Below are 41,995 nucleotides of genomic sequence, written 5' to 3' on the forward strand. Positions count from 1 at the left end.
GAACAGACTCCAGGAAGCTGCTTGTCCTCGTCTTCACCTTTGTATTGTTACCCGCATTATAACACGGTTATGGCCACTTGGCAACAGACCGCAGACCCCAGCATCGCCCTTCTCAACTGCCTGCCGGAAGGTGTCTATTCAGGGGTAATCGGAAAGTCAAGGGAGCGAGTACAAGGGTATCGAACGAGTACCCCTTCACACCATTGCCACAAAAACTCTTCTTAGTTGTCATCCCGAGGGTTTTGCTCAAAGGATCTTAAGATTCCTCAGTCGCTTTGCTCCTTTAAAATGACGGGTAATCTGTTCATTTGCAGTGCTACGGGCATCGCCCCATATTCAATAACGCCATATACTTCTGAATAGACACGCCGGCAGAACCGGGGCAGGATATTGGCCTGGGACGTCGAACAATATAAGGCAACTATACTATATCATGGCCTGTACCATAAGGAGGAACACTCATGGCAAAGGGAGCTCGAGGGAGAATCAGATTTCCCTTTTTCCTGTTCGCCTTTCTTATTCTGCTTTTAGCAGGGGTGTTGGCAGCTTTCTTGGTTGGGTGTGTGCGCACAATGCCCCGTTTTGACCCTGTTATACTGGCCGAAACCAACATGACCTCCACCGTATACGATGCGAACGGAGAAATCTTTACTCGTCTGCACGGAGAAGAAAACCGACTACCGGTGGACCTGGACAAAACCCCAGTAGAGCTAAAACAGGCTTTCATTTCCACTGAGGACGTTCGTTTTTACCAGCATTTTGGCATTGATCCTCGGGCCATTGCTCGGGCTGTCTGGCGGATAGTTTCCGGGCAATCCTTTGAGGGTGGAAGCACCATTACCCAACAATTGGTAAAAAATGCATTTCTTACCCAGGAGCAAACCTTAAAACGAAAAGTACAGGAAGCAATTTTGGCTATGCAAGTGGAACGACGTTATACCAAAGATCAGATTCTGGAGATGTATTTCAACGAGATTTATTTTGGCCATGGAGCATACGGTGTTCAAGCTGCCAGCCGTACCTACTTTGGCAAAGATGTGTCTGAATTGAATTTGGCCGAAGCAGCCTTCTTAGCCGGGATAACCAAGAACCCTTCCCGCTACTCTCCGTTCGAACAATTTGAGAACGGAAAAGCTCGGCAAGAAATAGTCCTGGACAACATGGTGCGAGCTGAAGTCATTACTCCCGAGGTAGCTAAAGCTGCCAAGGAGCAGCCCATAGAAATTAGATCGGTTCAGGGAGGAGTCAAGCGGCCGGCTCCCTATTTCATCGACTATGTGATCTCTGCTCTGGTTGACAAGCTTACGCCCAGATACGGATCGGAAAGAGGAGTCTACGATGCTATCTACCGCGGTGGGCTGCAGATATATACTACTTTAGATCCGGCTATGCAGGAGGCAGCAGAAAACACACTGCTGGAAAGTCTACCAGAAGGAGAAACGGACAAGAACGGCATTACCCAACCGCAAGGAGCTTTAGTGGCTTTGGATCCAAGCACCGGAGCAGTTAAAGCCTTAGTGGGCGGACGGGACTGGGGAGAGACAAAGTTCAACCGGGCAGTGCAAGCTCTGCGGCAACCAGGTTCGGCGTTTAAGCCATTCGTATATACAACTGCACTGGTACAGGGTTGGTCCCCTGGCTCAGTCCTAGACGATGCTCCTACGATTTATGACGGAAAACAATGGCCCAATAATTATAACAACGTGTTTCGTGGCTTAACTACCCTCAGGGTTGGTATTGAGGGCTCCATTAATGTCATGGCGGTTAAGCTGGGTGAAAAGGTAGGTGCCGACAATACAGTTGCTACCGCCGAAAGAATGGGGATTTCGACGCTGGTGAAATCCGGGAAGTACAATGACCGGCAATTGGCCTTGGCTTTGGGTGGTATGACTGACGGCGTCTCACCGCTCGAGATGGCGGCCGCCTATGGGGTTTTAGCTAATGGCGGTTCCCGGATTGAACCTTTTCCTGTGACTTTAGTCAAAGATAGTAAGGGCGACATTATTTGGGAGCATCAGGTTGTCCCGGAAAGGGTTCTTTCACCCCAGGTTAGCTTTATCATCACCGACATGTTACGAGGGGTAATTACCCGAGGAACAGGTAGCTCAGCAGGCGTAGTCGGGCGACCAGCAGCTGGTAAGACTGGGACCACTACTGGTAACAACGACGTTTGGTTCGTTGGCTATACCCCAGAACTGGCTACAGCCGTGTGGATCGGCTCGGATGCCAAAGAGGAAGGCTCACGCACCTTCCTTAGTCGCCACAACATTGGCAGCGGCTTTCCGGCTCGAATTTGGGGGCAATTTATGCGACTGGCCTTAGCTAATTACCCGACACAGAACTTCACCCCGCCGGGCGGCTTAGTAAAGGTTGCAGTCTGCAATAAGTCAGGGTTGCTTCCCAGCAACATTTGTCCTACAGAGAGTATTGTCACGGACTATTTTGTTCAAGGAACGCAACCTACCGCCACTTGTGATGTTCACGTTACGGCTACCGTTTGCGCCGAGACCGGTAAGCTGGCTGCTGAATACTGCCCGGAACCGGTAACCAAAGTGTTTATTCAGAGAAAAGAACCTTACGCTACTCGTGCCGACGGCAAAAAACCTTTGGATGCAGTTGATGAAGTACCGACTGAGATTTGCAGCGAGCACGAAACGCCTCCGGTCGCATCAATAGAAATGTATGTTTGTCCGGACAGCCAGGCTTTAGCTACTCAATATTGTCCGGCACCAGAGTTGAGGTTATTTATACCGGGGAATGAACCAAAAGATATTTGCCCCATCCATAGATTGCCACCGTCTGAGCCCGAACCAGGCGACTTTGACGACAATGGCACTAGGCCTGACAACGATAATGGCCAGCACGGACAGGGTAACAACCAGAATCGAGGACGCCGTTTTCCGTAGAAAGACACCTAGTTGTTAACATAACCTTGGACCAAGGTTGTAATACTCTTGATTTAAGGAGCCTGTCCGGCTCCTTATCTTTTAAGTAATGCTATTGTAACTCCGGTACCACCTTCTCGATAACCGGCCAGTGAATAAGACCTAATGTCCGGATGGTTCTTAAGATAGTCCTGTACTGCTTGCCGCAGTACGCCGGTTCCTTTGCCGTGAATCAATCGCACCCGCTCTAATCCTGCCAACCGAGCATCATCCAGGTACTTTCCTAACGCATATTGGGCATCATCAACAGTGAGACCTCGTAGATCCAACTCCGGGGAGATTGTTTGCGCTTTGTCGCTGGCTATTGGCCCTACAAAAGGCTCGCGCTCACCGCCTTCAGGAACGGATACAACTTGTATTTGCCGTGCTGGTAAGATCATTTTGAGTATTCCTGCCTGCACTCTCACATTTCCTTCCGGATCAGGTGGATCAATAACGCTACCCTTTACCTTGAGGTGAGGGATATATATGGTCTGTCCCGCTGTTAACGGTCGGTCTACACTTATCTCCTCCTCAGCCTGGGTAACCTCTTCTTCCAGTCGTAAATTGTCATGAATAAGTTCCTGCATCTTCCCTAAATCGGCCCGCGCAGTTTCAGCTAATAGGGTACGCTCCCTTTCCATCAGCCTTGAGGTCTGTCTTCTTAGTTCCTTAATAATCCGTTCGCTTTCCCGCCGAGCGTAATTTACCGTCCGGGTGGCATCTTCTCTGGCCCGTCGGATCAGAGCGTCTTCCCTAGCAATCAATGCTTGGCGCCGTGCTTCCGATTCCTGGTGAATCTTTTCTGCTTGTACCTTGGCAGTGTCCGCAGCAGCGGTAAGCTGCTCAAAATGTTGACGCTTTTCTTCTAAAGAACGTATGAGGTCATCAGCACGCGCATCGGCATAACACAGGAATGATCGAGCCTGCTCTACGATTGTTTTCGGAAGACCTAACCGAGCGGCAATTTCTAAAGCGTTACTACGGCCGGGGAGGCCGATGACCAGGCGATACGTGGGCTGCAGAGTAATAGGGTCAAATTCTACCGATGCATTCTCTACCCCTGGCTGGCTGTAGGCAAATACTTTCAGTTCGCTATAATGGGTGGTGGCAACAGTTGTAGCGCCGACTTCGCCCAAGTATTCAAGAACGGCCATACCCAATGCCGCCCCTTCGCTGGGATCAGTGCCGGCACCAAGTTCATCAAGCAACACTAAGGAGTTGCAGGTACAAGACTGCAAGATAGATATGATGTTGGTCATATGGGCGGAAAATGTGCTCAGGCTTTGTTCAATGCTTTGCTCGTCACCGATATCGCAGAAAATTTGTTTGAAAATAGGCAGCTCGCTGTCCGCTTGGGCTGGGATATGTAAGCCTGCCTGATGCATCAGAACTAACAAACCTATGGTTTTGAGGAGAACTGTTTTTCCGCCCGTGTTAGGACCTGTTACTACCAATGTCCGGAAACTGCGCCCTAACCAGATAGTCACAGGAACAGCAGCTTGATCTAACAGCGGATTTCTGGCCTGGCGTAGTTCCAAGTACCCGTCATCACTGAGCCTGGGAGGAGATGCTTGTAAAGCCAGGGCTAGTTTTCCTTTGGCCAAGACAAAATCCAGCTTTCCCAGCTGGACCAGCAGGCTTTCAATTTGGTCTTCTTTCTCTGCTACTTGAAGCGAGAGATTGGTTAAGATTCGTTCTACTTCCCGTTCCTCTTGGGATCGGACTTCGCGCAACCGGTTTCCTAGTTCAAAGGTAATGAAAGGCTCAATAAATAAGGTGGCCCCGCTGGCAGATTGGTCGTGAACAACACCGGGAACCTGTTGACGAAATTCGTGCTTTACCGGCAGAACATAGCGGTCGTCACGCATTGTAACCAGCGGCTCTTGCAGGTATTTTTGGGTAGTGGGGGAGCGAACCATACCATCTAAATGTTCACGTATTTGGTTTTCCAGCCGTACAATCTCCCGTCGCAGACGGAACAAAACGGGACTAGCCTTATCGGCCAATTCGTCAGGGCCAAGAATGCACCGCTCTAATTCGGACTGCAATTCCGGAAAAAGCGGCATGGACGCCCCCATCTCAATGAAAAATGAAGTCTTCCCTTCCAGCAGAAGAAAGGTTCTAACTTTCCGCCCGGCCTCTAGGGAGCAGCGAACATTGTAGAGTGCAGGTGTACCTAACATGCCTCCGCGTTGGGCCAGAACAATAAAAGGCCTAATGTCGCTGATACCGCCTAAAGGAGCATGAGCGCCCCGGCATAAAAGGCCCACTGCTTCGCTGGTTGCAGTCTGGCCGGACTTCACTTCATTGATGTCTTTGGACGGCTCCAAGCTACGGCAGAGCTCTTTCCCTAGTGGAGTATCGGCATGAGAAGTCAGTTTCTCAATGATCTTCTCCCATTCTAACCTGTTTTTCGTTTTCTCTGAAGCTATCGGCATCAAACTACCCCCCGGATAGATTGGAGAAAGTCTTTCAGGTGCGCAGTGGGCCAGGTGTTGATTACGTCACATGCTTCCAAGCCCGCCCGTCGAGCCACACTTACACCGTACTCCATGTCAGCCAAGCGCTGGGCATCGTGAGCATCAGTGCTGATGGCCAGTTTTAGTCCCAAATGCTTAGCTTTGGCAGCCCATTCAGCGCTAAGGTCCAGACGTTCGGGAGATGCATTTATTTCTAAAACTTTGCCCAGTAGGCGCGCTTCTTCTAGCACCGTATCGAGATTTACCTGGTAAGTGGGTCGTCTTCCAATTAGGCGCCCGCTGGGGTGGGCCAAAATGTGCACAAAAGGGTTACGCAAAGCGGTTACAATCCTACTGGTCATAGTTTTCTCGTCTTGCCTGAATCCAGAGTGAACAGAGGCAATGACTAAATCCAGTTTCGCTAGCACTTGGTTCGGAAGATCCAGCTGACCGTCGGCCAAGATATCTGCTTCAATTCCAGCTAGGATCGTCAAATTGGGAAACTCGGCTCGTGCAGCAGCGATTTCATCTGCCTGGGCTGCGAGCCGCTGGGCATCTAAACCACGGGCAATTTTTAGGCGTTGGGAGTGGTCGGTTATAGCAATGTACTCGTATCCACGTTCGACGGCTGCTCGAGCTAGAGAGAAGATGCTTTCTCTACCGTCGCTCCAATTAGTATGTAAGTGCAGATCCCCCTTCATGTGTTCAGGCGAAATAACTTGGGGCAAAGTACCGTGCCTTGCCGCTAACACTTCGCCTTTGCCGGTTCTAAGTTCCGGTATGACAAAGTCCAATCCCAAATGGTAGTAAAGATCCTGTTCAGATTCTAGTGGCAAAGGGCCATCTTGACCCCTAAGTGACGCAGGTGTAAGCTCCAGATTGCATTGCTTGGCCCTAGCCACCAGAGCGTGCCAGTGGCCTGCTGAACCAGTGTAATAACAAAGTTGGGTGGTAAACTCAGACGGCGTTACAACAATGAGCCGGGCCTTAAGTCCGATGCCTAAAATTACTGTCATATACGTTGAGCCCAACGTTAGGACTTGGCGGACATAAGGTGCCGAACTAAAAGTGGCCAGGATATCCCCAGTTTTGTCCGGTTGGGCGCTCAGTAGCAAGGTGGCTTCACAGACAAATTCTTCCCTTCTTCTTACCTCTCCTACCACCTCTACGTTTGTAACTTCAGGCAACTGAGCTAGGGCTTCAGCCAGATCAGCGGCTACCATGGCTGCATCACTAAGAGGCAGCCTTTCAGGCACAACGTCCATCGTAGCTAAGGCATGCTTGATCGCCAGTTCTGATTTAGTCCCCAGACCAGGAAGCACGCGCAGTTGTTGAGCTGAAGCAGCTGCCTTAAGTTCTTCCAGAGTGGTAATACCCAAGTGGCGGTATATGGTATGTACTGTGCGCGGACCCACGCCGGGAATAGAAAGAAACTGTCTTAACTGGGCCGGAACCTCCTGGCGAAGCTCTTTTAGATAGGTTAAATGGCCGGTATCCAGTAGCTCATGTATTTTAGCCGCCAAAGCTGGGCCAATTCCCGGCAGCTCTGTTAACCTCTTTTCGTTCCAGTAGACTCCAATGTCTTCATCTAACGTGGCCAGCAACTGGGCTGCCTGTCGGTAGGAACGTATCTTAAACGGGTTATCTCCCTTAATTTCCAGCAGATCAGCGATTTCAAGAAAGATCCAAGAAATCTCAAGATTATTCACAGCCGTCCCCCTTACATGGATGGTTCGGATTGAGCCCAATACGAGCTTCAAGTTCTTATTCTCGGGCCAGCCATAGGTAGCGGTAGTAGGGGGCCCAATTCTTTCCAGAAGAAGCGGTTAAAAACAGGAGCTACTGACCAAAAATACTGCCCTATTTCTGAGGATTGTATCAGGTCAACAAAATACGGCCAGGGCAAATACGCTAACAGACTCACCAGTACAATGGTCAAAAGGGTGCCTACAGCGAGCCCCATGGCTGCTCCGGTAAAGCGATCTATGTTAGATAGACCGGGAATAACAACGAGGCGCTTAAGAATAGTAGCAACAGTCCTGGCAGCTAATAGCCCTACTAGAAACAAGCCCAAGAAACATAGTATCAGTAAGAGCCAGGCCGGCCCCACCAGATATGAACTGACAAAGCCGGCCGCCTGTCTCGAATAGCTGGTTCCTAGCCAAAGTCCCAACACCAGTCCACCCACTTCTCCAAGCAGGCCCAGCAATCCTTTGCGCCAACCAGTAACCATGTGTAGGATCAAGACTAGGATAATGGCAAGATCCAGTAGGTTCACATATTTTCACTCCCGGATTCAACTTGATTCAGTATTAGAATCGGAATCCTGAAGCAACTGCAAGAGCTCATCGTAATCTTCCCTTACCCGGTGGAGCTCGGCGGCAATATTAACTGCCGCCAAAATAGCCACCTGCATTGTACTAAGACAAGGACTTCGTTGGTGGATTTCGGACATGATCTCGTCTACATAGGTTCCAAGCTTACGGATATGGTCACCGCTGGCTTTGCCCTTAACCACGTATTCTTCTCCTAGGATATGGACAGTGACCCGGTTGTGTGTATTCGCAGACATGATTGTCACCCTCATTTTCGGTTCAACTAAAGTGGTGTCGTGGTTGTATTCAGCAACAGCCCAGAAAAATCCTCCTGCAGGTACGTTTCTTTTCGCCATCTTCCAGCTAGCTAGTGTCTTAAGATTGCACCGGTTTTTTCGGCAGCTTGCATGATAATGTTCTCCAGGTGAGGGTTCACGTCTTCCTCGGTGAGAGTTTGATCAGCTGACCGGAACAACAAAGAATAGGCTAGGTTCTTGTAGCCTGCGGGAACAGGTGCTCCAAGGTAGACATCGAACAATCTCAGGTGGGCTAGATAAGGCCCAGCGGATTCCATGATTACTTGGGTTACTTGTGCGGCCTCAGTATCTTCAGGAACTATCAAGGCTAGATCCCGTTCTACCCCGGGGTAGCGCGGCAAAGCCCGGTATCTTGTTGTAAGTCTTATGTGTGATAACAGGGCCGTCAGATCTAATTCCAACGCATAAACACGGCCAGACAAGCCAAAAGAATCGGCAGCGTCCGGATGGAGCTCACCTAAAACGCCCAGACAGCTTCCATCTACCTCAAAACAGGTCTGTCGTCCAGGATGGTAGAAGTCCAAACTAGTCGACACGAATTTCCCTGCCACGCCTAATTTCTCAGCTATTTTCTCCAGAATTCCTTTTAGGCGGTAGAAGCTGTTTGCCGCCGGTATACCTTGCCACGATCTTTCTCCCACTGCTCCGGCCAGGACGATACCCAAATGCCTGGGCATGGAAGGTAATTCGGTTGGTGGCAGTTGGTGAGACAGATAGACGCGGCTTACTTCAAAGATGTTGACAGCCTGAGCTTTACGCCGTTGGTTTAGAGCGGCAACCTCTAACAGGCTTGGTATCAGCATTGTGCGTAGTACGGATTGCTCTGAACTCAGGGGGAACAACAACGGCATCAAGCGCTGCCTTTTGTTTGTAGGTGGCAGCTTGAGCTTGGCAATGCTATCAGGGTCAACCAGACTATAGGTCTGCACTTCGTCCAAACCACATCCCCGCAGGATGTCTTTGATCATCAATTCGATTCTTAGCTCCAACGGCCGCTGCCCTATTTGAAGTCGGCCCTCGAGCGGTAAAGCTGGAATACGATCAAAGCCGTATAACCGAGCCACCTCCTCTACCAGATCAGCTTCTTGTTCCAGATCTGGGCGGAAGGTGGGAACCCGCACTTGAAGCGCCGGATAGTCTTCCCGAACCACCTGAAGCTGTAGTCTTTCCAATGCTGCCTTGATAAACACGTCGTCCACCGTTGTTCCAATCAAGCGACGAATACGATCAGTATTAACACTGATGATTCTAGGTGTTACCGGTTGTGGATAAATATCGACAATGAAATCCAGCTCTCCAGCACCTAATTGCTCCAGCAGCAGGGCAGATCTTTGCAAGGCAAAGATAGCCCCATTAGGATCTACCCCGCGTTCAAAACGCAGCGATGCCTCTGTTCGCATTCCTAGGTGGTGTGCAGTCCGGCGAATATTGGTGTTGGCAAAGCAAGCTGATTCAAGCAAGACTGTGTTCGTAGCTGTAGTTACCTCGGACGCCATTCCTCCCATAATACCGGCCAGCCCCTGGGGCCGGTCGCCATCAGCGATGACTAACATATTTTCGCTAAGCTCTTGTTCAGATCCATCTAAGGTAGTCAAAATTTCACCCGGCCGGCTGCGTCGGACAACAATTTGCTTCCGAGATAACTTACCATAATCGAAAGCGTGTAGGGGCTGTCCGATTTCTAACATCACATAGTTAGTGATGTCAACAACTGTGTTGACAGGGCGCATACCGGCAGCTGTCAACCGTTGTTTTAGCCAGACAGGAGAAGAGCCAATTGACACCTTTCGAATTAGAGCTCCGGCGTAACGCAAACACAGATCCTGGTCCGCAATGCTGATGCTAAGCGGGCCGTCAGCATCTGTCTTGTCATTGGGAACAACTGAAGCTGGCAGGAGGACTTTTGCTCCAGTAGCAGTTGCAACTTCACGGGCTATTCCAATCAGACTAAGGCAGTCAGGGCGATCAGGGGTGACTTCTAAAGTCAGCACCAGGTCACCTAGACTCAGCACTTCAGCCACGTTCTCTCCCAGCTTAGCCGACTCTGGCAAGATGAGTATTCCGGCTGTCTCCTTACCGCTTGGTTCTTCCCAGCCAATTTCCTCAGCAGAGCAGAGCATTCCTTCTGACATCAATCCTCGAAACCTGGCAGCAGCTACAGTCTGCCCGTCTGCTAATGAAGCTCCGGGCAGTGCCAACGGGACTTTAAGGCCGGGTCTGAGATTCTTGGCTCCGGTGACCACTTGTATATGGTCCTGAGAACTGATATTGACTTTCGCTACTAAGAGATGTTCTGCTTCGGGATGAAGTTTGATTTCTTCGATCTGAGCCACCACTACTTTCTCTATACCGGCACCAGCTCGTTCTATGCTGTCCACCTCTAAACCGGCTAGCGTCAAAATATCAGCCAGCTCTGTCGGGGGCGGTAATTCTGCCGAAACATAGTCTTGTAGCCAACTATACGGTACTCGCATTTAGCCTTTCCCTCCTAAAACTGGTGTAGAAAGCGCAGGTCATTCTCATAAAAGAGCCGAATATCATCAATACCGTATTTGAGCATGGCGATTCTATCCGGCCCCATGCCGGCCGCAAAGCCTGAGACTTCTTGCGGATTATAACCGGCGGTGGCCAATACTTTGGGGTGTACCATACCACAGCCCAATATTTCCAGCCAACCGGTTCCCTTGCACAAACTACATCCATCACCTTCACATACAAGGCAGGAAATATCTACTTCAGCACTAGGTTCAGTAAAGGGAAAGAAACTGGGGCGCAAACGAATCCGTCTTTCCGAGCCAAACATTTCACTGACAAATGCTAACAAGGTATGTTTAAGGTTAGCGAAACTGATGTTTCTATCTACTACTAACACCTCTGTCTGATAAAACATTGGTGAGTGGGTAGCATCAGCTGGATCCCGGCGGTAACAACGGCCGGGACATATCACACGTATTGGGAGTTCGGGAGCCAATTGTTCCATAATACGAGCTTGAAACGGCGATGTGTGAGTGCGCAACAGAATATCCTCGGTTAAATAAAAACTGTCTTGCATGTCGCGGGCCGGATGGTGTTTGGGGATATTCAACGCCTCGAAATTGTAGTAGTCGTACTCCACTTCCGGACCCTCGAACACATCGAACCCCATCCGGAGAAAAATATCCACAATCTGTTCTAACACTGCTGATAATGGGTGCTTATGCCCCAGGGTCATGGCCGTGCCTGGTAATGTAATGTCCAACCGTTCTTTTTCTAATTGCTTAAGACGCACTAACCGCCCAATTTCACTAACCTGGCTTGACAACTCCTTGTCAATTCGGTCCCGGATCTCGTTGGCCAGTTGTCCAACGTGAGCTCGTTTTTCCGGGGCGATGTCTTTCATAGTTCGAAGAATTTGAGTCAATTCGCCTTTTCGTCCCAGGAATCTGATTCTCACTTTGTCCAGTTCTTCTTTTGAAGTTGCAGCTGATACAGCTTTCAAAGCAGTCTCCAGTAAAAACCGTAGTCTTTCTTCCATTGCTGGCTACCCCCTTTTATGGTAATAAAAAAAGCCTTCCCCCAAGGGACGAAGACTTTTCGTGGTACCACCCTACTTTAGTGCCAATGTAGCACCCTTGTGGTCAGTAACGAGACCAACCGGCACAGCCTACTTATCGTTCAGCCTGCGGCTTAGAAGCGAACTTCAATCGAATCCTGCCCGGTGCAGCTCTCAGTCATGGCCGCTCCCCTCCCTGTAGGGTAGACCCGATCTACTCTCTTCCTCGTTGCCATAACCTATTCTTATTGTAGCATCAATTTCCGATACACCAGATAGGCGATGACAGACCCGGTGTTCTCGAACAGGCGCCAAAAAAAGTCCGCGGCTATCATGCACTATCCACTCCTCTTTTGTGCTGGGAGCTTCTGCCCTTGATTATAGCATAATGCTTTTCTCTTTACAACTTGTTCGTTGGCGTACAGTTTCAAACAATAAAACTGCCCCTGCGATAGCTACATTGAGGGATTCCACCTGGGGTGCCAGGGGTATAGATACCTTGGACCCTTTTAGAGCCAGCACATCGCCACTTATGCCGGAGCCCTCATTTCCCAGCACCAACAGCGTTGGCCGTTTAAAGTCTACATTCCACCAAGGAACTCCTTCGTCAGGTACAGCAAAGACCAGTTGCCAACCGCTATTGATGCAAAGGTTGCACAGTTCCTGCCCTCCGTCTGAGAGAACTTCCACCGGCAACCGAAACAATGAACCCATGCTGGCCCGGATCACTTTGTCGGAAAATGGATAAACGGAACCAGCGGAGAAAAAGGTGCCTCCGGCACCGGCTGCTTCAGCTGTACGAATAATAGTCCCAGCATTACCAGGGTCTTGAATCTGATCACCCAAGACAAGCAGATCAGTGCTGCCGACAACAGCTGTGAGCTCAGGAGTAGGTGGGCAACGTACCACCGCCGTTAACCCTGGGGGAGATTCTGTTTCGGAAACACTGTCCACCACAGCTTGGGTAGCGGCTATGACAGAGACTCCGCTGTCTTGAAGTCTGTTTAACAGAGCCTGCATGCGGCCATCAATTGTCGTCTCAATACAGTAAAGAACAGTATCAACGATGCACTCCGATGCCAGAGCTTCTTCCAATAATCGTACCCCTTCAACAAGAAACCGTCGTCGTGACCGCCGCACTTTATTATTATGCAAGGCCCGCATACTACGAACCAATGGATTTCGACGTGACTGAATGAACCTCATGACTACACTCGCTCCAACTGTTCGATATCCTTGTTTCTCCCTACAACGATCACAATATCGTCAGCTTCGATTGTGTCTTTGGCTGAAGGCGCCACCAGCAGTTCATCGCCGCGCTTAATGGCCAGGACGTAAATGCCAAGGCGGGCTTTAAGGTTAAGCTTCTGTAGAGTCTGTCCATGCCACTCCTTCTTGCTGGACACTTCCACAATGCTGTATTCGGGTGAAAGCTGAATATTATCGATAATGTTCGATGACACCATGTTTAAGGCAAGGCGTGTTCCCATGTCCCGTTCTGGAAAAACAACTTTGTCGGCACCGACTTTCTGCAATACTTTACCATGAAGTTCATTCTGGGCTTTGGCAACCACATGTTTTACCTCTAATTCTTTCAACAATACCGTCACCAAAATACTGGCTTGCAAATCATGCCCTATAGCTACCACAACTACGTCAAAATTGCGAATACCAACCGCCCGAAGCGCTGCTTCGTCGGTGGCATCAGCTTGCATAACATGGGTAACGTGTTGAGCGATGTCTTGAACGGTTTCTTTGTCGTTGTCTAGGGCCAGCACGTCATAGCCCAGATCAAATAAGGTACGGGCTACACTGGAACCAAAACGCCCGAGACCAATGATAGCATATTGCTTTCTAATAAGACATCATCCTTCCTAGCCCACCACAAGTTGCTCTTCAGGATACTCAACGTGATTCATTTCTTGACGCTGGGCAATAGCTACAGCTAAGGTGAGCGGTCCTATCCTGCCGGCGAACATCAGAGCAGCAATCACCAATCGCCCCAGGATTGAAAGCTTAGGTGTAAGACCCACTGACAACCCGACCGTAGCAAAGGCTGACACAGTCTCAAATAAGGCTGTCAGCAAATCAGTTCCTTCGCTCAACAGCAAGATCAGAGTAACAATAACCACCACAAACAAGGAAAGAAGAGCAACGGCCGCACTTTTAGGTACCAGTCTTGGGGGAACGGAACGTTGCCTAATTTCTATTCGCCCTTTGCCGTGAGTTGTGCTCAGCACACTCATGACTAAGATGATAAAAGTGGTGGTTTTTATCCCACCTCCGGTACCGCCTGGAGATGCACCGATGAACATCAACAGAAGAAGAAAGAACAGAGTAGCCGGCCTAAGATCGCTCATCTCCAAGGTGTTAAAACCGGCGGTGCGAGGGGTTACTGCTTGAAAGTATGAAGCCAGGAACTTTTCGGACCAGGATGCCGTTGCCAAAGTCGCTGGGTTACTACTCTCTACTGCTAAAATAAACATTGTACCGATTAGAATCAACAGTGCAGTAGTCGTTATAACCACAAGTGCATGTAACGACAACCTGTGCTTAAGGCGCCAATTCCACAGCTCGATGATAACAGCAAAGCCTAAGCCGCCTAGGATTATCAGAAACGTAATCACCAGATTTACACCAAAATCTTGGCGATAAGCAGTTAAGCTAGAGAAGTTGTCTTTTAAATCAAAACCCGCGTTACAAAAGGCAGAAATGGCGTGAAATATCCCTTGAAAGATGGCTTCACCAGGAGGGTAGTCTCCCCACCAGCGCCAAAAGAGAAATATTGCTCCTACGGCTTCTATAGCCAAGGTTACCGTTACCACTGCTTTAGTAAGGCGAACTACACCTTCTAACGATACCCGGTTTAGAGCCTCCTGGATAATTAATCTTTGATGCAGCATAATCCGCCGACCAAACAAAACAGCAGCCAAGGTGGATAGAGTCATAAAGCCTAGGCCGCCAATTTGAATTAAACTAATTAAGACTGTATGACCGAAACGGCTCCAATAAGTGCCGGTATCTACCACAACCAAACCTGTAACGCAAACGGCAGAAGTGGAGGTGAAAAGAGCGTCGATAAATGGTGTCGATGTTCCAGCCGAACAAGCAACAGGTAATGTCAGCAGTAGAGTGCCGGCTAGAATAACGGCGGCAAAACCAACCGCCAAAACTTGCGGTGGGGTCAGCCGCCAATGAGGACCGAGCTCCAGTCGAAAGGTGCGCACGGCGCTAGCTCCTCTCAATATTGCGAATAGCCACGCGCTGAAAAACAAACCAATTGCCGATCTGTATTATAGTCTGTCCTAATTCGAAAGCAAACCATACTAACGAGTTCTTATCGGTTGTTGGCTAGGTTTTGTTTAGCCAATGTGACCAAGTCGGAAAAAGCCTTATCATCGTGTATGGCAATTTCAGCTAGCATCTTGCGATTGACCCCTACCCCAGCTAGTTTGAGACCGTTTATTAGCCGACTGTAGGTAATACCATTTGATCTGGCAGCTGCATTAATTCTGGCAATCCAGAGCTGCCGGAAGTTACGTTTCTTTGCCCTGCGATCACGCCGCGCATAAAACCTCGATTTAAGAACTGCTTGATTGGCCGCCTTAAAGGTGCGGCTCCTGGCGCCGCGATATCCGCGGGCTAGTTTCAGAACTTTTTTATGACGGCGTCTGCTGGTGACACCGCGCTTTACTCTTGGCATAATTGGTGCCTCCTTGTGTCTGCAATCGGCTTATGCGTAAGGTAGCATCTTACGTACGCGTTCATAGTCAGTATTGTGTACTACCGCCGATTTACGTAGTTGGCGTTTTCTCTTGGCTGTCTTATGACCCAATAAATGACCCCTAAACGCCTTTGAGCGCTTGATTTTCTTGGTACCAGTAAACTTGAAGCGCTTAGCAGCACTTCGCCGTGTTTTCATCTTTGGCATCACTGCTTGCCTCCCTTTTCCTCAGACCGCGGGGTCAGAATCATTACCATTTGCATCCCCTCTAAACGTGGCACTCGCTCTACCACGCCCAGGTCCTTTATCTCCTCAGCCATGCGGGCCAACAGTTCTTTCCCGGTATCGGCATGCACAAGCTGGCGACCTCTAAACCGTACGGTAACCTTGACTTTGTCGCCGTTGGTCAGAAAGCGCTTCATATTCCTTAGTTTGACTTGATAGTCATGTTCATCGATGGTGGGTCTTAGACGAATCTCTTTAATTGTAATGATCTTTTGCTTTTTGCGCGCTTCCTTTTCCCGCTTGCTTTGTTCATACTTATACCGACCGAAATTCATTATCCGGCATACAGGTGGCCGGGCATCGGGAGCCACATTAACAAGATCAAGCCCTTTTTCTCCGGCTAACCTTAGTGCTTCCCGCGTCGGTATAATACCAAGTTGCTGGCCTTTATCGTCAACCAAGCGGATTTCACGGACGCGGATTTGCTCGTTGACCTGAAGGTCTCTACTGATAGCGCGTCACCTCCAACATAGTCCCCAAAGTACAAAAACAAAGGGGCGAGTTGCCACCCGCCCCCGATAACACAAATCAAGCAGTGTCTGCTTAACCCTGGTAGCAACGATTGCGCCCCAAGGTGAGAAGCGGATGGCTTCTACTTCTTCGCCCACAACTATAGCATATTGCTACCTTGGCGTCAACACCAATTTCCGCCTTCAACTATGCGCTCGGATATTTCGGTCAAAATGCCGTGAACAAAGACTTCGAAAGACATGGCGCCGCGATCACCGCGGTCACGGTGTCGAACTGCTACTTTGCCAGTTTCTGTTTCTCTGGCTCCGACCACTAGCATGTAGGGAATCTTTTGTAGCTGAGCATCGCGAATTTTGTACCCGATCTTTTCATTGCGTTCGTCCACTTCGGCCCTCACCCCAGCTTCTTGCAGCTGGAGCATTATTTTCCTGGCATAAGCAGTTTGCCGATCAGTAATGGGCAAAACACGAGCCTGGATTGGAGCCAGCCAGGTAGGAAAAGCACCGGCATAATGTTCGATTAAAATACCGATGAAGCGCTCGATGCTCCCCAAACATGTGCGGTGAATCATTACCGGGGGATGTTTCTCCCCGTCTTCCCCGATATAATCGAGGTCAAAACGTTCGGGCATGAGGAAGTCCAGCTGAATGGTACCACACTGCCAAGTCCGTCCTAAACAGTCTTTAAGATGAAAATCTATCTTAGGACCGTAAAAAGCACCGTCGCCTTCATTAACCTTATAGTCCATACCCTTCTCTGCTAAGGCTCTTTCCAGGGCAATGGTGGCTTCTTCCCAGATTTCATCAGAGCCCATGGCGTTGTCTGGTTTAGTGGACAGCTCCACCTGGTAACTGAAACCGAATACCTTATATATGCGGTCTATCAGGTCAATGACTCCTTTGATTTCTTCTGTTATCTGAGAAGGCAGCATGTAAATATGAGCATCATCCTGAGTGAAGCAACGTACACGCATTAAGCCATGGAGCACACCGGCCCGCTCATGACGATGCACTAAGCCCATTTCCGCCATCCTAAGCGGCAGTTCGCGGTAGCTGTGGCTGGAACTCTTGTACACCAAAATGCCGCCTGGGCAGTTCATGGGTTTAATAGCGAAGTCCCGGTGGTCTATTTCGGTAAAGTACATGTTCTCACGATAATGATCCCAGTGCCCTGATCTTTGCCATAATTCTTGACTCAAGATTATGGGAGTACGAATTTCCTCATATCCTGCCTGCCGATGTTCTTCGCGCCAAAAAGACTCTAATTCGTTTCGCAAAATCATTCCTTTGGGGTGGAAAAAGGGGAACCCGGGTCCTTCTTCATGGAGGGTAAACAGTCCTAGTTCGCGGCCCAGCTTGCGATGGTCCCGCCGGGCCGCTTCTTCCAACATTTCGAGATGGACTTCCAGTTGTCTCTTACTGCTGAAAGCGGTTCCATAGATTCGCTGCAGCATCTCCCGATTTTCATCTCCCCGCCAATAAGCTCCAGCAACGTTAAGAAGCTTAAAAGCCTTCACATATCCTGTGCTGGGGACATGGGGCCCGGCGCAAAGGTCCACAAAGTCGCCTTGGCGATACAAGCATATATGGGCTTCCGGCGGCAAATCATCAATCAGTTCTACTTTGTACTGCTCCCTTTGAGCCGAAAAGTAAGCCCGAGCTTGATCACGTGGTATTTCTTGGCGTTCAAAGGGTAAGTCTTGAGCAATTATTTGCTCCATTACTGTACTAATTGTTTCTAAATCTTCAGGGGTAAAAGGCTTGTCTACAGCAAAATCGTAGTAGAATCCGTCTTCGATAGCCGGACCGATAGCTAGCTTAGCTTCCGGGAACAACTCTTTTACAGCCTGAGCCATGACGTGAGCTGCACTATGCCTGAGCGCCCGCCGTCCGGCATCGCTATTCCACCCGAGCAGCTTTATTTGACTATCACTCCCGAGTCTGGTACTAAGATCTCTAACTTCGCCATTGACCTCAGCGACTAACGACTCCTCGACTTCGTCGGGAGACAGCTGCTTGATCGCCTCAACAACAGTGATACCAGGATCAAAGCGGCCCTCTCTTCCAGCACAGCTGATTTTAATCTTAGCCATGGATTAGTCCCTCCTTATTTCCAACAATAAAGACCCGCCCTGCTAAGGGACGGGTCGTAATACCGTGGTTCCACCCTATTTCGCGCTATAGCGCCTCTAAAGCTCTAACGGCTCCCTAGCCGGCCAAGCCTACTTTGTTTCGGCAGGCACTCCGAGGTGGTGAGTTGCCACTTAGTTGCCGGAAGCACTTGCACCCAAGGCGCTTCCTCGCTGAGGCCTATCTGCGGCTCTCTGATCCTCGTCATAGTTTTAAGACACTCCAATTTGTACCCTATTATATGCTCACTTTGCCTTCATGTCAAATCATTGTTGTTAGAAAAAAACAGTTTTCCCCAGCGACAGAACAGCAGCCTGTAAGAGACCGATAACTCCGCCTAAGACCCCGCCGGCGTATTCAATATAACGCAGCTCCCTTCCGGCGAGTTCCCAGCTCAAAGCTTCCAGTTCCTGTAGCGGTAAGGAGTTGAGTCGGCACTGTATCAGTGAGCCGATATCAAGTTGGGATAAGTTAGTGGTGATACTTCTTATCAACTTGTCCACCAGCTCGCGACTTCTGGCATTTGTCCAGCCAGTGAGATAATTTACCAAGTAATTACGGAGAGGTAAAGGCAAATACTTAGGTAGGCGTTGAACAACTTCTTGCTCAGTCAACTTGGATACCATCATCAACAACTGTTGGCAAACCTCCGGGTTTTCCAGCTGTTCCGCCAGATCCGTTGCAGTGAGCAGCTCCTTTTCTATTGCTTGCCCCACATTACGGGCAATGTCAGCTTGCCGGCGTGGCAGTAACCCCTGCAATTGCCAGGGGCCAAGGCGAATAGGCCGGTACGGGTGAAACAGCAACCAGATGGCAACCATATTAGTACCCCAGCCAATAAGAGCTCCCATAGCTGCCATAACAATGTAGAGCATATCATGTTCTCCCTTATCAAAACTGTCGGACCAAAATTACGACCAAAATTACATGACTATTTGGTACTATCATAGCAACAACTGTAAGGAAGCTCAAGAGAACATGTATGCTTCCGAGACATAAATTGATGACATGCCCATAGGGGCCGTTACGTTCCTCGGCATAGCGGACAACCCGAACAGGTAATTACTTGCCCGGGAAATATATCATGGATTGTAGTAATCAAATCTCGGAACCAAAGGTCAGCGCTGGTACCCAAATGAAGAATAATGGTCGCGGGTGCCATACAGACAAGAGCACTCACCAGCAGATCAGCATGTGTCAGGTCGTCATGGGGGCCAAACCCATCCCAGAAATTACCCAGTCTTAGCAGCCGGCTTTGTTCATCAAGCAACTGAAAACTGCCATTTGAGTCCAGCAATACCTGGATTTGTGACCATTGTGGTTCCTGCAAACTTACAAAGTACCGGAGAAGTTGGATAAACTCCAGATACTCTTTTTCCCCTTCCACATCATTGGCCGCGCGCCCAACGGCTTCCTGTAATTCGCGCCGATAATCCTGTAGACGGAAGCGAACAAAGCCTTCCACAATAATGGTGTTTGAGCATTTCAGATAATCTACCAATTTCCGTACGATTCTGGCGTGACGGTCCGCTGGCGTCGGCAGTAGGTCACCCTCTTTTTTTAGGGTCAGGTCTATTATTTTCTGCCGATCCTCAAGAGACAACGTACGGTACTCCCGCTGTACTAACTTATGAACAAGATTCTCCTCACAATGGGTAATAATAATATCAGCCAAGGCATTAGCCAAAAAACAGCGCAAGAGCCCCTGGGCTTGGTCGGGCGGTAAGACTCCTGAGTTCTGTACTATGTTGCAGCCTAAGAAAGTTAGTTGGCCGCGTCTAGTTTCGCACAAACTAACCTCCAAACCTTGTTTACGCAGTTGTAATAGTTCTGCTACAACTCGTTGGCGCAAAGCAGCAGGATTCTTCATGCTGGCCAGATTAATAGCAGCGGCCATGGTTTTCACCCCTAGCGCTATTATATGTGCTTGACAAAACTCATATACGATGCAAAAAAACGCAGCCTGGTAGCTGCGTCTAATAAGCAGATGGTGCGCACTAGAGGGATCGAACCTCTGGCCCCCTCCGCGTCAAGGAGGTGCTCTCCCGCTGAGCTAAGTGCGCATCTATGTTCTAATTATACGTATACCGGAACCGAAAGTCAAGGTTTTGGCAGACGCCAAGAATTCTCTATTCCTTAGCTGCGGCCACCTCTGCCTGTATACGCAAGGCTCGAATAGCTTGGGCCAGTTGCTCTATTTCCCAAGCATACTCTTCTTCTCTTTCCGGTGGCAACTTACCGACCAGTTTACTTAATTCTCGCTGCAAATTTGCCATTTTCGTCTCCGCTGACAACGAGCCCCTTGGCCGCCGTGAAGCAACGCCTCCAGCTGTAATTTTAACACTTTCACCCCAAGCAGGAATACTTACTCTAACGCCCAGGCTGTCCTTTAGCAGTTGCGCCAAGTTAGACAATGCATCTTCTTCCCCGTGAACCAAAAAGACCTCCTGTGGTAACTTGTGGTAGGCGCTAACCCAATTAATGAGTCCGGTTTGGTCGGCATGAGCCGAGTATGCGCTCAGATTATGGATTTTCGCTTTAACCGCCACTTGTTCCCCAAATATCCGTACCCGCTCAGCACCTTCCAACAGCCTGCGACCAAGGGATCCTTCAGCTTGATAACCTACCAAGACTACGCTGGCTTCAGGCCGCCAAAGGTTGTGTTTCAGGTGGTGTTTGATTCGTCCGGCATCGCACATGCCGCTGGCTGAAATTATGATACTGCCGGCAACCTCGGTATTAAGCCGCTTTGATTCTTCCACTGAACGAACGAATTTAAGGTTTTCAAAAGAAAGCGGTTTGTAGCCTTGCTGCAGTAGTTGCCAGGTCTCGTGGTCATAATACCCGGGATTCTTAATAAACACTTCCGTAGCTTTGGTAGCCAAGGGACTGTCAACATACGTTGTTACTTGAGGAGATATCTCCCTTTCACGATAGAGGGCACTGAGTTCATATAACAAATCTTGGGTTCGTTCGATGGCAAAAGCTGGAATGATAACGTTTCCCCGCCGTTGTACGGTAGCACGGATAATCTGTCCTAAGTGGGAACGTCTCTGCTCCCGGGGCTCATGAAGGCGATTACCGTAAGTGGATTCAAGAATCATATAATCGGCCGCCTCTATCAAAGCTGGATCGCGAACTATCGGTTGCCCGCCGGAACCAAGGTCACCCGAAAAAACCAACTTTATGGTTTGATCGTCTTCGGTAAGCCACATTTCTATAATGGCCGATCCGAAGATATGACCGGCATCACGAAGCCTTAGCTTCAGAGACGAAGATAATGAAATGATCTCATCGTAGTTAACACCTAAAAACAAAGGCAAGACAGCTTCAGCATCACTGACTGTATACAGCGGCGGCCGAGGCGGCAACCCGGCCCGGATACGTTTTCTGTTTTTCCATTCGGCCTCTATTTCTTGAATGTGCCCGCTATCCGGCAGCATAATGCGTGCTAAATCAACGCTGGGTCTGGTGGTGATGATTTTGCCTTGAAAACCTTCTTTGACTAGACGCGGCAGTAAACCACTGTGGTCGATGTGGCTATGAGTCAAGATTACATAATCTATCTCAGCCGGAGCAAACGGAAAAGGCTTACAATTGCGGTCACGCACTTCTTTTTTGCCCTGAAAAAGCCCGCAATCCACAAGCATACGGGAGTTACGGCTGTTAATAAGGAAACAAGACCCAGTAACAGTACCCGCTGCACCGCAGAAACAAAGTTCTGCCAAACTTATCTCCCCCTAAGTAAGCTCCACTTAATCATCCAATAATTTGGCAATGTGAGACATAATCCGATCAGCTAATACCCGGCTGCTGGCGCGGTCTTTGGGATCTAAGTCGCCCCATGGTATTGCTTGTCCAAAGGCTATTTGCACAGGTCCCTTGCCTTGAGTGCCTGTAATTCCGGCTGGTATCAAGACAGCTTGGGTACGCAAAGCCAGCACCGCCGCTCCTTGCTCAGCTGGACCCAGTTTCCCGGTCTTGCTCCGCGTTCCCTCTGGAAACATGCCCAGAACCCGGCCATCTCTTAGGATGCTCAAAGCACACTTATATGCTTTTCGATCTGCAGTATCCCTTTTAACCGGGAAAGCGCCTAATGTTCTAAAAACCCAACTTAGCAAAGGATTCGCAAACAATTCTTGCTTAGCCATAAAGTGTACCTGCCGCGGACAAGCTACGGCTACTACGGGAGGATCCCAGTTACTGACATGATTGGCCACAATTATCACCGGACCGCGGGCCGGAACGTATTCCTGCCCCGAAATCTTGAGCTTCCTAAATAATTGCAGGTACGCTCTGACAATGTTTACGCTCAATGTGTAGATCAGCGGCTATTCCTCCCTTGACTTGTTCTATTCTGCGCCCGTTGCTTAGCGAGTTCGACTATGGTGCTAACTACTTCTTCCGGATTAAGGTTGGTAGTGTCTACAACACAGGCATCTGGCGCCGGCTTAAGGGGTGCCACCTGACGGTTGGCATCTTCTCGGTCTCGTTGCCGTACTTCCTCTTCAACACGAGCTGCAGACACGAAAAAGCCCCGATTCGAAAGCTCTTGTTGTCTTCTTTGCACTCTGGTGGCCAAATCAGCAGTAAGAAACACTTTGATATCGGCAGAAGGTAAAACCACTGTTCCAATATCACGCCCGTCCATTACTATGCCCTTTTCATCGCCTAAAGCTTGTAGCTTTTCAGTTACCCGTTCCCGAACAGCTGCCAGTTTGGCTACCTGAGACACCCTATCATTGATTTCCGGTGACCGCAGAGCATCAGTCACCTCTTTACCAGCGATAAAATAAACCGGTGAACCGTCCGGTTGCATCCTGACCTCCAAGTCAATTGACTTTGCCAGGTTAGCCAAGGTAGCAGAGTCATTGAGGTCTACTCCCTGTCTCACAGCAACCAGGGCTACCGCTCGATATAGGGCACCGGTATCAATATAGAGGTAGCCAAGTTGTTTGGCCACCTGACGGGCAGCGGTGCTCTTACCTGAGCCAGCCGGCCCGTCAATGGCCACTTGCATTTTGAGCATGATTTGCACCAACACCTTCTTAATGGTATTCCCTTATGGCTGTTGTTCGGCCCCAGTAGCGAGTATTCTGTTCACGCTGCCCCTGGCTACGAAGAATAGTGTTTGGACGCGCGGTACAGGGCAGTTACTTCAGCTCTAGTTAGGGTGCGCGCTTTTCCTGGCGGAAGCTGTCCCAATGATAACGGCCCTATTTTGCGTCTAATGAGCCGCTTCACAGGGGCTCCGATGGCCTGAAACAAGCGGCGCACTTCCCGTTTGCGTCCTTCCATCATTTCAACTTCCCAGCAGGTGCCTTGCTCCCAAGTACCGACTGCAGACACCTTCACGGCCTGGGCCGGTCCGTCCTCTAACTGAATCCCGGTCACAAGTTGCTTTGTTTTATCTCCAGGATGTCCCAGAACCCAAACCTCATAGGTTTTCACAACCCCAACAGAAGGATGAGTCAATCTGTACGCTAAGGCACCGTCATTAGTCAGAATAAGTAGGCCCTCGCTGTTATAATCAAGGCGTCCGACAGGAAATAGACGAATCCCCTTGGGAACTAAATCTAGCACTGTGGGACGGCCTTGGGGATCGTGAACAGTAGTTACGTAGCCAGGAGGTTTATGGAGCATAAGATATACTTTTGGTTTACTTACGGTCAGGATAACGTCGTCCACAGCAATCGAATCAGTATCGGGATCCACTTTTTGGCCCAATCTCGTAATTACGCAACCGTTCACTTTGACTCGTCCAGCAGTAATTAGTTCTTCTGCCCGGCGACGCGAACATACGCCGGCTCGAGCAATTACTTTGTGCAGCCGCTCTTTCAAAAACGATCTCCTCTCTGGCCATTCTTGTAGACTACGTACTGTGGGCAGCAGCCGGGGTGTGAAAACAAGCCTTCTTGGTTGGTCTTAGAATCAGCATAAAGGTTGAATGTAAATTCCAGCAAGGTTGGCAGCAGCCACCCGCCGAGCAACTTTATTTGGATCAGTGCTGTATAAGTTCTGTTCGAGCATTGTTTGAAAAAATCCTGCTCCGGAAAAGGTATAAGTTTGGTATCCGGGTCGATTTTCTTTTAAATCTTGGCTGATCGCCCCTATCAGGGCTCCGGAAGCGAGCGTTGCAGGTAGGATTATAGGCTTTAGTCCCAGAGCATAACGAACAGCATTATGGCCGGCCAGAAATCCGGTGACGATGGCTTCTGTATGACCAACAGCTGGGCCTTGTTTTTCACCAGCCACGAGAACATTGGCCAAGCCATCAACCCTAAGACTGTTGTCCCGGTAGGCCATGGCCAACAAGCGCATAGAATTGCCTATACCTCCGGCTAATGGGTCGACGTAGCGAACCAGCTCAAAGCCGGGCACCTGTCTGAGTGCATCTAGCGGGAAAAAAGGGGCCATAAGTTTAACCGAACCGGTGTCGAGAAGAATGATGTTCCTGGCATAGTCGTCATGGGCATATTGTTGACAGACTTTCAATTTTAGCTTTTGCGGACGAATTAGATCGGTAGGCAATTGTACTACCACTACTCCGTTCTGTTTCAGCTCCTGCCCAATTTCCGGAGCCAGAGATTCGGGGCAGAGTTTACACGAACCGCTCATAGCACCGAAGCTGCCGTCTCCCTTCAAAAGAGAATACTCGTGCCCGCCAGCCATCTTTACTAGAGATGTACGCGGACCAAACGAATGACAACGTTGGATGCAAAGAACACAGCCATGCCCGTAGCGCCAGCAATTGCCCGGTGGTCCGGAGGTGCCAGTGGCATCAACGAAAGCGTCAGCAGTTATGACTTCCCCGGTCTCCAAGATAACACTCTTAACTCCATCCCCCACCTGATCCAGGCCCGCCACCCGACTACGGAATCGAATTTTCACCCCCTGTTCTGTTAGCAGCCGGCGGATAAGTGGCTCAACCTTGATAACATCATATAGACTGGCATGATTATGACCAGGAAAATTGACATTGCGATGACGATATATTGTTTCCAGGGCTTCAAAAATTGGATGGCCGCCTAACGCAATGGTTTCTAAAGCCGCTGTTAGCCGACCATTGTTTAACATAATGCCTCCGACCAAACCAGCACCTAATAGCAAATCCGTCCGTTCCAGCACTACCACTTCTCCGCCAACCTGACGAGCGGACATAGCAGCTGCACAGCCGGCCCAACCTCCTCCTACCACTACTATCTTCGCCATGAATTAATTGCCCCCCTTGCTGAGACGGTACTGGGCTTTGCACAATGGGATCCGTTCTTGACCAAAATGGACACTGAGACAACTTCCGCACAATCCATCTCCGCAGCACATAGTGATGTTTTGTGAGCGCACAAACTCTGTTCTGCTGCCAGGGGCCAAAGCCGAGACAGCGGCTTGAAGTACCTCCGGTCCGGCACAGACAACCACTGCCGGTTTTAATTGCGTTAGCCAGCCTGCAATCACTCTAAGACCAAAGGGGCGCATGCTGGCTACCTCCTCCACCTCGGCGCCATAACTTCTCAGTTTTTCTCCCACATAAACCAAGTTAGCCGAACCAGGGGCCAAGCAAACCTTAATCGTATTCCCACCGCGTAGCAGAGCTTTTGCCGCCATGACAATAGCGGATTGTCCCATTCCTCCCGCCACCAGCACAGCCTCTTCATTGCGAGTTGTTTTTAAAATCTGGGTATCGGTAAGACCACTGAAGTAAGGCCCTCGAATAACCACTCGGTCATCAGCTGCCAATAGCAGGGAAGTTTTCGGTCCAACGCACTTGACTACCAGGCAAACCTCGTTTCCGCTCACGTCGACAACGCTAATGGGAACAGCAGCAGAACTGGGCGCGAACGCCGGTCGGATAAACAAAAATGTCCCCGCCTGGGAATAACTTGGTAGCCACTCAGCCTCCAACGAAAACCGAATTTTTAGTAAGTTGGAACCTAAGCGTTGTTTCTTGACGATAACAGTTCTTTCGCTTCGGTTGGCAATAGCTCCGGAACCAAACCAATAATTAAGATAACTACAGCTGCCGCTCCAACGACAGTCACAAGACTCGGCCCCAGCTAACAAAGAGCAAACGAAACAATGGCCGTTTTCGGCTAAGTAGCACGGACAGTATTCACTCCCGGCATCAACACACTTTAGAGACCATTGGGCCAGCTTTCTCATTCACACCACCTCCGTAGTCAGACTATGAATGGCCCCAGGAGATGGTGTCAGGGCACGGAATGCCCATCCCCGGAATAGTATGGGCAAAAGCGCCCGAAATATCTTACGGAGGTGATAAACATTGGTGTTGGGCCTTGAGTTAGTTACATTAGTACCGTTAACATTGATTGCCCCGGCTTATATCGAACTCTTTCTATCAGCAGGCAGGGATGTTATTCCAGCTTCGTTTGGCAAAGATGAATACACCAGCACAGTGATTCTGGCACCCCATAGTCGTGTAGCCGCAACAGGCCGCAAGTGCTTGTTTCTTAATCATCAGCGACCTACCTATATGGTTCAGGCCGGGCCAGCAGAGCTGGTGGACATGTCTCACTGTGCCAACAAGGAGACCAGTCTTCACCTCTTTCTGTCGTCTTCGTTGTCCATTACGTGTGCCCAGCTGGCACAGGACTTCTGTCTTAATCTTGTAACTCCAAGGGGGTCACAATTGATGGTCTGTGACCCGGATCTAATTGAATACTCCGGCAACGGGAAGTTTGTCATCAACTTAGGGTCATGTCTTGCTCACATTACCGGTAACTAACAGAACAGCAAGCGCGTAAGTACCACTGCTGCCGTTATCCCAGCGATATCGGCCAGTAAACCCACGAACAGGGCATAGCGAAACCGTTTTACCCCTGCCGAGCCAAAATATACAGTTAATATATAGAAAGTGGTGTCAGTAGCTCCTTGTAAAGCTGATGCCGTTAGTCCTAGTAAAGAATCGGGACCGTAGGTCTGTAGTGCATCTATCATTAGGGCAAAAGAGGCACTACCGGAAAGAGGACGCATTACAGCCATTAGCAGCAGTTCAGGTGGAAAACCCACCACAGCCAAGGGGTCTTCAAGCGGACAAAGAATCAATTCTAACAGACCGGAGGTCCGAGCAACGCTAATGGCTGCAAGTATTGCCACCAGATAGGGAATCATTCTTATGGCCAGTTCAAACCCTTTAGCAGCCCCCTGAATGAAGGCTTCGTATACTCTTACTCCTTTAAGCTTGGCTATTAGTAATATCGTACCAACAAAAAGTGGTACCACATTATTGCTGAAGGTAACGAGACAAGAAGCCAAGGGTCAATCCCTCCCCCACAAGCACTGACAAATACGGTCGCCGATGATGGCTGTTGTAGTTGCTACCACTGTAGACAGAAACGTCACTACTACTGTTGCCGCCGGGTTTGTAGAGCCCGCAGCCATACGAGCGGCGATGATGCTGGTAGGTACAAAGGTGATACAGCACGTGTTGAGGGCCAGGAACGTACACATGGCAGGAGTTGCCTCATCAGGGTTTGGATTCAACTGCTGTAATTGTTGCATTGCTCTCAGACCTAACGGAGTGGCGGCGTTGCCCAATCCCAACATATTGGCTGACAAATTTAACAAAACAGAGCCGGCTGCTGGGTCAGAGACAGGTATGGTTGGAAAAAGAAACACAAAGACTGGTTTGCACAGCTGAGCTAACATAGTGACAAGGCCGGCGGCCTCAGCAATACTCAATATGCCCAGCCAAAAAGTCATACTGCCGATAAGAGTGAGGGTAAGTGTCACGGCTGCTTCTGACTCTGTCAATAGAGCCATGGTTACGGCTGCTGATTCACCTCGCAACAAGGATGTGACCATACCGCCAAACAAAAGAATAAACCAAATTGAATCTAACATGTTCTCCCCTCCTCAGTTTAGGCTATGATCTCTAAGATAGGGGAAGAACAAAAGAGGAGGTTTTTTGCCTCCTCTTACCTGCGGCCCTGGGGGTTGTATGCCGGGACTTCTGGGGTATTATCAGTTTTGTCCCTACTGCCGGTACCCGCTCTGGGTTTCATTTCACCCCCTAGGAGTGAGTTTACCTGGTCCAGAATTTGGGGGGCCAAGTCAATCAAACGATCGTAAAAGGCTCGACTGTCCACCGGCAGCAACCGCACCTGTCCGTTCCCTACAACCAGGAAAGCAACCGGGTTAATGCTTACGCCGGCACCGCTCCCACCTGCAAACGGAAGTGAATTTACCTCATCCCCAGTGCTACCATGTCCTCGGGAAGGTTCGTATTCACCCCCGCCGGCGGCGAAGCCAAAAGTAACACGTGAGATGGGAATAATTACGCTCCCATCGCTGGCTTCTACTGGGTCTCCCACCACCGTATTTACGTCAACCATGTCCTTGATACTTTCCATCGCTGTTTTCATTAGCCCTTGAATGGGATGCTCTGCCACAGTTTTCTACCTCCCTGCTCAATAGTTGACCGACTCAAATGCTTTACGGTTCGTACTACAGCAGTAATAATATGGAGCAGCGGTAGAAAGACTATACAACGGATGTTAACATTGAAGACAACAGTATTGAATCTCGGCTCAATTGTTACCTTAAAAGTCCCGCTTGTCATGAGTGCTTGGGAAACGGCTTTGGCCCAGCCTAAAATCTGCCACATGATACCTGTCAGGATCCCTGTAGCGGCGGCATCGCCGGTTCCTATAACTATGGAACCGCTAACATCTAAGCTACTGTAAGGCATAATGAAACGCACGAAGGTTAGCAGCACTGGCCTGGCTGACCTTAGCCGACCTCCGGTTTTATAATGACGTCTAGTGCCAGTTGTTGCTGGTGGTTGGGCTGTTCGGAGTTGAAACTGATACAACGGTATAGCCACCTGGTACTTGGACCAGTGCCAACAAAGGCCAAAGCGCAGATTATTGCTCGAACAAGTAATAACTAGCTCAATCCATAAAGTACCAGCTAACAGCAGCAACAAGGCAAGCAGGCCTAAAACAATAAGGAGGGTAGGCATCCTGTCACCTTCAACTGGATCCTTTCCCCTAGTTTTTCCCCTTTTGTTATTAAAATACAAGTCTCCGGAAAATCATTCCGGAGACTCTTCTGTGGTCATATCTGGCAATACTGACCGAGGTAAATCCCGCAGACTATTTAGCCCCAAGGATTTCAAAAAATTATTGGTGGTGCCATACAATATAGGGCGCCCTGGACCTTCTTTTCTGCCAACTTCAGTAACAAAACCGCGCTCTTGCAAAGTGGCTAGCACTGTATCCACCTGCACACCCCGCACTAGCTCTATCTCCATCCTGGTAATCGGTTGGCGATAAGCAATAATAGCTAGTGTTTCCAACGCTGCTTGGCTTAGACGCGGCTTTTCTTGCGGTTGGAGTAGACGCTGTACATAGGGTTTGTACTCCGATCGAGTAAAGAACTGCAGCCCCCCGGCTACTTCCCGAAGTACTATGCCGCGACAGTTGCGATTTACGCTTTGCCTGAGTTCAGACAAGGCCAGTTCGGTATCGGCCTCTGACAACTCGGATGCAGCAGCCAGTTCCCTTACTGACACCGGTCGGGCTGCTGCCAGTATTAAAGCTTCCAACAAAGCTGTTAATGATTGCTCCGGCATGCTGGGTCCTCCTTGCGCGCCACAAAGATATCGCCAAAACGTACAGTCTGCCGAACCCTAATCTTACCTTGGCGCCACAGCTCCAGCAGTGCTAGAAACACGGTCACTAAGCGAGGACGTGAGGGCTTGTTGCCAAGATAACGGCTAAATGAGAGGGTTCGTCCACCCTTAAGATATGCCTTCAGGTCAGCCATTTCTTCTTCTACAGTTGGGCGCTCAGGAATAACCGTAACCGAACGGAGTGCGGCAAAAAGCGGCTTCAAACGGATCCAAGCAGAGACTACCGCATCCAAATCCGGCGGTGGTGCTTCGGCCACAAGCAGCGGTTGGGCGTCTTCCGACCTGACAGGGTTTATGCCAGTGAAGGCAGCTTCTTTTTCCATCATCTTACCCAGTTCCCGACCGAGATCACGGAACAGACGGTATTGTCGTAAGTGCTGCACTAATTGCTCAGTGTCTTGGTCTACGGCTAATTCCTCTTGTTCAGATTCCACCAGGTGACTTGACGGTAGTAATACTCTGGTTTTTAGGAGCAATAATCTGGCGGCCAAGATGAGAAATTCACCTACTGCATCAAGATCAGTTTGCTTTTCAGCCCAGGTGACGTAAGAGACATACTGATCCACCACCTGAGCCAGGGAAATTGCACAGATGTCCAGTTCCGCAGTCTCAATCAGATAACAAAGGAGGTCAAAAGGTCCGCTGAAATTCCCCAGCTTGATCTCATAACCCAATCTTTATTGCTCCCAGTTTAAAAGTCTCGTAAGTTCATAGCTTGGCGCACTTCAGCCAAAGTAACTTCAGCTGCCAACCGCGCCCTACGGGCTCCGTCACGCAAAACATCAACTACATCATCTGGGCGACGGGCCAGTTCTTGTTGCCGTTCGTAAATAGGTGCCATTCGCTCAACAATAATGTCGGCTAACCTCTTTTTGCAGGCCACGCAGCCTACCCGGGCACCGCGGCATTCCCCGGCAACTTGTTCTTGTCCCTCAGGCGTAAACGCTTTATAGAATTGGTAAGGTACACAAATTTCTGGGCGGCCGGGGTCGGTTTTTCTAATACGTTCCGGGTCAGTAACCATCTGGGCTACTTTGATCCGAATTTCTGCTGGAGTATCGGACATATGGATTTCATTGCCATAACTCTTGCTCATCTTGCGGCCGTCGATACCCGGCAGTAAGGCAAATTTGGTCAATTTGGCAGTGGGTTCGGGAAAGACAGAACACCGGAACAAAAAGTTAAAGCGGCGAGCAATTTCACGTGCAATCTCGATGTGCGGCAGCTGATCTTCGCCCACGGGAATAGCCTCCGCTTTGTAAGCTAGAATATCGGCCGCCATTAGCACCGGGTAGCCCAGAAAACCATAAGTGGCAATATTGCGCCCTTCCAGCTGACGAAGCTGTTCTTTGTAAGTGGGAACTCGTTCTACCCAAGAAAGCGGCGTCGGCATCGACAACAGCAAGTGTAACTCAGCACCTTCTTTTACATTGGATTGAACAAATACTACACACTTATCCGGGTCTATACCCGAACTCAACCAATCTATCGCTATGCTCAAGATATTATCCTGGAGTTCTGTTGTGTCTTCATAACCGGTGGTAAGTGCATGCCAATCCACAATACAAAAAAAACACTCGTATTCTTCTTGCAAGGCTACCATATTAACCACCGATCCTAGATAATTACCCAGATGGAGCCGCCCTGTGGGACGCATACCATTGAACACTCGACCCTTCAACAAAATCGCCTTCCTTCGTCTTGTGATCTAGAAATGCAATAAGACTTTATAAATGACACCGAACACAATAACATCGGTTAATTGGTACAAAAGATCATAAATACCGCTGGCTAAAGGCAGCAAAATAGAGTTAATGCTGCCTAAATACAGCAAGATAATAAGTAAAATAGGCCCGTACTGTTCATATTGGGCTAAGTAGTAGGCAGTCTTTCGAGGCAGTAGTTCGGCCAGGACCTTAGAACCGTCCAAGGGCGGTATAGGTATGAGGTTGAATACGGCCAAGAAAAGACTGTACCACATGGTCATTTCCAGGATGCCAGCAATGACGCCGTCCCACGGTATCACTTGCAGTTTCAAAACAATCAATAACAGAGTTGCTAAGGCCAGATTAGCTGCCGCACCCGCCAGTGAAACAACAATAATGCCCAGACGGCGGGGTCGTATGTACATAGGGTTAATCGGCACCGGTTTGGCCCAACCAAACCGTAACAACCACAGCATTAATAATCCTAGCGGATCTAAGTGTGCTAACGGGTTCAGTGTCATTCTACCGCTAAGCCGCGCAGTGGGATCCCCCAAAGCATCGGCTGCCTTAGCATGAGCATATTCGTGAACGGAGATGGCCAGCAGCAAAGCCGGTATACGAAATAACATCTCGCGGCCAAATAGCATGTATATCTTCCCTTCCAGCGGCCTGTTGGGGGACGTTGCCACTTAACCGCAATTATAGCATAATAAGACAGGAAAAAAAAGTGAAGCAGTACAGATAAAGCTTTAAGCTATTTGCGTACCAATTTGCTCGCTCCAGCGACCACAGCGGTCACCCCAGCAGGCTAAGGTTTGCCCCTCAGCTATTATTTCTACTACCTCACAACAGTTACTGCAGCCGCCACAATGTTTGCCTTTCACATCAAAATTCCAGTGGCTGATCTCAAAACCACGGAAGCTGCTCTTGGTCCCAGGGTGAACTTTTTTTCGGGCCAATAATGCAGCTCCCAAGGCACCCATAACGGCGTGCTGTTTCGGCACCGTCACCTTTAGCTTCAAGGCCTCTTCAAAAGCTTGTTTCATTCCTGCATTAGCTGCAACCCCACCTTGAAACAAAACCGGCGGAAGTATTTCCTTACCTTTAGCGACGTTGTTTAGGTAGTTGCGAACCAAGGCTTGGCACAAACCGCGGGCAATATCTTCCATGGAGTGTCCCAGTTGTTGTTTGTGAATCATATCCGATTCAGCAAACACGGCACAGCGTCCGGCTATTCGAACCGGGTTCTTTGATCTGATCGCCAGTTGCCCGAATTGCTCAATTGACAGTCCGAGTCTTTCTGCTTGACGGTCAAGAAAAGAACCGGTACCGGCAGCACAAACAGTGTTCATGGCAAAATCCACTACCATGCTGTTTCGCAGAATGATTATCTTGGAGTCTTGTCCACCGATCTCAAGAACCGTTTGCACATCAGGAAGTTCGTTAGCTGCGGCTATGCCGTGGGCTGTAATTTCGTTCTTCACGGTATCAGCTCCTACCATAACACCGGCTAGATGACGGCCGCTGCCGGTACTGCCTACGCCGCGAATGGTAACTTCCGGGGACAGTTGGTTTTGTAGCTCAATTAACCCCCTTTGCACTGCCGCAATAGGGTTCCCTTGGGTACGCAAGTAGAGATGGGCCAAGGCTGTCTCATCTTGACTTAAGACCAAGAAATTTGTGCTAACTGAACCTAAATCAATACCCAGATATGCCTCCAAAGGTTAACTCCTCCCTGGTTAGTGGTGACGTTCTCATGTTCTTCTTGCAGCTGGACCCACGGGCCCGTCTTCGTGCCCACAGCAGCTCGCAAAATGCTTCCAATCTGGTGAGTATTCCTGCTTCGGCAGAGTGTTCGTCCAGCATGAGCGTAAGAACCGGGATATTTTCCTCCAAACTGACCCGGGGCAATATACTCTTGGCTACAATCTCCGGCATACAAGTCAAAGGTGCCACCTGAATTACCCCGTCCACACCGGCACGAGCGTACATTATGGTGGTGCTTATGGTCTCAATCCCATGGCCACCAACAAAATGGCCCAGATACGGGGCCGCTAATCGATAATGCTCACGGTCGTCGCGAAGACGAAGGGTATGCAGGATAAGATTAGTCATCACCCAATCGCTAAGGTAGATTGACCGGATGACCTCTACACCCATTTCGCCCAGCAGTCGTTCGATTTCCAGATTAACTGCCGGTTCCAAAACAGTATATATCTCCCCAACCAAGCCCACCTTAAGGGTGTCTTTTCCTGATTCAACCTCGATTTCCTCCAATAGCATGCTTCCATGTTCAGCTGCTTCTTGCACAGCCTTGATGTTTTCTGCCCGGTCAACTTGGGCCAAAATTGTCTTCCAAATACGGGTTGTACAGCCGCGAAGGACCTCGCGGGCCCGAACAGGGTATGCTTGTTCGGCCAGTGTGTCCAGGGCTTTTAGCTTAGCCCAAGCCAGGGCTCCGGCTCGGTACACGGTCAGGGGAGTAGCCCTGGCTGTTAAACGTCGGAGCCCCTGAATTAATAGGCGCCATTGACCTTGGGGCGGCTCCAGTACAATCATATCCAGGTTGACACCAAGATCCGCCAAGATCTCTTGCTGAACCTGGGCGTAGTAACCAAACCGGCACGGTCCAATTCCGCCCGCCATTACTACCGTATCGGCTCCCAGCTCTGCAGCCTGAAGAAAATTACCGATGTTTACCTTAAGAGGCAAGCAGGCAAACTCAGGAGCATAACGAGTACCAAGGTTAATGGTGTCCTGGCTAATAGCAGGAGGTTCCACAACTTCAAGTCCCAGACCGGTCAACAATGACCGTACCGGTATATGAAGGTCACCCATATGAGGAAAGGTAACTTTCAAGATCTATTCCTCCACTCAATCATGTCCAAGAAGGCTTCTAATCGCGTAACCAGTCCCACTTCCCCGGTATGCTCATCCAGCGTAAGGAGTAGAAATGGTATTCGCCTAGCTTTATGTGTTCGCCGTTCCAACAGTTCCCCTACCAGGGAATCGGGCCCACAACCAAAAGAAACCACATGGACAATACCGACCACCGAGTTGTTCCTTAAGTAATGGCTGGCAGTACCCACCAGCGATCGACCCAGACTCCAAAACAGGTGTTTTGGCAAACGAGCGGCTTCACGCTCGACGATAGAGGGCGATAGCATCTCCGGTGTAACAACTCCATAGCCGCGCTGATAAAGTTGGCTGATCAAATTCATACTGACGAATTCATCGAAGATGTTGTAAGGATGCCCCAGCAGTAATAAAGTGGGACCAGAAAGGGAGTTGGAAGAATGAGCACGTTGGCCGAGAAGATCAACCGGGGTACAGCCACGTTGAAGCTCTCGCTGATATGATTTTAGTTCATGTCTAGCTTGGTACCAGGCAGCTTCGGCGGTTTTCTTGCTGAAACCTAATTTTTGAGCTGCCTGAATGTGTGATCGCCGCCAACCGGTGCTCTTCTGCCGGGCGTTAAGCGTCGGGGCAATCAACTGAGGTAAGTTGTAACCGCTATGTCTAATCATGTCCGGCAGGCCCATAAGCTTAGGGCAAATATAGGTGCCTTTTTGAGCACTAATTATCCGAGGAATAAACAGACAATCAACGCTGCTGGCCAGAGACAAAGCATGTCCGTAATACACTTTTACCGGTAGACAGGCCTCGGGAACCGCTGCAGTAACTCCCATATCCAAAATAGTCTTATCTGTTGGGGGCGAGACCACCACCTTCAGGCCTAAATGGCTCCAAAAAGTTTCCCACAAGGGATAGTAATGGTAGTAGAGCAGCGCCCGGGGGATGCCAATCTTCACTATCGGATCACCGAACCTTTCTAAACTGCCAGCCAGCCTCTATCCTTTAGGGTTAAAAAGAAGGGCTATAATCACTCCCAGCACAACAGCAGTTACAACCCCCATAGACGTGTTTTTGAACACACCGCTTAAGATACCGACAGCTCCCTTGGTCTCTACCTGTTCGAGAATCCCCTGAACCAAAGCATGACCAAAGCCTGTAAGTGGGATGGTAGCACCTGCCCCGCCGAAGGCTGCGATTTTCTCATAAAGTCCTACACCACTGAGAAGTGCGCCTATGCAGACAAACAGTACCAACACATGGGCCGAGGTAAGGGAAGTAAGATCCATGAGCAATTGTCCCAGAGAACAAATAATCCCACCAACCACAAAAGCCTGTAAATAATCCAAGACAACTCCTCCTAGACCTTTTCTATTGATACAGCATGGGCAATGGCGGGAATGGACTCACCTTGTTGGTAAGAAGTAGGACTAAGTAAGGCACCGGTGCTGACTAGCAGCATTCGCTTCAGCTCTCCATGCACGAGTCGCGGAAAAAAGTAGCTGGAAAATACAGCGGCTGAACAGGCGCAACCACTACCGCCGGCATGAGTGTCCTGTTCTGGATCATATATGAGTATCCCGCAGTCGGTATAGTTACTCTTAATGTCGTAACCGGCTTCAGCCAGCATATCTTGGGCCAGACCCTTACCAAGGCTACCTAGATCGCCGGTGGCGATTACGTCGTAGTAATCAGGCTGGCGACCGGTATCTTGAAAGTGACGCTCGATAGTGTCCACAGCCGCTGGTGCCATAGCTGATCCCATATCATTTATGTCTTTCACTCCCATGTCGATTACCTGTCCCACTGTTATTCCGGTAAGGGCGGCACCGCTTCCACTTTCGCCGATTATAGTCGCTGCGGCACCGGTTACAGTCCAATGTGCAGTCGGTTTACGTTGAACGCCCAGTTCTGTCGGATACCGAAACTGTCGTTCCGCAGTCTGATAGTGGGACGAAGCACTAACCAGCACTTTCGACGCAAACCCTCCGTCAAGGGCAATTCCAGCCAGCCCCAAGGCTTCGCTGAAGGTGGAGCAGGCTCCAAAGAGACCAAAGAACGGAACCGGCACATGTCGAGCAGCTAAATTAGCGGCAATTATTTGGTTGAGCAAGTCGCCACCAAACATAAGATCAAGACCGCTGTAGGCCAAATTTATTTTGGCCAAGGCCAGATCCATAGCCCGTCGGACCATTTTTGACTCCCCTAGTTCCCAACTTTTTTCTCCATAAAGGGGATCATTGATAATTTCGTCAAAATAACTACCCAGGGGGCCCATTCCTTCTTTTCTGCCCATCACCGACGCAGAACTCAAAACAGGTAACGGCCGGCTAAACAGATAGGTTTGCTTTCCTACTTTCTTTTGCCTCAAACCTTGATTATCCCACCTTTTAGCAGCCAATGAACAAAACCTACCAGGACTGAGGTAAGAATGCCGTAGACTAATACCGGGCCGGCTACAACGAACATTCGAGCTCCAACCCCCAGGACCAGACCTTCGCGTTTGAATTCCAACGCCGGTGAAACAATGGAGTTGGCAAACCCGGTGATTGGCACAGCTGAGCCGGCACCGGCAAACTTGCCTAACTCATCGTACCAGCCTAAGCCTGTCAATAAAGCTCCCAGAGCAACCATTACGGTGGCTGTAAGTCCGGCAGCTTCGTTAGCAGCAAACCCGCGAGAGGTAAATAGGTTAAGTACAATTTGGCCGATGACGCAGATGAATCCGCCTACGGCAAAAGCAGTGAGCACGTTTCGTACTACCGGGGGCTGGGGTCTCTTTTGCTGAACTCTTCGCTGGTATTCTTGCTGCTTGGGGGTCTTGCTTTGAGCGGCCAACTGATACCACCCCTTTACAGTCGTGAAATGAGGGAGAGCACCTCCAGGTGCCCTCCTAGTGTGTTCCGTCCACCGGGAACGCTATTTTGCAGTTGGCCTTGTATTCAATTACATCGCCGTCTTCTACATTACCTGTAAGGTTATAAATTTCCACCCCAGAAATATTGCGCACCGTCTTGGATGCTTGTCGCACAGCATCTTTTACGGCGTCGTCCCAGCTTGTTTGGGACTCACCAACAACTTCTATTACCTTGACAACTGTCATCTTGACGCCCCTCCTCTCTGACAATAAGCAGAAAAAGTTGAACTAGTTGATTCTGACACTAGTATGGCTTATCAAGCTAAAAACATACAAAAAAGCGGGCATCTACCCGCTTTCTAGCAGTTCCTTTATTTTCAGCAGAATTTGTTTTTCCAGCCGCGACACTTGCACCTGTGACAACCCCAATTCTTTCGCCACCTCAGCTTGTGTCTTGTCGACAAAGAAGCGCTGCCGGATGATGTGCTGTTCCCGTGGGGTTAATTTCTGCAGTAGTTGCCTCAACAGAATATGCTCCAACCAGTCATTGCTGTTTCCTTCTCCTAACCGGTCTTCCAGTTTTAAGGCGCTGGTTTCGTCTCTATAGATTGGATCCGACAACGAGGCCGGAGTCTGCACTGCTTCCAGTGAACAAACCAACTCTTCCGGACTCACACCGATTTCAGCCGCAATTTCGCTCACACTCGGATCTCGTCCTAACCGTTGGGCCAGCAACTGTTTTGCTCGACGGCCCTTATGCGCAGTCTCTTTAAGAACCCGACTTATCTTAATCGGGTTGTCATCACGGAGAAAACGCCGTATTTCGCCGATAATCATGGGGACAGCATAAGTAGAGAACTGGACATTGTAAGCAGGGTCAAATTTGTCTACGGCCTTCATCAAGCCAATTGTACCAATTTGAAAGAGGTCTTCAAACTCATGGCCGCGGCCAGCAAAACGACGTGCTATGTTAACCACTAGCCTTAGGTTCTCATTAATCACCTGTTCCCTAGCTTCGCCATCACCCGCCCTTATCCGAGCCAGCAATTCAATTGTTTGCTGCGATCCTTTACTCCGCTCAGGTAGATCTAATCGGAGAAAATGTTCAGTCATTGTCCAGGCCGCCCCCCTGTTGGCCTAAACGTTTAGTCATGAAAAGGCAGGTGCCTTCTCCCTCCTTCGACTGAATATCAACCTGATCCATACAGGCTTCGATTAAGGACAAACCAATTCCCATTCTCTCTTGACTGCAGGTTGTTGTCCCTAAGCGCCGCTTGGACTCTAAATCAGAGATTCCACAGCCATTGTCTTTTACCTCCACATTTACTTGTTGCCCTGATAGTCGTGCCGTTACCATTATCAAGCCTTCTGCTTGAGGATAGGCATGGACTACAATATTGGTTACGGCCTCGGAAACCGCAGTACTAATGTCGGCCAATTCAGGAACGGTAGGGTCTAGCTGGCTGACGAAAGCGGCTACAGCGGTGCGCGCAAAGGCGACATTCTCCGGTTTGCTGGGAAATTCCAGATACATATAGTTGTCGGCCATATTATTTCTCCTCCCCCACTGCATGCAGAGCTTCCGCCAAGGTTTGCGTTTGCGGGATAAGTTTAGTTAAACCAGAAAGCTCAAATACCCGCCGCACCTGACCTTGAGGCCCGGCCACGATAGTCTTTCCCCCAGTCTCAGCCAGCCGGTGGTACCGCCCTAACACAAAGCCCAAGCCCGAGCTATCCATAAAAGTAGTATCCGTCAAGTCCAGAATGAGACCGCCGGCTGTTTTTTCAGCCAGCGCTTTTTCCAGCTTAATCCGAACAGCTGGAACGCTGGCCACATCCAGCTCTCCAGTTATCTTTGCCACTAGCCATGAGCCTTGGTAAGATAGGTCAATCCCCATTTTGTCCCCTCCCTCCGGATTCACAATATTTACCAGCTACTTTCATATTCGCGTTCCACTCTCTTTTCCCTGCCAACTGCACCAATAATGAAAAAAGGTTGTCCTAGACAGGAAGGACAACCGGATCGAATCTTACGGTTCTACTGGCTCAAGACAGAAGTCTTAGGGGGCGGCTCCTTTCGTGCCGCCGGACAGCCAGGTTGTAAGTACTCGGCCAAATAAGCCGCCAAAACCTAATCGGTCAATACTTTCCCCCGCTACCAGGTCTGCTGTCGCCACCGGTTGATCATCTTTCTTGACGATGATTTTGCCTAACAAAGCACCTTCGGATACCGGGGCTTTTAGTCGGTCAGCTACGAGCTCCAACTCCCAACTTACTGTACTTTCTTCTCCCTTCGGTACGCTCACCGCCAACCGGCGGCTACATAAGAGCGCCACTTCCTGTTTTGTCCCGCGCAACACAGGCAAACTGGCCCTAATTTCTCCTTTATCTGCCACTAACAAGGAAGTGTAACGGGCAAAGCCATAGTTTAAAAGCTTGATAGCTTCTTGAAAGTGACTTCTTGGAACAGGACATCCTAAAACAACACTGATCAGACGAAACCCATCTTTTTCGCCGGTGGCAGCAAGACAATACCCCGCTTTTTCGGTCCAGCCGGTTTTTAGTCCGTCCACTACCTCTTCGTACCAAGCCAGGAGCTTGTTGGTGTTCCATAAGATAAGAGGAGGGTCGTCACGGTATTTGTATTCATAAATCGACGTGTACTTGAGCAACTGAGGAAATTTAGTTGCCTCGACGCACATGAGCGCAATGTCGTAGGCTGTGGTATAGTGGTCCGGGTGCGGCATGCCGTGCGGATTAACAATGTTGGTGTTGTTCATTCCCATTTCTTTGGCCCTGTTGTTCATAAGCTCCACAAATTGTGCTTCACTGCCAGCTGTCTGTTCGGCCAGGGCCACACAAGCATCGTTACCAGAACCAACTGCAATACCGATTAAGAGTTCTTCCACTGTGCGCTTCTCGCCCATCTCTAGAAATACCACCGAACCATCGGTGTCCACTTGCCGGTGGGCGTTCTCGGAAATGACAACTTCCTCGTCTAACCGCAGCCGGCCTTCTTCCACCGCTTCCAAGGCCAACAACATTGTCATTATCTTAGTTATGCTGGCCGGTTCTCGCTTCTCGTGAGGGTTTTTTTCGTACAGAACAGCCCCGCTGGTGGCATCCATGAGTAAAGCACAGGCGGCGGAAGTGTCCAATGGTTCAGCTTGAGCTGAAATTGGCATGGCTGCCGTTAGAACAAGACAAATTATTAAGCTGCCCCAAATTCGGACCAAAACGCTCCTGCCCATCCTGGATCTCCTTTCCTTTGGCATTCATAGGTAGGTTAACCAGGATGGGAACAGGAAATACATGTATGTCAGAGCCGGGCACAAACCCCTCTTAACAGTCGGGCCAAAGTGGGGCCAGCTTTACCGGCTACATCCAACACCTGTCCATGTTGAGCTACTTCGTGAGCTTCACCGCGGGCAATATTAGTAATCACTGACATAGCCAAGACCCTCAGATTAGCATGGCTGGCCACAATCACCTCCGGCACCGTAGACATGCCTACAGCATCGGCTCCCCAACGAGCAAAGGCCCCAAGTTCAGCTGGGGTTTCGAAGTTAGGGCCGGAGACACCGATATAAACACCTTCTTTCAGCTCCACCCCTTCTTTGGCCGCTACCGTCTTAAGTAAAGAGGCCAGCTGAGAGTCATAGACGGCTGCCATAGAGGGGAACCGTGGCCCAAGCTCATTATCATTAGCGCCGATTAGAGGGTTGGCCCCCATAAAATTGATGTGATCAGTGATCAGCATGATATCGCCAGGGCAAAAATTAGGATTCATACCGCCGGCTGCATTGGTAATGAAAAGAAGCTTTGCTCCTAATGCAGCTAGCAATCGTACCGGGAAAGTGACCTCGCTCATGGAATACCCCTCATAGTAATGGAAACGACCCTGAAAACAAGCCACCTGCTGCTTGCACCACTGGCCCAGCACCAAGCAACCGGCATGACCGGCAACTGTTGACTGGGGCATGTGGGGAATTTCCCCATATGGCACTACCAACTTGTCTTCGATTTCCTCCGCCACCTGGCCTAATCCGGAACCCAAGATAAGACCTACGTCCGGACGAAGGCCACGTAAAGTTTGCAGATAGGCAGAAGCTTCAGTGGCCTTTTTCTTGATTTCCAGCACTGGAAATCACCCCCTATATTAAGTATGATTGGCAACGGCGGCCCAAAAACTAGTACCGGCACCATGCCAAGGGACTCCCAAGATTTCAGCGGTGGTGGCCCCAACATCGGCGAAAGTCTCTCGGGTACCAAGATTTTTTGGCCTGATTCGATCACCGTAGGCCAAGAGAGGCACGTATTCTCTTGAATGATTGGTACTGTGGGTAGTGGGATCGCAACCGTGGTCAGCAGTGATAATCAGCACATCGTCCGGCTCCAGATATTTGAGGAAGTCACCTAAATCTTGATCGAATTCTTCCAAACAACGTGCATAGCCTAACGGATCGTTACGGTGCCCGTACAACATGTCGAAATCTACCAGGTTAGTGAAAATCAGGTCCCATTGCCCGCTGGTAACAGCTTTCTTTGTTAGCCTCATACCTTCTTTGTTGTTATGGCTGGGCCAAATGTCACTTAGACCGCGACCGGCAAAAATATCTCCAATTTTGCCAACGCCCAAGACGGCTCGGCCAGCACTGAGGGCAATATCCAACACCGTCGGAGCCGGCGGCGGCAGTGAAAAATCGCGACGATTGGCAGTCCGGTGAAAATCTCCCGGTGCCCCGACAAAAGGTCGGGCAATCACTC

Annotated in this window: 44 protein-coding genes, 1 tRNA gene, 1 pseudogene and 2 other annotated features; of the genes and pseudogenes, 2 read left to right on the forward strand and 44 right to left on the reverse strand. The window is 49.7% G+C overall.

Translation table 11 applies throughout. The features are described 5' to 3' along the window. The first annotated feature begins 461 nt into the window (after positions 1-461). On the forward strand, positions 462-2,906 hold the full coding sequence (locus GX016_01045) for a penicillin-binding protein 1A (protein HHT70149.1): 2,445 nt from the start codon (positions 462-464) through the stop codon (positions 2,904-2,906). Positions 2,907-2,980: 74 nt separating this feature from the next. Here GX016_01045 and GX016_01050 read toward each other — a convergent pair whose 3' ends face one another. From GX016_01050 to GX016_01160, 23 genes are all read right to left on the reverse strand, one after another. Further along, complete coding sequence (locus tag GX016_01050) at positions 2,981-5,365, reverse strand: endonuclease MutS2 (GenBank protein ID HHT70150.1); 2,385 nt, start codon at positions 5,363-5,365, stop codon at positions 2,981-2,983. Next, positions 5,365-7,095, reverse strand: coding sequence for a DNA polymerase/3'-5' exonuclease PolX (gene polX / locus GX016_01055; GenBank protein ID HHT70151.1), 1,731 nt, complete (start codon positions 7,093-7,095; stop codon positions 5,365-5,367). The genes GX016_01050 and polX overlap by 1 nt, the downstream gene beginning before the upstream one ends. Before the next feature lie 47 nt (positions 7,096-7,142). Beyond that, a complete protein-coding gene (locus GX016_01060) occupies positions 7,143-7,664 on the reverse strand; it encodes a CvpA family protein (protein HHT70152.1) in 522 nt (173 codons plus the stop codon). An 18-nt stretch (positions 7,665-7,682) separates the two neighbouring features. Continuing rightward, positions 7,683-7,958: a cell division protein ZapA gene (zapA, locus tag GX016_01065; protein HHT70153.1), complete on the reverse strand. Its 276-nt coding sequence runs from the start codon at positions 7,956-7,958 to the stop codon at positions 7,683-7,685. A gap of 110 nt (positions 7,959-8,068) precedes the next feature. Beyond that, positions 8,069-10,492, reverse strand: coding sequence for a phenylalanine--tRNA ligase subunit beta (locus GX016_01070; protein ID HHT70154.1), 2,424 nt, complete (start codon positions 10,490-10,492; stop codon positions 8,069-8,071). Between the two features lie 14 nt (positions 10,493-10,506). After that, the gene (gene pheS, locus GX016_01075) at positions 10,507-11,532 is read right to left on the reverse strand and encodes a phenylalanine--tRNA ligase subunit alpha (protein HHT70155.1); all 1,026 of its coding nucleotides are present in this window, start codon (positions 11,530-11,532) and stop codon (positions 10,507-10,509) included. Positions 11,533-11,573: 41 nt separating this feature from the next. After that, positions 11,574-11,789, reverse strand: a binding site (T-box leader). 6 nt (positions 11,790-11,795) lie between these two features. Continuing rightward, complete coding sequence (locus GX016_01080; protein HHT70156.1) at positions 11,796-11,885, reverse strand: YqzL family protein; 90 nt, start codon at positions 11,883-11,885, stop codon at positions 11,796-11,798. A 43-nt stretch (positions 11,886-11,928) separates the two neighbouring features. Then, positions 11,929-12,756: an RNA methyltransferase gene (locus tag GX016_01085; protein ID HHT70157.1), complete on the reverse strand. Its 828-nt coding sequence runs from the start codon at positions 12,754-12,756 to the stop codon at positions 11,929-11,931. A 2-nt stretch (positions 12,757-12,758) separates the two neighbouring features. Further along, positions 12,759-13,409 (reverse strand): TrkA family potassium uptake protein, encoded by a 651-nt coding sequence (locus GX016_01090; GenBank protein ID HHT70158.1) that lies wholly within the window; start codon positions 13,407-13,409, stop codon positions 12,759-12,761. Between the two features lie 15 nt (positions 13,410-13,424). Beyond that, positions 13,425-14,762: a Trk family potassium uptake protein gene (locus tag GX016_01095; protein ID HHT70159.1), complete on the reverse strand. Its 1,338-nt coding sequence runs from the start codon at positions 14,760-14,762 to the stop codon at positions 13,425-13,427. Between the two features lie 125 nt (positions 14,763-14,887). Continuing rightward, a complete protein-coding gene (rplT, locus tag GX016_01100) occupies positions 14,888-15,253 on the reverse strand; it encodes a 50S ribosomal protein L20 (GenBank protein ID HHT70160.1) in 366 nt (121 codons plus the stop codon). Positions 15,254-15,283: 30 nt separating this feature from the next. Beyond that, positions 15,284-15,481 carry a 50S ribosomal protein L35 gene (gene rpmI / locus GX016_01105; protein ID HHT70161.1) on the reverse strand — a complete coding sequence of 66 codons (198 nt, stop codon included), beginning with the start codon at positions 15,479-15,481 and terminating at the stop codon, positions 15,284-15,286. Then, positions 15,481-16,011: a translation initiation factor IF-3 gene (locus GX016_01110; GenBank protein HHT70162.1), complete on the reverse strand. Its 531-nt coding sequence runs from the start codon at positions 16,009-16,011 to the stop codon at positions 15,481-15,483. The genes rpmI and GX016_01110 overlap by 1 nt, the downstream gene beginning before the upstream one ends. Before the next feature lie 31 nt (positions 16,012-16,042). After that, positions 16,043-16,163: a sequence feature (ribosomal protein L20 leader region), on the reverse strand. Between the two features lie 30 nt (positions 16,164-16,193). Then, on the reverse strand, positions 16,194-18,122 hold the full coding sequence (gene thrS / locus GX016_01115; protein HHT70163.1) for a threonine--tRNA ligase: 1,929 nt from the start codon (positions 18,120-18,122) through the stop codon (positions 16,194-16,196). Positions 18,123-18,434: 312 nt separating this feature from the next. After that, positions 18,435-19,034, reverse strand: coding sequence for a DUF445 family protein (locus GX016_01120; protein ID HHT70164.1), 600 nt, complete (start codon positions 19,032-19,034; stop codon positions 18,435-18,437). Between the two features lie 149 nt (positions 19,035-19,183). Then, the gene (locus GX016_01125) at positions 19,184-20,056 is read right to left on the reverse strand and encodes a hypothetical protein (protein HHT70165.1); all 873 of its coding nucleotides are present in this window, start codon (positions 20,054-20,056) and stop codon (positions 19,184-19,186) included. 91 nt (positions 20,057-20,147) lie between these two features. Continuing rightward, positions 20,148-20,222: transfer RNA gene (locus GX016_01130), tRNA-Val, on the reverse strand. Positions 20,223-20,288: 66 nt separating this feature from the next. Beyond that, positions 20,289-21,809, reverse strand: coding sequence for an MBL fold metallo-hydrolase (locus tag GX016_01135; protein HHT70166.1), 1,521 nt, complete (start codon positions 21,807-21,809; stop codon positions 20,289-20,291). Between the two features lie 105 nt (positions 21,810-21,914). Next, a complete protein-coding gene (locus GX016_01140; protein HHT70167.1) occupies positions 21,915-22,475 on the reverse strand; it encodes a 1-acyl-sn-glycerol-3-phosphate acyltransferase in 561 nt (186 codons plus the stop codon). Between the two features lie 8 nt (positions 22,476-22,483). After that, the gene (locus GX016_01145; protein HHT70168.1) at positions 22,484-23,188 is read right to left on the reverse strand and encodes a (d)CMP kinase; all 705 of its coding nucleotides are present in this window, start codon (positions 23,186-23,188) and stop codon (positions 22,484-22,486) included. Between the two features lie 86 nt (positions 23,189-23,274). After that, entirely contained in the window at positions 23,275-24,000 is a 726-nt protein-coding gene (locus GX016_01150; protein ID HHT70169.1) for an rRNA pseudouridine synthase, read from the reverse strand. Between the two features lie 90 nt (positions 24,001-24,090). Continuing rightward, positions 24,091-25,371 carry an FAD-dependent oxidoreductase gene (locus GX016_01155; protein ID HHT70170.1) on the reverse strand — a complete coding sequence of 427 codons (1,281 nt, stop codon included), beginning with the start codon at positions 25,369-25,371 and terminating at the stop codon, positions 24,091-24,093. Between the two features lie 3 nt (positions 25,372-25,374). Continuing rightward, a complete protein-coding gene (locus GX016_01160) occupies positions 25,375-26,319 on the reverse strand; it encodes a hypothetical protein (GenBank protein HHT70171.1) in 945 nt (314 codons plus the stop codon). Positions 26,320-26,440: 121 nt separating this feature from the next. On the opposite strand from GX016_01160, the gene GX016_01165 reads away from it, so the two are divergent. Then, entirely contained in the window at positions 26,441-26,902 is a 462-nt protein-coding gene (locus GX016_01165; protein ID HHT70172.1) for a hypothetical protein, read from the forward strand. Here the strand turns inward: GX016_01165 and GX016_01170 are convergent. The 21 genes and pseudogenes from GX016_01170 to GX016_01270 form a co-directional block, all read right to left on the reverse strand. Further along, on the reverse strand, positions 26,899-27,432 hold the full coding sequence (locus tag GX016_01170) for a spore maturation protein (GenBank protein HHT70173.1): 534 nt from the start codon (positions 27,430-27,432) through the stop codon (positions 26,899-26,901). The genes GX016_01165 and GX016_01170 overlap by 4 nt on opposite strands. A gap of 3 nt (positions 27,433-27,435) precedes the next feature. Next, positions 27,436-28,020, reverse strand: a complete 585-nt coding sequence (locus GX016_01175) for a spore maturation protein (GenBank protein ID HHT70174.1) — start codon at positions 28,018-28,020, stop codon at positions 27,436-27,438. Positions 28,021-28,094: 74 nt separating this feature from the next. Continuing rightward, the gene (gene ytfJ, locus GX016_01180) at positions 28,095-28,568 is read right to left on the reverse strand and encodes a sporulation protein YtfJ (protein ID HHT70175.1); all 474 of its coding nucleotides are present in this window, start codon (positions 28,566-28,568) and stop codon (positions 28,095-28,097) included. Beyond that, positions 28,541-29,140, reverse strand: a complete 600-nt coding sequence (locus GX016_01185; GenBank protein HHT70176.1) for a DUF2953 domain-containing protein — start codon at positions 29,138-29,140, stop codon at positions 28,541-28,543. Before GX016_01185 ends, ytfJ begins: the two co-directional genes overlap by 28 nt. A 72-nt stretch (positions 29,141-29,212) precedes the next feature. Next, positions 29,213-29,752 carry an SMC-Scp complex subunit ScpB gene (gene scpB / locus GX016_01190; GenBank protein ID HHT70177.1) on the reverse strand — a complete coding sequence of 180 codons (540 nt, stop codon included), beginning with the start codon at positions 29,750-29,752 and terminating at the stop codon, positions 29,213-29,215. After that, positions 29,734-30,486: a segregation/condensation protein A gene (locus GX016_01195; GenBank protein ID HHT70178.1), complete on the reverse strand. Its 753-nt coding sequence runs from the start codon at positions 30,484-30,486 to the stop codon at positions 29,734-29,736. Before GX016_01195 ends, scpB begins: the two co-directional genes overlap by 19 nt. A 17-nt stretch (positions 30,487-30,503) precedes the next feature. Beyond that, positions 30,504-31,496: a tryptophan--tRNA ligase gene (gene trpS, locus GX016_01200; GenBank protein HHT70179.1), complete on the reverse strand. Its 993-nt coding sequence runs from the start codon at positions 31,494-31,496 to the stop codon at positions 30,504-30,506. A gap of 24 nt (positions 31,497-31,520) precedes the next feature. Further along, positions 31,521-32,165, reverse strand: a complete 645-nt coding sequence (locus GX016_01205; GenBank protein HHT70180.1) for a site-2 protease family protein — start codon at positions 32,163-32,165, stop codon at positions 31,521-31,523. A gap of 102 nt (positions 32,166-32,267) precedes the next feature. Beyond that, positions 32,268-33,239 carry a 2-hydroxyglutaryl-CoA dehydratase gene (locus GX016_01210; GenBank protein HHT70181.1) on the reverse strand — a complete coding sequence of 324 codons (972 nt, stop codon included), beginning with the start codon at positions 33,237-33,239 and terminating at the stop codon, positions 32,268-32,270. Between the two features lie 79 nt (positions 33,240-33,318). Next, positions 33,319-34,377: pseudogene (locus GX016_01215) on the reverse strand (CoA protein activase). Further along, complete coding sequence (locus GX016_01220; protein HHT70182.1) at positions 34,374-35,330, reverse strand: hypothetical protein; 957 nt, start codon at positions 35,328-35,330, stop codon at positions 34,374-34,376. The pseudogene GX016_01215 and the gene GX016_01220 overlap by 4 nt, the downstream one beginning before the upstream one ends. A 39-nt stretch (positions 35,331-35,369) precedes the next feature. Continuing rightward, positions 35,370-35,720 carry a stage V sporulation protein AE gene (gene spoVAE / locus GX016_01225; GenBank protein HHT70183.1) on the reverse strand — a complete coding sequence of 117 codons (351 nt, stop codon included), beginning with the start codon at positions 35,718-35,720 and terminating at the stop codon, positions 35,370-35,372. A gap of 11 nt (positions 35,721-35,731) precedes the next feature. After that, on the reverse strand, positions 35,732-36,742 hold the full coding sequence (gene spoVAD, locus GX016_01230) for a stage V sporulation protein AD (GenBank protein HHT70184.1): 1,011 nt from the start codon (positions 36,740-36,742) through the stop codon (positions 35,732-35,734). Further along, positions 36,739-37,209 (reverse strand): stage V sporulation protein AC, encoded by a 471-nt coding sequence (spoVAC, locus tag GX016_01235; protein ID HHT70185.1) that lies wholly within the window; start codon positions 37,207-37,209, stop codon positions 36,739-36,741. Before spoVAC ends, spoVAD begins: the two co-directional genes overlap by 4 nt. Positions 37,210-37,264: 55 nt before the next feature. Next, the gene (locus GX016_01240) at positions 37,265-37,474 is read right to left on the reverse strand and encodes a dodecin domain-containing protein (GenBank protein HHT70186.1); all 210 of its coding nucleotides are present in this window, start codon (positions 37,472-37,474) and stop codon (positions 37,265-37,267) included. 102 nt (positions 37,475-37,576) lie between these two features. Beyond that, entirely contained in the window at positions 37,577-38,341 is a 765-nt protein-coding gene (locus GX016_01245) for a SigB/SigF/SigG family RNA polymerase sigma factor (GenBank protein HHT70187.1), read from the reverse strand. Further along, the gene (locus GX016_01250; GenBank protein ID HHT70188.1) at positions 38,334-38,777 is read right to left on the reverse strand and encodes an anti-sigma F factor; all 444 of its coding nucleotides are present in this window, start codon (positions 38,775-38,777) and stop codon (positions 38,334-38,336) included. Before GX016_01250 ends, GX016_01245 begins: the two co-directional genes overlap by 8 nt. A 1-nt stretch (position 38,778) precedes the next feature. Continuing rightward, positions 38,779-39,126 (reverse strand): anti-sigma factor antagonist, encoded by a 348-nt coding sequence (locus GX016_01255; GenBank protein HHT70189.1) that lies wholly within the window; start codon positions 39,124-39,126, stop codon positions 38,779-38,781. 162 nt (positions 39,127-39,288) lie between these two features. Next, positions 39,289-40,479: a D-alanyl-D-alanine carboxypeptidase gene (locus GX016_01260; protein ID HHT70190.1), complete on the reverse strand. Its 1,191-nt coding sequence runs from the start codon at positions 40,477-40,479 to the stop codon at positions 39,289-39,291. Between the two features lie 68 nt (positions 40,480-40,547). Continuing rightward, positions 40,548-41,366, reverse strand: a complete 819-nt coding sequence (locus GX016_01265) for a purine-nucleoside phosphorylase (GenBank protein HHT70191.1) — start codon at positions 41,364-41,366, stop codon at positions 40,548-40,550. 21 nt (positions 41,367-41,387) lie between these two features. Next, positions 41,388-41,995 (reverse strand): phosphopentomutase (locus GX016_01270; protein ID HHT70192.1); only part of this gene is annotated, 608 nt, incomplete at its 5' end.

Source organism: Bacillota bacterium (genome assembly GCA_012837285.1).
Lineage (GTDB): Bacteria > Bacillota > DTU030 > DUMP01 > DUMP01 > DUNI01.

What these genes read in the sequence shown, in the direction of transcription:
- GX016_01045 (HHT70149.1), top strand. Translation starts at nt 462, where the DNA reads ATGGCAAAGGGAGCTCGAGGGAGAATCAGATTTCCCTTTTTCCTGTTC.
- GX016_01050 (HHT70150.1), bottom strand. Translation starts at nt 5,365, where the DNA reads ATGCCGATAGCTTCAGAGAAAACGAAAAACAGGTTAGAATGGGAGAAG.
- zapA (HHT70153.1), bottom strand. Translation starts at nt 7,958, where the DNA reads ATGTCTGCGAATACACACAACCGGGTCACTGTCCATATCCTAGGAGAA.
- GX016_01070 (HHT70154.1), bottom strand. Translation starts at nt 10,492, where the DNA reads ATGCGAGTACCGTATAGTTGGCTACAAGACTATGTTTCGGCAGAATTA.
- pheS (HHT70155.1), bottom strand. Translation starts at nt 11,532, where the DNA reads ATGGAAGAAAGACTACGGTTTTTACTGGAGACTGCTTTGAAAGCTGTA.
- GX016_01080 (HHT70156.1), bottom strand. Translation starts at nt 11,885, where the DNA reads ATGATAGCCGCGGACTTTTTTTGGCGCCTGTTCGAGAACACCGGGTCT.
- GX016_01085 (HHT70157.1), bottom strand. Translation starts at nt 12,756, where the DNA reads ATGAGGTTCATTCAGTCACGTCGAAATCCATTGGTTCGTAGTATGCGG.
- rplT (HHT70160.1), bottom strand. Translation starts at nt 15,253, where the DNA reads ATGCCAAGAGTAAAGCGCGGTGTCACCAGCAGACGCCGTCATAAAAAA.
- rpmI (HHT70161.1), bottom strand. Translation starts at nt 15,481, where the DNA reads ATGCCAAAGATGAAAACACGGCGAAGTGCTGCTAAGCGCTTCAAGTTT.
- thrS (HHT70163.1), bottom strand. Translation starts at nt 18,122, where the DNA reads ATGGCTAAGATTAAAATCAGCTGTGCTGGAAGAGAGGGCCGCTTTGAT.
- GX016_01120 (HHT70164.1), bottom strand. Translation starts at nt 19,034, where the DNA reads ATGCTCTACATTGTTATGGCAGCTATGGGAGCTCTTATTGGCTGGGGT.
- GX016_01125 (HHT70165.1), bottom strand. Translation starts at nt 20,056, where the DNA reads ATGGCCGCTGCTATTAATCTGGCCAGCATGAAGAATCCTGCTGCTTTG.
- GX016_01135 (HHT70166.1), bottom strand. Translation starts at nt 21,809, where the DNA reads ATGCTTGTGGATTGCGGGCTTTTTCAGGGCAAAAAAGAAGTGCGTGAC.
- GX016_01145 (HHT70168.1), bottom strand. Translation starts at nt 23,188, where the DNA reads ATGCTCAAAATGCAAGTGGCCATTGACGGGCCGGCTGGCTCAGGTAAG.
- GX016_01155 (HHT70170.1), bottom strand. Translation starts at nt 25,371, where the DNA reads ATGGCGAAGATAGTAGTGGTAGGAGGAGGTTGGGCCGGCTGTGCAGCT.
- GX016_01160 (HHT70171.1), bottom strand. Translation starts at nt 26,319, where the DNA reads ATGAGAAAGCTGGCCCAATGGTCTCTAAAGTGTGTTGATGCCGGGAGT.
- GX016_01175 (HHT70174.1), bottom strand. Translation starts at nt 28,020, where the DNA reads ATGTTAGATTCAATTTGGTTTATTCTTTTGTTTGGCGGTATGGTCACA.
- GX016_01185 (HHT70176.1), bottom strand. Translation starts at nt 29,140, where the DNA reads ATGCCTACCCTCCTTATTGTTTTAGGCCTGCTTGCCTTGTTGCTGCTG.
- scpB (HHT70177.1), bottom strand. Translation starts at nt 29,752, where the DNA reads ATGCCGGAGCAATCATTAACAGCTTTGTTGGAAGCTTTAATACTGGCA.
- GX016_01205 (HHT70180.1), bottom strand. Translation starts at nt 32,165, where the DNA reads ATGCTATTTGGCCGCGAGATGTTATTTCGTATACCGGCTTTGCTGCTG.
- GX016_01240 (HHT70186.1), bottom strand. Translation starts at nt 37,474, where the DNA reads ATGACAGTTGTCAAGGTAATAGAAGTTGTTGGTGAGTCCCAAACAAGC.
- GX016_01245 (HHT70187.1), bottom strand. Translation starts at nt 38,341, where the DNA reads ATGACTGAACATTTTCTCCGATTAGATCTACCTGAGCGGAGTAAAGGA.
- GX016_01250 (HHT70188.1), bottom strand. Translation starts at nt 38,777, where the DNA reads ATGGCCGACAACTATATGTATCTGGAATTTCCCAGCAAACCGGAGAAT.
- GX016_01255 (HHT70189.1), bottom strand. Translation starts at nt 39,126, where the DNA reads ATGGGGATTGACCTATCTTACCAAGGCTCATGGCTAGTGGCAAAGATA.
- GX016_01260 (HHT70190.1), bottom strand. Translation starts at nt 40,479, where the DNA reads ATGGGCAGGAGCGTTTTGGTCCGAATTTGGGGCAGCTTAATAATTTGT.